General features: G+C 37.1%; 37 protein-coding genes, 3 pseudogenes and 1 riboswitch. Of the genes and pseudogenes, 26 read left to right on the top strand and 14 right to left on the bottom strand.

What is annotated here, in order from left to right; translation table 11 throughout:
* Together KGF86_RS19400 and KGF86_RS15355 are read left to right on the top strand one after the other, a co-directional pair.
* A pseudogene (locus KGF86_RS19400) lies at nt 1–307 on the top strand (hypothetical protein); the annotation flags it as partial.
* 198 nt (nt 308–505) lie between these two features.
* Entirely contained in the window at nt 506–940 is a 435-nt protein-coding gene (locus KGF86_RS15355) for an SMI1/KNR4 family protein (RefSeq protein WP_211742378.1), read from the top strand.
* Nucleotides 941–1,045: 105 nt separating this feature from the next.
* On the opposite strand, the gene KGF86_RS15360 is transcribed toward KGF86_RS15355, so the two are convergent.
* Together KGF86_RS15360 and KGF86_RS15365 are read right to left on the bottom strand one after the other, a co-directional pair.
* Nucleotides 1,046–1,852, bottom strand: a complete 807-nt coding sequence (locus KGF86_RS15360) for a cytochrome c oxidase assembly protein (protein WP_211742379.1) — start codon at nt 1,850–1,852, stop codon at nt 1,046–1,048.
* Nucleotides 1,849–2,331 (bottom strand): DUF2243 domain-containing protein, encoded by a 483-nt coding sequence (locus KGF86_RS15365; protein WP_246521622.1) that lies wholly within the window; start codon nt 2,329–2,331, stop codon nt 1,849–1,851. The genes KGF86_RS15360 and KGF86_RS15365 overlap by 4 nt, the downstream gene beginning before the upstream one ends.
* A 148-nt stretch (nt 2,332–2,479) precedes the next feature.
* On the opposite strand from KGF86_RS15365, the gene KGF86_RS15370 reads away from it, so the two are divergent.
* The 7 genes and pseudogenes from KGF86_RS15370 to KGF86_RS15400 all read left to right on the top strand — a co-directional run bounded on the left by KGF86_RS15370 (nt 2,480) and on the right by KGF86_RS15400 (nt 11,232).
* Nucleotides 2,480–3,547: an AbrB family transcriptional regulator gene (locus KGF86_RS15370; protein WP_211742380.1), complete on the top strand. Its 1,068-nt coding sequence runs from the start codon at nt 2,480–2,482 to the stop codon at nt 3,545–3,547.
* 366 nt (nt 3,548–3,913) lie between these two features.
* The gene (locus KGF86_RS15375; protein WP_211742381.1) at nt 3,914–4,888 is read left to right on the top strand and encodes a TAXI family TRAP transporter solute-binding subunit; all 975 of its coding nucleotides are present in this window, start codon (nt 3,914–3,916) and stop codon (nt 4,886–4,888) included.
* 24 nt (nt 4,889–4,912) lie between these two features.
* Nucleotides 4,913–5,404 carry a DUF1850 domain-containing protein gene (locus KGF86_RS15380; protein ID WP_211742382.1) on the top strand — a complete coding sequence of 164 codons (492 nt, stop codon included), beginning with the start codon at nt 4,913–4,915 and terminating at the stop codon, nt 5,402–5,404.
* Between the two features lie 15 nt (nt 5,405–5,419).
* Nucleotides 5,420–7,393, top strand: a complete 1,974-nt coding sequence (locus tag KGF86_RS15385; protein WP_246521623.1) for a TRAP transporter permease — start codon at nt 5,420–5,422, stop codon at nt 7,391–7,393.
* Between the two features lie 186 nt (nt 7,394–7,579).
* Nucleotides 7,580–8,776, top strand: a complete 1,197-nt coding sequence (lhgO, locus tag KGF86_RS15390; protein WP_211742384.1) for an L-2-hydroxyglutarate oxidase — start codon at nt 7,580–7,582, stop codon at nt 8,774–8,776.
* Between the two features lie 197 nt (nt 8,777–8,973).
* Nucleotides 8,974–9,125, top strand: a riboswitch (cyclic di-AMP (ydaO/yuaA leader).
* A gap of 78 nt (nt 9,126–9,203) precedes the next feature.
* Nucleotides 9,204–9,860: a potassium channel family protein gene (locus KGF86_RS15395; protein ID WP_186870462.1), complete on the top strand. Its 657-nt coding sequence runs from the start codon at nt 9,204–9,206 to the stop codon at nt 9,858–9,860.
* Between the two features lie 23 nt (nt 9,861–9,883).
* Nucleotides 9,884–11,232 (top strand): annotated as a pseudogene (locus KGF86_RS15400) (TrkH family potassium uptake protein).
* Between the two features lie 207 nt (nt 11,233–11,439).
* Here KGF86_RS15400 and KGF86_RS15405 read toward each other — a convergent pair.
* From KGF86_RS15405 to KGF86_RS15415, 3 genes are all read right to left on the bottom strand, one after another.
* The gene (locus KGF86_RS15405; RefSeq protein WP_211742385.1) at nt 11,440–12,231 is read right to left on the bottom strand and encodes an SDR family oxidoreductase; all 792 of its coding nucleotides are present in this window, start codon (nt 12,229–12,231) and stop codon (nt 11,440–11,442) included.
* Between the two features lie 135 nt (nt 12,232–12,366).
* Nucleotides 12,367–12,630 (bottom strand): DUF3006 domain-containing protein, encoded by a 264-nt coding sequence (locus tag KGF86_RS15410; RefSeq protein WP_211742386.1) that lies wholly within the window; start codon nt 12,628–12,630, stop codon nt 12,367–12,369.
* Nucleotides 12,631–12,646: 16 nt separating this feature from the next.
* Entirely contained in the window at nt 12,647–13,885 is a 1,239-nt protein-coding gene (locus KGF86_RS15415) for an MBL fold metallo-hydrolase (protein ID WP_211742387.1), read from the bottom strand.
* Between the two features lie 275 nt (nt 13,886–14,160).
* On the opposite strand from KGF86_RS15415, the gene KGF86_RS15420 reads away from it, so the two are divergent.
* The 3 genes and pseudogenes from KGF86_RS15420 (at nt 14,161) to KGF86_RS15430 (ending at nt 16,861) form a co-directional block, all read left to right on the top strand.
* Nucleotides 14,161–14,520, top strand: a complete 360-nt coding sequence (locus KGF86_RS15420) for a hypothetical protein (RefSeq protein ID WP_211742388.1) — start codon at nt 14,161–14,163, stop codon at nt 14,518–14,520.
* Nucleotides 14,521–14,658: 138 nt separating this feature from the next.
* Nucleotides 14,659–15,549, top strand: a complete 891-nt coding sequence (galU, locus tag KGF86_RS15425; RefSeq protein ID WP_211742389.1) for a UTP--glucose-1-phosphate uridylyltransferase GalU — start codon at nt 14,659–14,661, stop codon at nt 15,547–15,549.
* Nucleotides 15,546–16,861 (top strand): annotated as a pseudogene (locus tag KGF86_RS15430) (UDP-glucose dehydrogenase family protein). Before galU ends, KGF86_RS15430 begins: the two are co-directional and overlap by 4 nt.
* Nucleotides 16,862–17,136: 275 nt before the next feature.
* Here KGF86_RS15430 and KGF86_RS15435 read toward each other — a convergent pair.
* Nucleotides 17,137–18,003: a YitT family protein gene (locus KGF86_RS15435; protein WP_186870454.1), complete on the bottom strand. Its 867-nt coding sequence runs from the start codon at nt 18,001–18,003 to the stop codon at nt 17,137–17,139.
* 116 nt (nt 18,004–18,119) lie between these two features.
* Here KGF86_RS15435 and KGF86_RS15440 point away from each other — a divergent pair, with 116 nt between their 5' ends.
* Complete coding sequence (locus tag KGF86_RS15440) at nt 18,120–18,734, top strand: hypothetical protein (RefSeq protein WP_186870453.1); 615 nt, start codon at nt 18,120–18,122, stop codon at nt 18,732–18,734.
* Between the two features lie 28 nt (nt 18,735–18,762).
* Here the strand turns inward: KGF86_RS15440 and KGF86_RS15445 are convergent, their stop codons facing one another.
* From KGF86_RS15445 to corA, 3 genes are all read right to left on the bottom strand, one after another.
* Nucleotides 18,763–19,539: a hypothetical protein gene (locus tag KGF86_RS15445; RefSeq protein ID WP_211742390.1), complete on the bottom strand. Its 777-nt coding sequence runs from the start codon at nt 19,537–19,539 to the stop codon at nt 18,763–18,765.
* Nucleotides 19,540–19,743: 204 nt separating this feature from the next.
* The gene (locus KGF86_RS15450) at nt 19,744–21,342 is read right to left on the bottom strand and encodes an esterase/lipase family protein (protein WP_211742391.1); all 1,599 of its coding nucleotides are present in this window, start codon (nt 21,340–21,342) and stop codon (nt 19,744–19,746) included.
* Between the two features lie 130 nt (nt 21,343–21,472).
* The gene (gene corA, locus KGF86_RS15455) at nt 21,473–22,420 is read right to left on the bottom strand and encodes a magnesium/cobalt transporter CorA (protein WP_211742392.1); all 948 of its coding nucleotides are present in this window, start codon (nt 22,418–22,420) and stop codon (nt 21,473–21,475) included.
* A gap of 161 nt (nt 22,421–22,581) precedes the next feature.
* Between corA and glcT the strand changes: the two genes are divergently transcribed.
* Together glcT and ptsG are read left to right on the top strand one after the other, a co-directional pair.
* A complete protein-coding gene (glcT, locus tag KGF86_RS15460) occupies nt 22,582–23,427 on the top strand; it encodes a glucose PTS transporter transcription antiterminator GlcT (protein WP_186870449.1) in 846 nt (281 codons plus the stop codon).
* Nucleotides 23,428–23,603: 176 nt separating this feature from the next.
* Nucleotides 23,604–25,661, top strand: coding sequence for a glucose-specific PTS transporter subunit IIBC (gene ptsG, locus KGF86_RS15465; RefSeq protein ID WP_211742393.1), 2,058 nt, complete (start codon nt 23,604–23,606; stop codon nt 25,659–25,661).
* A gap of 73 nt (nt 25,662–25,734) precedes the next feature.
* Here ptsG and KGF86_RS15470 read toward each other — a convergent pair whose 3' ends face one another.
* The gene (locus tag KGF86_RS15470; RefSeq protein WP_186870447.1) at nt 25,735–27,477 is read right to left on the bottom strand and encodes a sensor histidine kinase; all 1,743 of its coding nucleotides are present in this window, start codon (nt 27,475–27,477) and stop codon (nt 25,735–25,737) included.
* Nucleotides 27,474–28,190 carry a response regulator transcription factor gene (locus tag KGF86_RS15475; protein WP_211742394.1) on the bottom strand — a complete coding sequence of 239 codons (717 nt, stop codon included), beginning with the start codon at nt 28,188–28,190 and terminating at the stop codon, nt 27,474–27,476. The genes KGF86_RS15470 and KGF86_RS15475 overlap by 4 nt, the downstream gene beginning before the upstream one ends.
* 226 nt (nt 28,191–28,416) lie before the next feature.
* Here KGF86_RS15475 and KGF86_RS15480 point away from each other — a divergent pair, with 226 nt between their 5' ends.
* From KGF86_RS15480 to KGF86_RS15490, 3 genes are all read left to right on the top strand, one after another.
* On the top strand, nt 28,417–29,340 hold the full coding sequence (locus tag KGF86_RS15480; RefSeq protein ID WP_186870445.1) for an ABC transporter ATP-binding protein: 924 nt from the start codon (nt 28,417–28,419) through the stop codon (nt 29,338–29,340).
* The gene (locus tag KGF86_RS15485; protein WP_211742395.1) at nt 29,333–30,283 is read left to right on the top strand and encodes an ABC transporter permease; all 951 of its coding nucleotides are present in this window, start codon (nt 29,333–29,335) and stop codon (nt 30,281–30,283) included. Before KGF86_RS15480 ends, KGF86_RS15485 begins: the two co-directional genes overlap by 8 nt.
* A 104-nt stretch (nt 30,284–30,387) precedes the next feature.
* Nucleotides 30,388–30,732 (top strand): hypothetical protein, encoded by a 345-nt coding sequence (locus KGF86_RS15490; RefSeq protein WP_186870443.1) that lies wholly within the window; start codon nt 30,388–30,390, stop codon nt 30,730–30,732.
* Nucleotides 30,733–30,819: 87 nt separating this feature from the next.
* Here the strand turns inward: KGF86_RS15490 and KGF86_RS15495 are convergent, their stop codons facing one another.
* Nucleotides 30,820–31,674: a Cof-type HAD-IIB family hydrolase gene (locus KGF86_RS15495; RefSeq protein WP_211742396.1), complete on the bottom strand. Its 855-nt coding sequence runs from the start codon at nt 31,672–31,674 to the stop codon at nt 30,820–30,822.
* A 196-nt stretch (nt 31,675–31,870) separates the two neighbouring features.
* Here KGF86_RS15495 and KGF86_RS15500 point away from each other — a divergent pair, with 196 nt between their 5' ends.
* The 4 genes from KGF86_RS15500 (at nt 31,871) to tkt (ending at nt 37,681) form a co-directional block, all read left to right on the top strand.
* Nucleotides 31,871–33,904, top strand: a complete 2,034-nt coding sequence (locus KGF86_RS15500; protein WP_186870441.1) for a BglG family transcription antiterminator — start codon at nt 31,871–31,873, stop codon at nt 33,902–33,904.
* Nucleotides 33,904–34,185, top strand: a complete 282-nt coding sequence (locus tag KGF86_RS15505) for a PTS sugar transporter subunit IIB (RefSeq protein WP_186870440.1) — start codon at nt 33,904–33,906, stop codon at nt 34,183–34,185. Before KGF86_RS15500 ends, KGF86_RS15505 begins: the two co-directional genes overlap by 1 nt.
* A 31-nt stretch (nt 34,186–34,216) precedes the next feature.
* Complete coding sequence (gene ulaA, locus KGF86_RS15510; RefSeq protein WP_186870439.1) at nt 34,217–35,569, top strand: PTS ascorbate transporter subunit IIC; 1,353 nt, start codon at nt 34,217–34,219, stop codon at nt 35,567–35,569.
* Nucleotides 35,570–35,686: 117 nt separating this feature from the next.
* Complete coding sequence (tkt, locus tag KGF86_RS15515; RefSeq protein ID WP_186870438.1) at nt 35,687–37,681, top strand: transketolase; 1,995 nt, start codon at nt 35,687–35,689, stop codon at nt 37,679–37,681.
* Between the two features lie 62 nt (nt 37,682–37,743).
* On the opposite strand, the gene KGF86_RS15520 is transcribed toward tkt, so the two are convergent.
* Nucleotides 37,744–38,199: a YndM family protein gene (locus KGF86_RS15520; protein WP_211742397.1), complete on the bottom strand. Its 456-nt coding sequence runs from the start codon at nt 38,197–38,199 to the stop codon at nt 37,744–37,746.
* 133 nt (nt 38,200–38,332) lie between these two features.
* On the opposite strand from KGF86_RS15520, the gene KGF86_RS15525 reads away from it, so the two are divergent.
* Nucleotides 38,333–38,596, top strand: a complete 264-nt coding sequence (locus KGF86_RS15525; RefSeq protein WP_186870436.1) for a YciI family protein — start codon at nt 38,333–38,335, stop codon at nt 38,594–38,596.
* A 62-nt stretch (nt 38,597–38,658) separates the two neighbouring features.
* Here KGF86_RS15525 and KGF86_RS15530 read toward each other — a convergent pair whose 3' ends face one another.
* Entirely contained in the window at nt 38,659–39,123 is a 465-nt protein-coding gene (locus KGF86_RS15530; RefSeq protein WP_186870435.1) for an SRPBCC family protein, read from the bottom strand.
* A 313-nt stretch (nt 39,124–39,436) separates the two neighbouring features.
* Between KGF86_RS15530 and KGF86_RS19520 the strand changes: the two genes are divergently transcribed.
* The 3 genes from KGF86_RS19520 to KGF86_RS15540 all read left to right on the top strand — a co-directional run bounded on the left by KGF86_RS19520 (nt 39,437) and on the right by KGF86_RS15540 (nt 42,794).
* The gene (locus tag KGF86_RS19520) at nt 39,437–39,568 is read left to right on the top strand and encodes a hypothetical protein (RefSeq protein ID WP_255488135.1); all 132 of its coding nucleotides are present in this window, start codon (nt 39,437–39,439) and stop codon (nt 39,566–39,568) included.
* A gap of 274 nt (nt 39,569–39,842) precedes the next feature.
* The gene (asnB, locus tag KGF86_RS15535) at nt 39,843–41,696 is read left to right on the top strand and encodes an asparagine synthase (glutamine-hydrolyzing) (RefSeq protein ID WP_186870434.1); all 1,854 of its coding nucleotides are present in this window, start codon (nt 39,843–39,845) and stop codon (nt 41,694–41,696) included.
* Nucleotides 41,697–41,750: 54 nt separating this feature from the next.
* On the top strand, nt 41,751–42,794 hold the full coding sequence (locus tag KGF86_RS15540) for a C39 family peptidase (RefSeq protein WP_186870433.1): 1,044 nt from the start codon (nt 41,751–41,753) through the stop codon (nt 42,792–42,794).
* Nucleotides 42,795–43,122: the final 328 nt, after the last annotated feature.

The raw sequence follows: 43,122 nt of genomic DNA on the forward strand, positions 1-43,122 counted from the left end.
TTTTATACCGGTTGGAAAGGTAGTAAAAGGTGCAAAACTAGGATTAAACCAACTTCCAAGTGCTGGCAGAAAAACAAGTCAAGCAACAGGTGCTGTGAAACGTGTAGATGGCCGGGATGTTACTAAGAGTATAGATAATGCTAAGCTAAGCCCATCAAATTATCCAAATCCAGACCCACCTATGTCTATACCACCTGTAAGATATGAGCCAAAAACAATTGAAGAAGTCATAAGAATGCGTCAAGGAAAAGGACCAACAACTAAAATGACGCATGGTGATAAAAATATTGAAGCACACCATAGATAACAAGTCCCTGTTAAAAATGGTGGGATATTAGATGAATTAGAACAAAGAACTCATAGAGGTGGAGGAAATCATACACGTCATGATAAACCTTCCCAGTTAACTCCTTCTCAAAGAGCCAAGGAAATTAGAGAACACTATAAAGAAAGAGGAAAAGAATATATACTACCAGGAGAAGGGATTTAAAAGGAGGAAAAGCAAGTGACAAGAGATGAGATTGCAAATTTATTAGATGGTATATTAGATAAAGAGTTAGGAATTTTAGATATTCCTTCGGCAAGTGATTGGGAAAATATCGAAAAAAAGTTTGGATGTCAATTTCCATCGGAATTTAAATTTTTTATAGAATTAATGTCTGAATATTCATTTCCAGGAGATATCTTAAATGTTTCCAATGGTAAAACAAATGGAAATGATACTATTGAATTTACCTATGATTATGAAATGAAACAGGGCAATTGGAAGGAAGAATTAATCCCGTTTTATAGTATAGGTAACGGGGACTACTTTTGCCTTCTTTCTAATGAGTGTCCAAACACAGGAGTTTACTATTATTCACATGAAGAAACTAATATAGATAAAGAAGCTAATAACTTTGAAGAATGGCTAAAACAGTTGCCGACTTTTTTGAATTAATAAAAAACCTTGATTGGCTAAATGCCTTTCAAGGTTTCTTTTTGTGGCACCTATCTAGTGCCGAATGAACCACTTATTATTTTAAGTTCCGATCAATTGATGTACCTATTGTGAGCTAAGTTGGATAGAATCAATTGGTCTTAATTTTGGCCTGGATGACGTGTACCAATGCCTACACAATATAATAACAATAATCAAGTCCACCACATCGCCACCATAATACATTAGCATTCCACCAATTTCTGCTTCTTCTTGTAGGACGCCGGATGGTGGATTAGCGTATATATATTTCGCCAAGATAGAATGGGCTGCTAATGCGAATAGTAAAACAATTGAACGGTAGATATAGCTTAATCGATGTGGGGTAGGATCAATATAGATCATAGATGCAGTAAATAAATATCCAGCAATAAAAATATGTGCATGGATAAAAAGGTATAATAGAATATGGTTATGCATTGCTGTGTATAGATTGGTTGTGTAAAGTAACCATAATCCTCCCATGTTTAAAATAGCTGCTATAATCGGGTGGTGTAGAAATTGGACAGATTTGAGCCGAAGGAAAGCGGTAAGTTTCTTAGCGTTCCTAGTAGATAGTGAACGAAGGATAACCGTCATAGGCGCACTTAGTACAATTAGTAAAGGTGCAAGCATTCCAAGAAGCAGGTGAGCGAGCATATGAATTTGGAAGTCTGTATGGGCCTGTCTTGCTACGGGGCCAGTTACTGCTAATATGGCACAAAGGATACCAAACGTAAAAAGAATGAAGCGATATATGGGCCATTTTTTAAATCGTTTATTAGACATAAAAATTGCAATAATGTAACCTGCATACCCAATAAGAAAAGGGGATATCAGGATTATTTCTGTATAGATAAGATTGCTTGTGTGTATCGGGTGTTCTAAATTCATATCGTTTCCTTCATTTTCTTTTTGGATTGGAGAATGAGTGATAGTCCAATAATCATTAGGGCCACAGCAAGTAAATTCCAGATTACATCATAGATGATGACATTATCCACATAACGAATTTGGTGAATCCGCATTATTTTGTGTTGAATAATTCCATCATATAAATTAAATGTACCAGCACCTAATAACACACTACCTTGCCATAATAGATAGGAGAATGCATCTCTTCTCCTCAAATCAGCTACTAAAAACAACCCACTAACTGTCGCCAACCAACTAAATGCATGAAAGAATCCATCCGAGATGAGGCCGATATTAGTGGTTGATCTGTCATAAAATTTATGCCAGTGGAGTATTTGGTGAAAGATTACTTCGTCTAAAAAAGCTACTAAACCAAGCCCGAACAGAACGCCGGATAGTATATTTCTTTTCACATAAGCTGTCTTATTAGTTGTTCTCATTGCTTCTGTCCTTTCCATTTACTTATTAACATTATCGACCTTTACTATATGCAGTATTCATCTAAACAGAGGAAAGTTGATAATTGCATACCTAGTTCTCTTTAAGATTAAATGGTAAATTAGTAGATAGAGTTTACTATTACATCCAAAGGGGTTTGTACATACCATGTCTTCGAAAGATTATTATTCACTTATTGAGGCTGCTATTGTTGCGGTTTTAGGTGGTTCATTGTTTTATCTGGTAAATACGCCACTTCCATGGGTATTAGGATCCTTGACCTTTGTGATGCTATGGCAAGGCCTTACAAAACGGACTTTATGTATTCCAAATTCTATACGCGATACAGGTTTTATTATTCTAGGAGTATACTTTGGCTTATATTTCACAAAGCAAACACTACTAACGGTAATTCCCTACCTTCTTCCATACATAGTTGCTACTTGTATATTAATCATAGCTTGTATAATTCTTGGTACACTAGTAACAAAATGGATTCATGTTGATAGAGTAACTAGTGTTTTCTCCTGTATTCCTGGTGGGCTTTCGGAAATGGCTATTGCCAGTGAATCATTAAAGGCAAATCCTTCTTTAGTCGTCATTTTTCAGACTATCCGATTGATTACGGTGTTATTTACTATTCCCCCATTTATGGTATATTTTCTTGGTAATATCGGTGGTGGGAGTTTCCAACGTGTAACAGGGGATATGATGTTAGGTAATGGATGGAGTTATTTATGGTTCCTGATTCCAATTGCTGCTGCCATTTTTTTAAGCAATAAAATACCAGCTGGAATTATCATTGGTGCCCTTGGTGTTACGGCCATTATGAATATTAGTCCGATTGATTTGAATTCGGTGCCATCAATTGTCATGAATGCTGGCCAGGTAGCAGTTGGCGCAAGCTTAGGTAAAAATATCTTATTTGATGATTTGAAAATTGGTGGTAAATATACCTTTGTATATTTTGGACTTTCTGTTACGATTATTACTATTTCATTTGGATTAGGGATATTACTTGCTGCCTTTACTTCGCTAGATTATGCAACAGCTATGCTCGCAATTGCACCTGGAGGGTTCTTTGAAATGGTGTTAACTGCTTATAATGTAGGTGGGGATCCAGCTATTGTAAGTGCCCTACAGCTAACTAGAATACTAATGATTGTACTTCTAGTACCTATATCGCTAAAGTGGTGGTTTAATAGAAAAGTAGGTGTAAAAGAGAGAGCGGAATAAAAGGTAATTGTACTTGTTATTGTTTAGTTTATCCAAGTATTTTAAAAAGCGGTTAAAATTCTATTCAGAACTTCCATAATTGGGAGTTCTTTTTTAGTTAACAACTTTAATAGAGCAAACAATATAAACTAAAAATTATTTACAATTGAAAATAAATGTATTATTATGAACAGTATGAAATAAATAAACACCATATTAAAACTTTTCTATTTGTTAGCGGTAAAACCATCTTAGGGAGACATCAAAAATGACTCTTTTTTATGATGGTTTTTTATAATTTTTGTAACCGTTTACTATATTTGAAATTATTTTAGTAAGTTCCTAATACATAGGAATTTATATATTAATAAATATGGAGGGAATATGATGAAGAAGACAATATTTTTTAGTATGTTTCTTTCACTTGTATTGGTATTAGGTGCTTGTGGAGACAGTACTGGTGGAACAGGAGATAATGCACTCGATGGTGAATTTGTAACCGTTCTCACAGGTGGGTCATCAGGGGTATACTATCCATTAGGTGGTGCAATGGCTAAAATCTATCAGGATATGGGGGCGAATGCAAATAGCCAATCCACTGCTGCAAGTTCGGCAAATATTACTACTCTAAATAAGGGGGACGCGGAAATAGGGTTCTCTATGGGGGATGCAGCAGCGGATGGATATGAAGGGATAGACAGCTTTGAAGAACAGGGTGCACAAGAAAATATTCGCTCTATCGCTTCACTTTATCCTAACTATTTACAAATAGTAGCTACTGTGGAATCAGGGATCAAAACGGTAGAAGACTTAGCGGGGAAAAGTGTTGCAGTAGGTGCACCTGCTTCCGGGACGGAAATTAGTGCGAAGCGTGTATTAGAAGCATACGGAATGAGTTATGACGATATAAATGAAGATTATTTATCATTCGCAGAAGGTGTAGAAGGAATTAAAAATGGAACTATTGACGCTGTTGTTATTTCTTCTGGCTTACCGAATGCAGGGGTAATGGAGCTACAAACAACTAATGATATCGTGGTTGTAGAAATTGCAGAAGATAAAGTGTTAGAAATGCAAGAGAAATATCCTGCCTTCTTCCCTGCGGTTGTTGCGGCTGATGTATATGATCTAGATGCTGATACACCAACTATTGGCGTAAACAATGTACTCCTAACACATAAGGATGTATCAGATGATGTTGCATATGCACTGACCAAAGGCATCTACGAGAATTTAGATACACTAAAGGATACACATAATGCGGCCAAGGATATTGATATCCAAAATGCATTACAGAACCTACCAGCTCCACTACACCCAGGAGCAAAAAAATATTTTGATGAGCAAGGGATTACAGAATAAATCAAAGCTTAAGTAGGAATAGGAATGAAGAAAAAATTAATCTATTTCATTATTATTCTACTGATTGTTACTGGAATCTTCCTGGTTCCAGTACAATCTGGAATTTTACTTACTAACCTAGAAGGAAAACCTTATCACTTTATCCCATGGGAAGGAAGAACACTCACCATAGGGTGGCGTCATTCGGTTGAATTAACCCCGTGGCAGGAAATCTATACCATCAATGATGATCATTCTTTATCGTTATCGGAGACTATCTATCAGTCTTATGGGGCTGGTACACCAGATACCGATGGGATGGTGGAATTTCTAGCTGATGGATATGTCCGTGTAACAGGAATAAAACGGGAAATACCTTTTTATTCTCTTTATTATGTCCCTATTTCGGATTATTCCTTAGCAGATGGGACAACCAGTTACCCTCTAAAAAAAATCGTTCCAGATTATCATCATATACAAATTCATTATAAATCAATCACACTTTTTGATTGGATTAGGATAAGTCTTATTTCTTAAGGAGGGATGGGCCAAATGAGTGAGGCGGTAAGGCCGGTAGAAGAATTATCAACGGAAGAACAAAAGAAGCTAATAGAAAAATATGATACCGAATCCAGATTCCGGAATTTTAATATTCCTTGGATGGTTCGTCTTGTTACATTTATTGCAGTTGGATTAGCACTTTTTCATCTCATTACATCGTTTACTGGACCATTAGTCACATTAAAGCACCGAGCTTTACATACCGGTGTGATTTTAGTGCTTGTATTTTTACTTTATCCTTCTCGTAAAAAAGCACCCCGGCAACGTGCAACAGTAATTGACTTTTTGCTAGCAATCATGGCGGTTGCTACCATTGTATATATCTTTACTGATTATATGGGGATTGTTAACCGAGCAGGGCTGCCGAACACGAGTGACTTCTTGTTTAGTCTATTAATTGTTATTCTCGTGCTGGAAGGTGGTCGGCGCGTAGTTGGTATTGGGTTAACGGTCTTAAGTGCATTGTTCTTATTGTACGCTTATTTTGGTCCATATCTTCCTAGACTGATTGCCCACCGTGGGTATTCAATTGAGGATATTACCACATACATGTATTTGACGACGGAAGGAATATTTGGTACAGCGATTGGTGTATCTGCTACCTATATTTTTCTGTTTGTATTGTTTGGGGCATTTCTAAATCGAACTGGCTTAGGTCAGCTATTCAATGATACTGCCATGGCGATTTCTGGTCATACGGCCGGAGGGCCAGCGAAAGTATCGGTTATCTCGAGTGGATTTTTAGGGTCAATAAATGGGTCAGCGATAGCAAACGTTGTCACGACCGGTTCTTTTACCATTCCATTAATGAAACGAACGGGTTATTCAAACAATTTTTCAGGCGCGGTAGAGGCGGCTGCATCTGTTGGCGGGCAAGTACTTCCACCGGTTATGGGGGCAACAGCCTTTATTATGGCAGAAACATTAGGTATGAAATATAGTGATATTGCACTTGCAGCGATTTTACCTGGGATACTTTACTATATGGGTGTCATCACCGTGGTCCATTTACGCGCAAAAAAACGTGGTTTACGCGGACTCACTCGTGAGGAGCTTCCTAGTTTAATAGAAGTCATGAAAGAGAGGGGCCATTTATTAATCCCATTAATTGTATTAATTTATATGCTATTTAACGGCTATACACCGATCTATGCAGCAGCATGGGCAATCATTACAACGATCGTCATTGCTATGATAAGAAAAAAGACTCGATTAAGTATTAAGGGGATTATTGGTGCACTAGAGGATGGAACTCGTAGCGCTGTTGGCGTGGCAATGGCTTGTGCGATGGTCGGTATTATTGTTGGAGTTGCCTCATTGACTGGGTTTGGCTTAAAAATGACATCCGCCATTCTTATTCTTGGACAAGATACGTTAATTCTAACCTTGTTCTTTACGATGATTGCTTCGATTATACTTGGAATGGGATTGCCATCTATTCCGACTTATATCATCACATCATCTATGGCTGCACCTGCCTTAGTACAATTTGGTATTGAGCCATTTGTATCCCACATGTTTGTATTCTATTTTGGAATACTAGCGAATTTAACACCACCTGTAGCGTTGGCGGCTTTTGCGGGAGCGGGTATTTCTGGTGGTAATCCGAATCGAACCGGATTTATCTCCCTCAAGCTTGCGGCAGCAGGGGTATTAGTACCATATATATTTGTCTACTCACCTGAATTGTTGATGCAGGGTACCAATGGATGGGAGATTGCATGGGTGGCAACAACGGCAGCTATTGGGGTCATAGCATTAGGAGCAGGTCTAGAAGGATATTTTATGACTACGATGGTATGGCCATTAAGAGTGATCACCATCATGGCCGCTGTAACCTTAGTGATACCAGGGGTATTAACCGATGCTATTGGACTCGGATTACTAGCATTAGTTGTTATCGTCCAATTCATAGTCAAGAAGCGAGTAACAAGTGCTCATGAAGAAGAAAAAATAGCTAAATAAGGCAACATGCTGGGATGTCATAGCGCGACATCCCTTCTATTTTAACTAGGGCAGTGATGTATTAAGCAGAGGTTGGTATTTACAAGTGTACATAAAATACTAGCGCTCATGCTGCGTATAGGACCAATAATAATTGCTTCTAAATTCATACTGATTCGATCAACTTAATGTATAGGAGGGCTTATGATGAATGACTTTTTAATTATAGGTGGAGGTATTGTAGGATTATCTGTAGGGCTAGCACTGTTAGAACGATATCCAGGATCCAATTTAGCTATCCTAGAGAAGGAATCGGATGTAGCGCAGCATCAGACTGGTCATAACAGTGGTGTCATTCATTCCGGAATTTATTATAAGCCTGGTAGTTACAAGGCTCGATTTGCCAAGGCAGGAAATGCAAGTATTCGAAAATTTTGCGAGGAGCATGATATCCCGCATGATATTTGTGGGAAAATCATTGTTGCAAAAAATGAAGAAGAGATGCCAGAACTAGGCAGGTTGTTTGAACGAGCAAAGCACAACGGTCTAGAGGTAACCTGGCTGACCAAAGATGAATTACTAGAGAAGGAGCCTTATGTTGCCGGAGTAGGCGGGATTTTCATACCTTCTACTGGAATAGTAGATTATGCAATGATATCACAGGTAATGGCGCGTCAAATCCGCTCACTTGGTGGGGAAATTATTACGAAAGCTGAGGTAGTCTTTGTAGACGAAAGAGAAGATGAGGTTATAGTAGAAACAAGAAATAATACGTATTCTACTAGATTCCTAGTGAATTGTGCTGGTTTACATAGTGACCGAATTGCGAGAATGGCAGGGTATCATGTTGATGTGAAAATATTTCCGTTTCGTGGTGAATATTTTGAGCTAAAGGAAGAGAAGCGTCATGTTGTAAGGAATCTCATTTACCCAGTTCCCAATCCGAATTTTCCATTTTTAGGTGTACATGTTACGAGAATGATCGACGGAACAGTAGAAGTAGGGCCGAATGCTGTACCTGGATTTAAGCGAGAGGCATATTTTAAGGCATCGTTTGATTGGAAAGATTTTGGTGAGATTATATCTTATCCAGTTTTTTGGAAGCTAGGATTAACCTATCTCAAAGAAGGGATGGAGGAGATGAGTAGGTCGGTGAGTAAGAAAAGGTTTGTAGATAACTTAAATCAGCTTCTTCCGAGTATTGAAGAAGATGATTTAGTTCCAGCCCCAGCAGGCGTTAGAGCACAAGCTCTAGGAAGTGACGGGAAGTTATTTGATGATTTCTTTATTATTGGTGGTAAGAATAGTGTTCATGTATGTAATGCGCCATCCCCTGCAGCGACTGCTAGTTTGGAAATTGGCAAGGAAATTGCTAGTCGGGTAGGGGTACGTTTAGGAGTATGAGAAGGACCTGAGTTGGTCCTTTTTTAATTAGGATTAAGAGTAGGGAGATGCTATGTTAATTCATCTTATGGATAATAGTAGGCTTGTATTTAGAAGGAAGATGAGAAGATAGTAAAAAATAAAATTTCGTGTAGGTGTTGACAATCATAGGAAACAGGAGTATTTTTTCTTTATTATGTTGAATTTAATCGAATGACACCTTATAATCGCTGAATCTGTTTCTTGAACGGGGGAACCAATACGGATGGTTTACTAGACCATCTGAAGGGGTGAATCTTACTAAGGTAAGAGGGGGTACTCTCAATCCCTAATCCGACAGCTAACCTCGTAAGCGTTACGTAATTTCTGAGAGAAGGGTCCGGGGTTTAACCGAAGACCATTCTATTTGAAATGGTCTTTTTTGGTGTTGATGGAAAGAGAGGCATTAATGAAAAAACAATTTGTAGTGATTGGCTTGGGCCAATTTGGAAGTAGTGTTTGTAAACAGTTGTATCAATTAGGTCACGATGTACTAGGTATCGATAATGATGCAGAAAATGTTAGAGCTAACTCGAATTATGCATCACATGTCGTTGTTGCGAATGCAACGGATGAAGATAAACTGAGAGCATTAGGTGTAAGAAATTTTGATTATGCTATCGTTGCCATCGGTGAAAAAATCCAACCGAGTATACTCTGTACGTTAATTCTTAAAGAGATAGGGGTTAAAAATATTTGGGTAAAAGCGCAAAACACCCAGCATCAGAAGGTTTTGGAGAAGGTTGGGGCAGATCGAATCATTAACCCAGAGGAGGAGATGGGGATTCGAATTGCAAATCAACTAGACTCGGATAAAATTATAGATTATATTGGCTTGTCGAAGGATTATAGTATTTTAGAGTTAAGAGCTACGAGTAAAATATCGAATAAAAGTCTAATTCAACTAGATATCCGTGCAAAATATGGTTGCAACGTTCTTGCAATTAAACGTGGTGAACAGGTTAATGTATCTCCAGCACCTAATGATAGGATTCATGAAGGAGATGTAATGGTAGTGATGGGGAATAATAAGAGTCTAAAGCGTTTAGAAGATAAGGGAATGTAGTATAGCAAATTGGGGGATGCAGTATGTTAACGATAGTAAAAAAGCATGAATTAAGTCCTTCACAGATAATCGTACTATTTTATGTGGTAGCTGTAGCAATCTCCGTTTGTTTGCTTAGTTTACCCTTTACAGTAAAGACAGGAGTTGATTGGTCATTTTTAGATATTCTGTTCACAGCAGTTAGCGCAGTGAGCGTTACTGGTTTGTCTGTAGTGAATACAGCAGATACCTTTAGCATACCAGGAATATTCATTTTACTTTTTATCCTTCAATTCGGTGGAATTGGTATTATGACACTTGGTACCTTTTTTGGTTATTAATAGGTAAAAAGATTGGTTTGAAAGAAAGAAGATTAATAGGAACCGATCAAAATCAATCCCAATTATCAGGTTTAGTTAAGCTGATGAAGCAAATATTGGCCATTATATTGTTAATCGAATTTATTGGAGCCATTATCTTAGGAACTTATTTTCTTAACTATTTCCCTACCTGGCAGGAAGCCTATTTACAAGGGTTATTTGCTTCTGTAAGTGCGACAACGAATGCAGGATTCGATATTACTGGAAGCTCCCTCATTCCTTTTGCTAAGGATTACTTTGTGCAATTGATTACTATTATATTGTTAACTTTAGGGGCAATTGGTTTTCCCGTTTTAATCGAGGTAAAGGATTTTATGAAGCATAGTAAGAGCAATTCTACAATTCGGTTTTCTTTATATACGAAATTAACGACAATTACATTTTTTGCTTTAATGGCTTTTGGAACGATTGTTATTCTGTTATTTGAAGCCAATCACTTTTTTGCAAATAAAAGCTGGCATGAATCCTTCTTTTATGCATTATTTCAATCTTCTACTACGAGAAATGGTGGCTTAGCAACGATGGATGTCAGTCTATTTTCTAATCCAACATTACTAATGCTATCTTTCTTAATGTTTATTGGAGCATCTCCGAGTTCTGTAGGAGGTGGAATAAGAACCACAACATTTGCAGTTATCCTGTTATTAATTTTTTCTTTCGCTAAAGGAAGGAAGAATATAAAGATATTTGGACGTGAAATACATGAAGATGATATTCGAAAATCGGTTGTGGTTAGTTTCCTTGCCATGATTATTTGCTTCATTGGAGTGGCGATTCTATCTGCTACGGAAAGCTTTACATTCATGCAAATTGTATTTGAGGCAAGCTCTGCATTTGGTATGACTGGATTATCGATGGGGATAACACCAGAACTAAGTTCGATTGGGAAAGTGGTAATTATTGCGTTGATGTTTATTGGAAGGATTGGGATCTTATCCTTTATCTTTATCTTCCATGGTAATAAAAAGGATGTTAACTACCATTATCCGACGGAACGCATTATTGTTGGATAATGAGGATAGGAAACATATCAAGTAATGTAAGCTAAGTATTTACGTATAGAGACAAGAACGGTTTGTGATAATTTTTGCTCTAGGCCTTAGGTGAGCGTTTTTGAGAAGAGGTCACCTAAGGCCTATCCTTTAATCTATGGGAATTACCCGATTTACACTAGAGAATCATTGGGATTTTTCAATCAACCATGTCATCAAGTCCAACTCTTATAACGCTTTAACTAATCCACCGTCAACTAGCAAGGTTTGTCCTGTTACATAGGTATTCGCAGCAGAACATAGAAAAACAGCTTGTTTAGCGAATTCTTCTGGATTCCCGTAGCGACCAATTGGGATACTCTTCTCAGTAGATGATTTTACTTCATCATAGGTTACACCAAGCTGCTCTGCACGGACCGTATCTAGGTGCTCCACACGTTCAGTAGCAATCCGTCCTGGTCCGATGGTGTTAATTAAAATATTGTCCTGGGCTAGCTCCTGGGAGAGGCTCTTTGCCAATCCAACTACCCCTGCACGGAATGTATTCGATAAGATAAGATTGTCTAATGTTTGTTTAATGGATGATGAAGTGAAGTTAATGATATGACCACTTCTTTGTTGTTTCATATAAGGTAGAACTTCACGGATTGCTCTAATATAGCTAAGCAAATTTAATTCAAATGCGTTCTGCCATGCCTCATCATCAAAATGTTCGAATCCGCCTGCTGGAGGTCCCCCTGCATTGTTTACTAATACATCAATCTTTCCGTTACTTTCGATTGCGAATTGTACTAATTCTTTAATATCAGCCGAGTTTGTTACATCACAGGTTTTGTAGGAAACATGGTTGTTTGACGTGAATTTTTGAATTTCCGAGACAGCAGCTTTTAAATCGCTTTCATGACGACTTGAAATAATGACATGTGCCCCCTCTTGTGTAAACTGAAGTGCAGTAGCTTTTCCAAGTCCTTTACTAGCAGCCATTACAATGACAGATTTTCCTTTTAAGCCAAGATCCATATGTATTACCTCCTCGTATTTCCGTTAACATAATTATAACATAGCGGATGGATAGAATAGTCGAATGACGATGCGTTTTGGAATAATACTATGCCCTTTTTAAACTAAAAAAATCGGCGCATAGCACCGATTCATCTAGTTTTTCTTAAACTTACTTCCAGTACTATTAGCTCGTAATTGAGCTAATAGATCTGTCGTCTTTTCTTTTACCCTTTTTTCTGCTTCCGTATTAATTGCAATGATATGATACGAACTGTTCCGTTTCTCCATTTCAAAAATAGTGTCGACATGGCTGCCTTCTGGAAGCTTTTCTTTCGGTATAATCAGTTCCGCTTTATCTTCCTCTATTAAAATGACAGCTAGATTTCCTTCGAATCGATCTAGGACTCCTTGCATCATGCTTCCCTCCAAATAGTTAGCTAACACAGGCCATTCCTTGTGCTTCGATATCCTTTATTCTACCATCTCCAATGCCGTTTATCCGTTTTAGATCCTTTATAGAATGGAATGGTCGTAAGTCAATTAAGTCTTGTGCTCGTTCTGAACTAATATGAATGATTTGCTGAAGCTCCTCGTAGGAGGCAGTGTTAATATCAATACAGCTAGAATTTGCCTCTTCATTCGATTTACTTGCTTCATTTGAATTAGAAGTGTTCTCAGAGCTAATATTCGATGAACTATTTTTACTTGTGACAGTTCCATCTCTTTCCGTCTTCACAGCGTATTCTTTTCCATCTGTTGTTACAATAATCGTGCCATTTACATCTGTTCCGTATAAATCAATACCAGCATTGGTGATGTATGAAATAACTTCACGATGTGGATGACCGTATTTGTTATCTACACCAGCACTATAAATAGCTATCTCAGGGCTTACAGCACTAATAAATGATGGGTCACTGGAAGTGCTAGAACCGTGGTGGCCTAGCTGTAAAATATCAGCATTTACGTCAAAACCAACTGTCATCATTTGTTTTTCCGCATCACGATCCGCATCACCAGTAAACAGGAATTTCACATCACCATAAGTGAAGAGTACAGAAATAGATTCTTCGTTTGGTTTACCAGTAATAGACTGTGGATGAAGAACTTTTAAATTTAAAGGTCCGATATTAAATTCTTCACCTGCTCGTGGTTCATGGTAGTTTGCTCCACTACTAACGATTGCTTCTAATACACGTTGGAATGTACTAGAAGTACTTTCGTTACCAGATAACCATACCTCAGTTACCTCATATGTATTGATTACATCTGCAAGCTGTCCAATATGATCAGCATCCGGATGACTTCCGATAACAAGGTCGAGCTTAGATACCCCTTGTGAATGTAAATAGTTTACTACTTCATTGCCACGCCAATCCCCAGCATCAAATAAAATATTGTGGTTACCATATTGAAATAATGTTGCGTCTGCTTGCCCTACATCTATATAGTGAACCTGTAATTCAGCTAGATTTTCCGTTGACTTGGAATCGCCTTGCTCTTTACGACGGCCTTCTGTTTGTTCATCTGGTATGACATGATCAGAGGTTGGTTCTGTTTGGGCTTTTTCTATATCTGTTGCTAAATCCTCATTTGTTTCTAGGTTCGCTCCTTGGCCGCAAGCAGCGAGAATAATTGTGAGAAACAAAGATGCTATTAATTTTTTGTACAAGTCTACTCCCCCAGTATTCTATACTACGTTTATCGTAACAAATTCACTACTGGAAATCTAGAACACTGCTAGTACGAGAATATTGAAAAGAAAACATGAAGGAAGAGTGGAAAATACTTATGTTTACATTTTTTTCATACTTTGCAGAGGAGAAAGTGACTAATTAAGCGTTAAAAAAATTATACTATCTATCAATACAGCTAACAAAATGAGATTTTACTAAGATGAAAATTACTATAGTTATTGGCATACTTAGCGGAAAAGGGGAGATGAAGATGGTTAAGTGCAAAGTAATTAGGGTACTTTTACTATTTCTCTTGATTGGTAAGGTATTGTTGATAATCATCTTTGTGGAAAGACTAGTAATGGAAGCCTTTAGTCAACCAGCAGAAGAAAAAGTTCATGTAGCAGGTGTAGTTGACAGAATAGAGGATGGGGAGATCGTCGTTATCCTAGTCGAGGAATCGAAACTGGAATTGATGGTCGAAATGAGTGCATTTGATATAGCACTAATCCCACATGTCTGGTTGGATATTGCATTTTCTAAGGGGAAAATCGTGGATATAGCTATTGATTGGAAGCGGACGAATAGGGAACGTAATAGAGTAAATGGGTTATTAGAAAAGCTTCGGTAAGAAATAAAGAGTGAGTCATCTCTCTTCTGTTTACACAACATTATAATATTTTTACATAGAAATTACATTATTTTCACAATTGACAGAAAGTAAAATGGGATACTTTAACTAAGGTTAATTCGGAGTGGAGGGAACAGGATGAAACGAGTGAAAAAAGCTATTATTCCAGCAGCAGGTCTAGGTACTCGATTTTTGCCAGCTACCAAAGCGATGCCGAAGGAGATGCTACCAATAATTGATCGTCCAACAATTGATTATATTGTAGAAGAGGCAAAGCATGCAGGTATTGAAGATATTATTATTGTAACCGGTAAAGGGAAGAGAGCAATCGAAGACCATTTTGATATAAATTTTGAGTTGGAAAATAATTTGATAGAAAAAGGAAAGCTTTCCTTGCTCGAGAAAATTCAATCTTCCTCAAACGTAGAAATACACTATATTAGACAAAAAGAACCAAAGGGACTAGGTCATGCGGTTTGGTGTGCACGGAAATTTATTGGAGAGGAACCGTTTGCTGTTCTTTTAGGTGATGATATTGTTCGTGCAGAAACTCCTGGAATAAAGCAGTTAATGCTCCAATATGACAAAGTAGGCTCGTCTGTTGTTGGGGTTCAGGAGGTTTCTATGGAGGAAACAGAACGGTATGGAATCGTTGAACCACGGAAAAATCAAGGTAGATTACATGTTGTTAACCGTTTTGTAGAAAAACCAAAACTAGGAACAGCACCTAGTAATCTAGCTATCATGGGGCGTTATGTCCTCACTCCGGCCATTTTTGATATTTTAGAGTATCAAGCACCTGGGGCAGGAGGGGAAATACAGTTAACTGATGCCATTAATCAACTAAATCAAATAGATCAAGTCTATGCATACGAGTTTGAAGGTAGGCGATATGATGTTGGGGAAAAATTAGGGTTTCTCCGGACAACGGTAGAGTTCGCCCTAGAGGATAAGGAGCATCGGGAGCAGGTGGAGCAAATGTTGAAAGAATTGATAGAGCGGTATAGCTCTCGTGAGGTGTCACAATGAAAATTGCTGTGATCGGAACTGGCTATGTGGGGCTTGTAACGGGGGTTAGTTTAGCAGAAATTGGACATCATGTACGGTGTGTAGATGTCGATGTAAGAAAAATAGAGCAATTAAGAACTGGGAAAGTAACGATCTGGGAGCCAGGATTAGAGGAGCTTATGGTTAAAAATATGGCAAAAGGACGATTATACTTTACGACAGATTACGAGGTTGCATTGGAGCAAGCGCAAGTAATCTATATAGCTGTCGGTACACCAGAGAGTGAAGATGGTTCTGCTAATACGCAATTTGTTGAACAAGCAGCAAAACAAATCGCCACTACGATACGAGATGATGTAGTAGTTGTTATGAAGAGTACGGTACCTGTAGGAACAAATGATAGAATTTATCAGGTTTTACAAGAACATCTTAAACATAATGTTAGAGTAGATGTTGTTTCGAATCCGGAATTTTTGCGCGAAGGTTCTGCTATAGAAGATGCTTTTCGAGGAGACCGAATGTAGTTGGGGCGAATAATCTTAAAGCGTTTGAAATGCTAGAAGAAGTGAATAAGCCCTTTGGTATCCCGATATTTAAAACAGACATTCGAAGTGCAGAAATGATTAAATATGCTTCCAATGCATTTCTAGCGACAAAGATAAGCTTTATAAATGAGATAGCCAATATTTGTGAACGAGTTGGAGCAAATGTTGATTTAGTTGCACAGGGAATGGGAATGGATAAGCGGATTGGTCACCCGTTTTTGAAAGCAGGAATTGGCTATGGTGGTTCATGTTTTCCGAAGGATACGAAGGCTTTAATTCAACTGGCAGGGAATGTAGCTTATGATTTTAAACTGTTGGAAGGCGTCGTAAAAGTTAATCAAGAACGGCAAACCATTCTAGTGGAGAGACTTTTAGAACGATTTCACTCTATTGAAGGGAAACAAATTACGGTCCTAGGGTTATCCTTTAAGCCTAATACAGATGATATGCGGGAAGCGACATCTATCATCATTACGGAATCCTTAATCCAATTATGTGCTCATGTTGTCTGTTATGATCCAGTTGCTATGGACAACGCAAAAGGAATATTAAATACAGAGATAACTTTTGCTAGCAATATGATAGAAGCGTTAGGAAATAGTGATGCTGCTCTAATTTTAACCGAGTGGGATGAATTTAAAGAGGTGGATGTTCAGGTCTTCAAGCAGATGAAGTCACCAATTGTTTTTGATGGGAGAAATTGCTACGCACCAGAGGTGATGGCTGAAATGCAAATCGAATACTATTCGATTGGTAGACCGAATATACCAATAACGATAGTTAAATAAATGGCCGATGTTATCTAATATGTGTAGTTTAAAAAAGCGCTCAGTACCCAATAAGAGCAAGTAGAGTTGAAAAGGGTAACAGAGGATGCACCTCAGTACCCAAAATGTGTATGTAACGATGAAAAAGGTAACAGAGAGAGCGCCTCAGTGCCCAAAAAGAGCGAGCAGAGCTAAAAAAAAGGTAACAGAGAAAGTTCCTCTGTTACCTAGATGTACATAAATCCCCAATAAAGGTAATGGAGATAGTTCCTCTTCTTATATGAGGCTGCCATTTTTTAATGAATTGCACTCTTGAATTTGCCACCATGTGCTTCTTGCGCATCAATAATGGTTATAAATGCTTTTGGATCGGTTTCATATACAATCGATTTTAATTTAGCTATTTCGAGACGTGTTAAGACCACAAATATGACCTCTTTATCCTCTTCTTTGTACCCGCCTTTACCATACAGGTTTGTAATCATACGACCAAGACGTTCCTGAATGGCTTCACCAACATCGACATATTCATTAGTAACAATTACAGCTGCTTTTGTATCACCAGTAAGTCCTTGACCAACGAAGTCAATCGCTTTAGAGGCAATAAAGTACGTAATGATGGAGAACATGGCTTGCTCCCATCCTAAGACAAATCCTGCCCAAGCGAAAATGAAAATATTAAAAAACATAACAAATTCGCCAACTGAAAATGGTAATCTGCGAGCAAGGAGAATTCCAAGAATTTCTGTACCGTCTAAGGCACCACCATTACGAATAACGATACCTACTCCAATACCAAGAATGAGACCACCAAAGACAGTCGCAAGTAATGGTTCCTCTGTTAGTGCTGGAACATGGTGTAAGGTTGGTTCAATCAAAGCTAGGGCAATGATACTAAAAAGTGATGCAATAACAAAGCTTTTTCCAATATATTTATAACCAGCGATTAAGAATGGAAGGTTAATGATAAGTATTAGAATACCGAAGTTAAATCCAGTTAAATTATTTGTAATTAAAGAGATACCTATTACTCCACCATCTATAATGGTATTTGGTACTAAAAATAATTCCAGAGCCACAGCTGCTAGTGTTGCGCCGATGAGCATCATAATATAGCGACGAATAATACTAGGTATAGATTCCTTTTTATGCTGTTTTCCCATTGGATACACCTTCTTAACTAAATTTCAAAAAAATGTTACGTTTATAGTATACATGAAATAGCATTATGATGCGTTGTTAAAGTAGACAATCATGTAAATCCAATGGGGGTTTTAAAATGGACATTTGGTATGCTAGTTATGGGTCTAATTTGATGAAAGATAGACTTTTAGCCTATATTTATGGGGGGAAGCCACCAGGATCGAATCAATCGGAACAAGGATGTCGAGATAAAACGACACCAAAGGATAGTAAGCGCATCGATATACCATTTCCACTTTACTTTTCCAAGGAGCGAAGTAAATGGGGCGAAGGTGGGGTAGCATTTATCGGGACAGATGCTTCGAATGAAGAAAAAACGATTGGGAGAATGTATTTAATAACGGAAGAACAATTTCAGGATGTTGTATCCCAAGAAAACAATGGATTGCAAGTAAAATTAGATTTAATAGAAATAGAGCGTAAAGGATATATTGATATTCATCATGGTTGGTATGATCGCATGGTGTACTTAGGGAAGAGAGACGGTGCTCCAATCTTCACCTTTACGAGTAGTCTGCCAATAAGCAATGTTACGTTTACTAAACCGTCCGTACCCTATTTAAACGTCATTGCATGTGGATTAATGGAACTTGGGCTTGGGGAAGACGAAATAGTAGATTATTTAATGGCTAAAGAAGGTATTAAAGAAGAAATTACTATAGATTCACTACGAAATTATATCCGTAAATGAAAAAGGAGTTTGGTCCCCAAACTCCTTCTTATAATCTTACCTTTATTCTAGAATGTTTATCGCCCTTGTAATAAAAAATTCCTTCCATTATCTGCGTATCAGGAAATTCCAAGCTATCCCAATAATATTTTAATGCTTGCGCTTGATCCACTATTTTGTTGAAGTTTTCTAAAGCAAGGATAGAGTTGACATGTAATTGATATCCTTCATCGATATAAGTAAGGAAAAGCTTTAATTTCTCATAGGTTAGTCGATTGTTATGCTGGAAAACAGCTGGGTAAAGTACAGATCGATAGTTTTGTAATTTTGGATTTGTGGCTATGGAATTGATGAGTTGAATACGATTATGTTTTATCGCAAGGTCTTTATATTTTTCGGGTATGGTTGAGTCAAATAATAGCTGGTAAATGTTTTCTTTGGTACATCTGGTATGTTTGCAAATACTGGCTATATCGTTACGGGTCTCCTTGAGCAAAAGGGTAATATATTCGTATTTCAATCTATGATTAACTCTTTCTTGCATGCAGGACTGAAATAATTGGTATGTCCATTCTAACAAGGTGATATGTGGATTAGTTATGACATAGACCGGGATGCTTCTATGGAAATCTATTGAGTATAGCTTATTATAAGCTTCAATCCCCTTTGCGAGTAGGAAGTCATTTTGTTGGTTTCGAATAATATGAATATATGGTATATGGGTTTCCATATGGTTCTGATATGCATATCTAGTTAGTGGAATAGTATTCGTGTGACGGGCATTAATTTTCTGAAATGGAACCCATTCGATTCGGATTATATCCAATTGACTCGGGCCCCCTTTCTATTGTTTGTAAAAGATATGAATAGGATAAATTGTCCTATGCCATTTTATGATGTTGTGATTGTATTCAGAGGTTAAATGTTGTTGAAATACATTAATGAATATAGAAAGGGATTAAATGATTTCCGTTCCAATGCCATACAAGCACTTGCTTGGCAAGGGCTCTTACAAGGGAATGAAGGATAGTTATTTTACGTATACAGAATCTATTATAGTCCGCTTGAATTTCTCCCCACTTTTTGTTCGTCCTTCTACGTCAATGGTAATGTTATACACTTCATCTCGGTTATGGAATGGAATTAACTGTGATAAGTTTGGAGTACCTTGAACGGTGAAGTTCTTCTTATTGGATGGGTTATTCGATTGGGTGATCTCGTAAGTAGCCTTTAGAGAATTTTCTTCTACAGAATGACTATTTGCTTGTAATTGATAAATCATTTCATTAGTTTCAACGATTCTAGTATTCGAACGATATGCCAATTTAGTTAGGGAATCAAAGGTTGCGACTAATAGGTAGGCGTCTTTTTCTTTAGCGGTTAATTGTAAGGACCATTCTCCACTTTCTGGCTTATCAAGTAAAATGACATGCTGGATTGCACCTAAGAAGATGCCATCGTTTAATTTGGTTGATTTCATGGTAGGGGTAGTTATTTTTCCAGAAGGTGAAACGAGTTTAATATCTGCGAGATAATTGGAGGTCATTAGGTTTAAAGATAGGTTGTTTACATCATTTTCTACTGTAATAGTTATATTGTTTGCTTTGTCGGTATTTAGAGGTCCTCCATCAACCCAGTGGTTGAAGCTTGGGGTGTTTTTATCTACTATATCCATGATTTGCTTAGTTGGCGAACCATAGGACGTGCTATTGAATAAGTAAGGTAGAAAAATAGGGAATGTTATCCCACTCCTGATGGATGTATGATTCCAGTCACCAATCGAAATCTGCTGTCCTCCTGGTAAAGCACTGCTCGCCGCAGTGACAACGCCATCATTTGCTCCATATTGGGATAGATACACCCCTCCGAACCATGTAGAAGAAAATACAGAACCCCAGCTTGTTCCACCTAATGTGTAGTAATGATTATGGTATGCCCTAGGTTCATTATCGATTTGACTTCGAAAATTTGCCATATTACCCATTTGCAAGGCATATGTACCATCCCCCTGTGCTCCAAGCAGATTAGCTAGCCAACCTGCTCCTGAGCTATAAGCCAAATCTGCTAATTGGGAGCCATGATGTGGACTAGATAGGGTGATGACATTATCTACATATCGCCAAGCATCATAATAAGTTAATGCGGTCTGGGTATCTACACCGCCTTTGCTATAAGCGACGACTGTGATTTTCTTTCCCCCAAAGTGATTCGAGATTTCTGCTATTTTTCCCGCAAGTAGTGCACCATTATCCCACATATCTGCAGAAGCACCACCAGCATCATATAGTTGGATGAAGGCTGTTTGATAGCCAGCATCATAGGCGGTTTGGTACATATCATTGTCAGTCCAAAAGATTTGGGCAACATTATTTAGTCCTGGGACAAAGAGTAATACAGGATTATTGGGGTCAAGATTTGGTGGTGTTTCACCGCTATACCATTCACCTGGTGTTTCCGTGTTACCATTGTTAGCTTTACCTGTAATAGAGAAGTTTAGCTCAGATTGGTTGTGTGGAGTAGGATCAGATATTTCCGTTGGTTGACTCGTTTTGGCAGTAGTGGATAACGGAAGTGCTAAACCAAATGCAAGCATACAAATGATAAAGACCATCGAAAGCTTTTTACACATTCTATCCCTCCTCATAAATAGTCCTTTTTCATCTTATTCCGATGAAAAAGGATTCATGAGGGAAGGAGGTTGGGAAAGTTGATAGACAGATAATAGAGGGATAGGGTCATATATAAAATGCTAAAATAAACTACTTAAACCAACCTTTTTTTCTAAACCAAAGAATCATCATGAAACTAATGACCAGCATAAATAAAAGCACGATAAAGTAGCCATGATGCCAATTCAACTCTGGCATGTTAACAAAGTTCATCCCGTAAATACCAACAATAAAGGTTAGTGGTGCAAAGATAGAGGTAATAACGGTTAGAATCTGAATTACTTTATTTTGTTGATAAGAATTTAAGGAAATGAAATTATCTCGAATATCATTGGTAATATCTCGATTAGAATCAACCATTTCTGACAGTTTTAATAGGTGGTCATAAATGTCAACAAAAAATTCTCGATGGGTTTGAATCTCCAGATGGTGGGAATTTAGAATTCGATAAAGTAAATCACGCATAGGATGGATAGCATGTCGTAACTTTAACAATTTATGTCTAAATTGAAATAACTTATCTAATTCAATATGCATCGAAACACCATGTGGGTTCTTTTCAACTTGATTAATATCATCCTCTAATTCGTAAATAATCGGGAAAAAATTATCAACAACTTTATCAAATATTTCATAGAGAACACGATATTCGTCCCACTTATTCATGCTGTCAAGGTTTATAAAGGTGTTCCAGACTTGGTTAACCTCCATCAAATCATGGCGGTGGACTGTCACGATATAATTTTCTCCAATGAAAAAATTGACTTCAAATTGGTCATAATCATCAGGACCAATAGTATGGGTTACGATTAAAGAAAAATCATCATAGTAATCAAGCTTTGGGCGTTGTTGACCATGGATACAATCCTCTATAGCTAATGGATGAAAATGTAGTACAGTATCAAGCTTTTTGATTTCCTCTTCTGTAGGATGATTAAAATCAACCCACCACCATTTATACATACTAAAGTCAACCTCGTCGATTGATAAGGAAGTAATTCTTTCGTTTTTCTCTGTTATTGCAATGACTTGAATCAACGTTAGTACTCCTTCTTCAGAAAGTAGCTTTTATTTAAAAAGTTTGCTCTCAACCACTACATTTATGTATGATATAAATTTGTGTGGTGAATCATTTATTACGAATTAGATAAAGATATGGTTGACGGACAAGTGTTTGAGGGGAAAAGGAGTCGGAGGTTTTGAGAATTTATACTGTCTTAAAGGCGTTAAATAATAATGTCATTATTGCGTTAAATAATGACAACCAAGAGGTTGTCTTAATTGGAAAAGGGATTGGTTTTAACAAGAAAAGAAATGATATTATTCAGGAAGATACAGTTGAGAAGCTTTTTGAACTCCGTAATAAAGCGGAACAAGAAAATTATAAAAAATTACTGCCTAGTATGGAGGATTCGACACTAGAAGCTATTATCACCGCTATAGAAATGATTAAACGAAGGTCAAATACATTAATAAATGAAAAAGTGCATGTCGCCTTAACCGATCATATTTTATTTGCTATTACGCGCTTAAAGCGAGGAATGGAAATTACGAATCCATTTTTATCAGAAACAAAAGCACTGTATCCTTTTGAATATGAACTTGCTTCAGAAATAGTAGATAATATGAACCAGTCTCTGGATATCCAATTGCCAGAGGGAGAAGTAGGATTTATTGCCCTGCATGTTCATAGTGCCATTACTGAAAAATCCTTATCTGATATAAGTGTATACTCTAATTTACTTTCTCGGTTAACCCATACGATAGAGGAACAATTAAAGATAGACATTGATCGAGAAGGAATTGATTATCTCCGCCTAGTACGTCATATTCGTTACACAATTGAACGTGTTATAAAAGGGGAAAAAATGGAAGAGCCTATGAAGTTAGCAAATCTATTGAAAAACGAATATCCTGTATGTTATAATCTGGCGTGGAAGCTTATCAAAATGATGCAGCAAACGTTAAAGAAACCTGTATATGATGCAGAGGCTGTTTATTTAACCATGCATTTACAGCGTTTAGTAATTAAATATGATTCATAATCTTACGTGTTACTGATTCGATCAGGCATGAGTAGAGAATTGATGAAATGAGAAGAAGTGGGAAAACTATCCCTAACTTCTTGTTTCCTATCTCTATTCATGCCTTTTTTGTTTGTCTAACTTATTCTTTATCGTTTGCTGGGACAAGATATGTTTGATCATAGAGGAGGATATTTATGTTTAAAAAGGCTTTTGGTGTTTTACAAAAGATTGGTAAAGCACTTATGCTGCCTGTGGCACTGTTACCTGCTGCTGGTTTATTACTAGGGCTAGGTAATGCCGCTCAGCAAGAAACAACACTTAATTATCTGCCATTTCTAAATGCTGATTGGATTCAGCTAACAGCATCTGTTATGGAGGACGCCGGTAATATTATCTTTGCTAACCTGGCATTAATCTTTGCGGTTGGTGTTGCAATCGGTTTGGCAGCGGATGGTGCCGCGGGACTTGCTGCTTTAGTTGGTTATTTAGTAATGAATCAGGTTATGGGATCTTGGATTGGTGTAACCGAAGAAATGATTGCAACCGATCCGAGTTATGCAAGTGTATTAGGTATACCAACCTTGCAAACAGGGGTATTCGGGGGAATAATAGTCGGATTAATTGCCGCCTTTGCCTATAATCGATTCCATGATATTGAAATGCCTTCATTCCTTGGATTCTTTGCTGGTAAGCGTTTTGTTCCTATTGCGACAGCAGTATTTTCATTCATTGCTGGATTAATCTTAATGCTTATTTGGCCACCAATTCAAACAGCGATGAACAATGCTTCGTATTGGTTGATTGAAGAAGGAACCTATTTAGCTGTATTTATGTTTGGATTTATTAAACGTTTATTAATTCCGTTTGGCTTACATCATATTTTCCATGCGCCATTCTGGTATGAATTTGGTTCTTATACCACTGCTGCTGGAGAGATTGTTCGTGGAGATATGACGATTTTCTTCGCGCAGTTACGTGATAATGTTGAAATCACAGCCGGTAATTTTATGGCTGGGGAATATCCTATTATGATGTTCGGACTACCTGCCGCGGCATTAGCTATGTATCATGCTGCTAGACAAGAACGGAAAAAGCTTGTTGCTGGTTTATTAGCTTCAGGGGCTTTAACTTCATTCTTAACGGGTATTACCGAACCATTAGAATTCTCATTTATGTTTGTATCACCATTTTTATTCTTAATCCATGCAATCTTAGATGGATTATCATTTATGATTATGACCTTCTTAGGTGTTAATATTGGTTATACATTCTCTGGTGGGTTTATTGACTTTGCCCTATTTGGAATCTTACCTGGTAAAGAGCCTTGGTGGCTAGCCATTATAGTTGGGGTTGGATTTGGTGTCCTTTACTACTTCTTATTCCGCTTCTTTATTAAGAAGTTTAACTTGATGACACCAGGACGCGAGGAAGTAGAGGAAACTACTGAATCAAAAGGTGAAGCAGGAGACCTAGCGTACAATGTATTAGAAGCTATGGGTGGACAAGGAAATATCGCGCATTTAGATGCTTGTATTACAAGACTACGTGTATCGGTTAATGATATTGGCAATGTAAATAAAGATGAGTTGAAAAATCTGGGTGCTGCGGGTGTGCTAGAAGTTGGGGATAATATCCAAGCTATCTTCGGTCCACGCTCTGAAATTATTAAAGGGCAAATGCAAGACATTATGTCTGGTAAGAAGCCTCGCCCAGCGCAGAAGGTTGACCTAGATAAAGAAGTACAGCAACAAATAGAAGAAGTGAATCCGGAAGCGTTACAAAATACCAATGTAGAGGAAGAATTTATTGCGCCAATTAAAGGTGAAATTGTTCCAATCACGGAGGTTCCTGATCAAGTATTCTCTGGGAAAATGATGGGGGATGGATTTGCTATTAAACCAGTTGACGGGCTAGTTGTTTCACCGGTTAATGGTAAAGTCATCAATGCATTCCCAACAAAGCATGCTTTAGGAATTCTATCTGAAGGTGGAAGAGAAGTTCTGATTCACTTTGGCTTAGATACAGTAAATCTAAAAGGTGAAGGATTTGAACTATTAGTAGAAGAAGGCGATACCGTGCAATCTGGTCAGCCACTATTAAAAGTCGATCTAGCTTATATTGAAGAACATGCGACATCATCTATTACGCCAATTGTTTTTACAAACTTGAAAGAAGGAGAACAGGTTGTAATAGTAAAACAAGGTAGTGTCTCCATCGAAGAAAAAGGTATTGTTAAAATAGAAGCAAATTAATGTAAATAAGAGAGGGAAAACGGGATGGTCATGCTATCCTGTTCTCCCTCTATATTTAAATATAGTCTAATCACTATTCAGTTGATAATGGTAATGTGACAGATACAGAAGTCCCTTCGTTAACTTTAGAATCAACTTGAACTTCTCCTCGATGAGCAACCGCAATTTGTAACGCTATACTCATTCCTAAGCCAGTTCCTTCAGTTTTTTCGTCTGTATTTGTTCCACGATAATAACGATCAAATAAATGTTGTTTTGTTCTTTCGTCCATCCCAACTCCATCATCTTTAATCGTAAGCTTTAGTTGATTAGAGGTAGTTTTATCCAACAGAATCTCAATTTTTGTTCCGATTGGATTATGTTTAATCGCGTTATAAATAAGATTATCAATTAGTCTTTCAAACAGGCGTTTATTAATCTCGACCTCAACATCCTTTTCTAATGGTGCAAAGGATAAGGAGTATTCCTCAATCGTTCGATCCTGTTTATACTTCTGAATTAATTCATTCATAAATTGGTTTATCTTTCTTTTCTGTAAAAGTATGGTGGCAGATTCGTTTTTCAATTGGAAGTTCAACGTAAAGTCTTCAATGAGTCTAAGCATATACTCACTCTTATTCTTAATGGTTTCACCAATTTCAGCCAATTCTTCCTTCGACCAATTATACTGACTACTTTCTAGTAAATTTCCATATCCTTGCATGGTTGATAGTGGTGTACGTAGGTCATGAGAAATCCCTGCCATCCACTCCTCTCTTGTCCTCTCCAATAGTTCTCTTTCTTTTTTGGAACGGTCTAGTTTTTCAGCCATTTCATAGAATGCCTGGAATACTTCCTTAAATAATCGATACCTGATCTTAAGCTTCCCATTTCTTTTGTAAACCTGTTTCTTTTCTTGAGCAGTTAGTACTTCTCCGTACTCTTGATTTCCCATCCTACTCAACCAATTCGAAAAGATAAAGAGCGGGTGACCATAGCGAAAACCATTCCATATGGATATCATGATGGTAATAAAAAGTACGATGATTCCTGTAATAGCAAACGCAATACCGAGGTCGTGATATTGCTTTAACTCGAGCTCTTTAGCATTATCATTTGGAGTATAAAGTACCCATAATGTATCGGATTCGGGATCTTTATAGAAATTTTGGTTAGTAGGGAATGTATTCGGGGAAGACTCCCTTAAGAATACATTTAAAGGTTTCTCTTTAACCTTTAAATCGTTACCGATTGTCAGAAGAAGCGTTTCATTGGAATCAAAAATCTCCAACTTCCCATTACTCTCGCTAAGTATCCTTTCCACTTCTGGAATATGAGAATCTGGAATTTGACCATTCTCTCCGTAATCTTCGAGGATAGTTTGCAATAAATGGTTCCCGAAATCTTCATAACCTAAGAGGAATAAATAATTATTTTCATAAAAAGTTTCCAAATAAAAAGCTAAGGAATATCCATTTATCTCCTTTGTTTGCTTCATCGTAATTAAATTATATTGACTATAATGATTCGGAATATCTTCGGGCACGTTTCCTGACTCTGTTACATTCCCGTTCTCATCTATAATTTGTACCCATACCTCCTGTTCTTTTAAATTATCGTCCCATCCCTCTGCCATCTGTAAATCACGTAAGGAATTTCCCGTATCCATGGAAATAGATTCGAGCATGGCTTGATAATAATTTTGTTCCGAATAATCCTTCGTAAAGAAAATAACTGCAAACATCAACGTAATCAAGATAAGAAATAGCATCGTTGCAGCTATTAAAATAAATTGAAATAAAAAATTTAGAAATAACCGCCATCTTAACTTTTTCATGATGAAATTTCCTTTACAAGCTTATATCCAAGACCTCGAACAGTAACTAAGTATTCCGGATTACTTGGATCTAGTTCAATTCTCTCTCTAATTCTTCTAATATGTACGGAAACCGTATTATCATCTACATATCGATCGAATCCCCATACCGCTTCTAATAAAGCGGATTTCGAAAATACGGTATTGGGATATTTGCAGAAATAAAGTAATAGTAAGTAGACTTGTGTCGGACAACCAATTACTTGTCCATCTACGATTAATTCACCAGCATTTTCATCCAAGACAAATCGTCCATAATCATACCGTTTAGGATGACTGGAATCACTACTAGTATCTGACTTTGTTTCAATTCTTCTCATATGTGCTTTAATTCGAGCTGCAATTTCTAGAGGATTAAATGGCTTGGTGACATAGTCATCACCACCTGTTGCAAAGCCTGTAAGTACATCTAAGTCCGATACTCTAGCGGTCAGGAATAGTATATAAGCATTGGACCGCTGTCTAATGGTCGGACAAAAATCAAAGCCACTTCCATCTGGAAGCATGACATCAAGAATAATAATATCAATCGTATGATTTTCTATAATTTTTAACGCATCGTTACCTGTGTGGGCTTTATAAATATTATGGAATCCTTCTTTTTTTAACATTGTTTCTAACATGGTTACAATTGATTGCTCGTCATCGACAATTAAAATCGTTGTATTATCCATCCTTGTCCCCCTATGTATGAAGCTTTAATCCACTTTATGATACCATTTGAAGTTTACCATTAGTTGAACAAAATACGTAAAAATTTATCCAATGGTAAATAAACGTTCAATTGAAAGAAACCTGTTGTTGTTAAGATATTGATAGAGCTTCGTAGGAACTTTAACAAGCGTTTGGTGAAATTTTACCAGCGCAAAATTCTGATGAACAAGGCAAGGAGGAGAAAATTTGACAAAAACAGCAATGAAGTTAATTAATCTGCAGAAATCTATTGGAAAGAAACAAATTATTAAAGGGTTGGATTTTGAAATTCAATCTGGTGAGGTGTTTGGATTTCTCGGACCGAATGGAGCTGGTAAAACTACAACCATTCGGATGATGGTAGGTCTAATGAAAATCTCGAACGGGGATGTGCAAATATTAGGGAAAAGTATAAAAGACAATTATAAAGAGGCGATCCGTGAAGTTGGAGCCATTGTAGAGAACCCAGAATTATATCCATTTATGACAGGATTACAAAATTTAAATCACTTTGCACGTATGATGCCAGGAATAACGAAGGAAAGAATTCAAGAGGTTATTTCATTAGTAGGACTGGAGAAAGCAATCAATCAAAAGGTTGGGAAGTATTCACTTGGGATGCGTCAACGCCTAGGAATTGCGCAAGCATTATTACATAATCCATCCGTATTGATCTTAGATGAGCCTACAAATGGACTTGACCCAGCTGGTATAAGGGAGATTCGCCAATACATTCGGAAATTAGCTACAGAACACAATGTTACGATTATCATCTCAAGCCATTTATTGTCCGAGATAGAACTTATGTGTGACCGGATTGGTGTTATCAAGAATGGGGAACTTGTAGCGATTCAGTCTGTCAAGCCGTCTACAAATGTAAAAGATTCTACCATCCAGGTGCAACTTGAAGGAAAGCCTGCCAAAAAGGCTGTTGAACTCATTCAGAATGTTCATCATATAGATACTCAGTTTGAGAATGGCTTGGTAAAATTCCAATGTCCTAAAGAACAAATCCCAATCCTCATTCAAACATTGGTAAAAGAAGATATCTCTATATACCAAGTAGAAGTATCGAAAACGTCATTAGAGGATAAATTTTTTGATTTGATAGGGGAGAATACAATTGGTTAAATTTTACAGGCTAGTTCATAATGAAGTACAAAAAATATATATACAAAAATCGACCTGGGTTATGTACATCCTACTCGCTTTAATTGTTTTGGTAGGGGCAATTATCAATCTTACTACAGATTTAGTTGTAAAAGATTATGATGAGAACAATTGGAGAGAGGAATTACAAGCGGAGAATACGGAACTCATGGAGGAAATAGAAGAGATTGGGCTCCTTGGTGATATTAATACGAGTCTAATTGAACAAAATAATTATTACTTAGAACATGATATTCAACCGCCTGGATATGGAGCATGGCAATATGTACTAGAAAATGTATTTCTAGTTTCGCTTATTAGTTTATTTACGATCATTGTTGCAGCTGGAATTCTTGCAAATGAGTTTAAGTGGGGGACCATTAAACTGATTCTAATTCGCCCTATTTCTAGAGCAAAAATACTATTATCTAAGTATGTCGCAGTATTGTTATTTGCTATTTACACGCTTATTTTTCTCGTTATCTTTTCAGTAATTGTCGGAGCATTATTCTTTGGTATTGATGGTCTTAACCCATATATGGTAGTGGAAAAAGCAAGTGGCCTAGAATACGCACCAATTATAAAAGAAGTAGCGGTAGGATATGGGCTAAAAGTTGTGAATCTTGTTATGATGGCTACATTTGCCTTTATGATATCTAGCATCTTCAGGAGTAGTGGAATTGCAATTGGAACAGCAGTGTTTTTAATGTTGGCAGGTAATTCGATTGTCTTGTTCTTTGCGGAGCATAGTTGGTCTAAATATATTTTATTTGCCAATACAGATTTGAGCCAATATTTAAATGGTAGTGAACCTTTTATTGAAGGAATGAGTTTAACGTTTTCTTCTATCGTACTGGGTATCTATTTTGCTATATTTATTATTGCTTCTTGGCTTGTATTTACCAAGCGTGATGTAGCTAGTTAATGGATTGATTATAACCGTGTTATCCTATAGAGTAAACACCCCACCTAATTAATAGTAAAAACCGCCGACTACGTACATAAAAGTAGTCTAAATTGGAAAAGCTAATGAAAAGTATAGAAATTGGTGGGGTGAGTAGGATTAAAATAATTCGATGCTTAGTTATTCTTACTGTATTATTTTTTGGTGCTCAACAAATTGTTATGGCTGAAAGAATTCCGACAACAACGGAAGAACATAATTGGCAGCAATCGAGTGTGCATTATGATACCATTTTAGTGGGTGAGCATGAGTACACGTACTGGAAAAATTTTATGAAGCGTAAACGAACATGTACCATCTCACACCGAATAAAAACGGTTGTATATTATTGTGATATCCATAATCATACGAAAGTAGAAACATTTTTAGACGAGGTTATACATAGTGAAAAACATCGAGATGGGCATTAAAAATGAGAGCCATATGAATGGTTCTCATTTTTTTCTGGTTGAAAGCATACATATATCGCAGAAGGAGTTAAAAATTATTGGCCTTCCTCAATTTAATATCTCGTATAATTTATTAAGATAATGAAGTAATCCATTCTCTTCGTACGTGTAATCAGTTACTTCATCTGCTTGTGCTTGTACACGGCTATTGGCATTTTTCATCGCAACAGCATGCCCAGCTAATTCAAACATAGCCAAATCATTCTCCCCATCACCTACTGCTAATAGATTATGTTTGGACATATTATACGCATCCAGCAATAATTGCATACCGGTTCCTTTTGATATACCAGCTACCATCATTTCCACATTATGTCTTGATGAAGATGACATGGAGAAATTTTGGTCTTTTTTTAGCTCGATTAACGCATTTTTCCATCGATCAATTTTATTGATATCCATACTGAAGAAATATACTTTAACTATATTCGCGTAGCTTAACTGATTAACCCAGTAAATATTTTTATTCAACGCTTCCTTTCTAGAATTCCATTCGTTGACAAGCAGTGTCTTTGGGAATTCTTTTTTTAGCTCAGAAGCAAAGTATGCTTTATCTTCTTCTAAGGCAAAGCGATTTTCCTCTTCTGGATGTACCTCATAGTAAATTCTATCTTTCCGCGCATTGGCAATAACTTTTTGAAGTAAGTTTTCTTCTAAAGAAAATCGTGCTAGTTGTTTATCTTTTGTATATACCCCCATCCCATTTGCGGTCACATAGCCATCTAAATCCAAATGGGCAGGTAAAACATCTGCAATTTCCTTTTTTGTACGACCAGTGGCAACAAAGAGTTTCACTCCTTGTTCTCTGAGCGAATTTAGTTTAATGATTACATTTTCTTCTACCATCCCGCTTTTATTCAGTAATGTTCCATCCATATCTAAAGCTATGGCTTTTATATTCACATTATCTCCTCACATTTCGATTTTACGTTATAGTAGTATTTTGATATACATTCATTATAGAAGATTATTACCGTTGGATGGGGCAGCACTGAGCACAATTCGTGTACAGGGTGTATTACATAGATTGGGGCCAATCGGGATTGAAAGATGAAATGAAAGCGATATACAATTTAAGTAAGAAGTGGAGGGTAATGTCTTGATAGATCAACGCTCCTATTTACTATTTAAAGAAATTACTTCTAATTACCAGATTACGAAATCAGAGGTGATGAGAAAGCTTGGCATAACAGATAGACAACTTCATTATGATTTAGACAAATTAAATAACACGCTGAATAATTTAGAACTACCAGAAGTTAGTTTAGAAAATAGTCTATTTCATGTTCCTGGAGTATTGAAAGAAAGGATTTTATCAGGATTTTTGGCCAATGTGGACTCCAGTATGTTTATCATTTCTGAACAGGATCGAGTATTTGCCATTTATCTTTATACGTTCATTCGCAAGGAAGTAGTATCGAATTACCATTACCAGCTACTACTTGGTGTTAGTAAAAATACGGCATTAGCGGATGTAAAGCGTGTTAAGAAATTATGCGAGGAATGGAATTTGGAATGGGTTTATTCAAGAGCAGAGGGGTATCATGCCATCGGAAGTGAGATGGATAAGCGAAGACTTGCTGCATACTGTAGTGATATGTTGACTTCACAGCCATTAGGAAAAGAAATCGTAATAATCATATTAAAAAGCTGGGGATTTGAGAATGAAATTGTCCATACCAAATGTATTGTAGATGAATTTATCCAGAAAGAAAATATCTCGCTAGTAAAGAGTAGAAAAAAAGAAATGATAACACGACTAACCTTTTTTCGGGCTAGAACTCCTAAAGAAAATCTAACCTTTAAAGATTATGAGAAAAGTATTCTAGGTAGACAAGATGTGTATGAAGCGGGTAAAAAACTAGCAGCCAGATTATTTCCAACTGGAACCATAGAAGAAAGTTTTTTTGTTACGTTACAACTTCTAGTGTCCTTACAAGAAATGGATACAGTTGAAAATCCTACTCTTCTAGAGCTTGCTGATAGGATTATTATGGAGTTTGAGAAGGTTACATTGTTACCAATAGAGAATAAAACCTTTCTAAGAAAGAGTTTGTACAATCATTTAGTACCAGCATACTTCCGTATCTCCTTTGGCATCCCTTTGGTGAATCCATTGAAAGAGCGGATTCAGGAGGATTACAAAGATCTATTTGAATTTGTGCGTAAGGCGCTATCTCCACTTGCTATGTGGACAGGAAAGACGATAAGTGACGAAGAGATTGGTTATTTCACACTTCACTTTGGTGGTCATATAACCAAGGATAGAAGGCAATACAGAGAAAGATTACGGGCACTAATCATTTGTGCTAATGGGATTAGCTCTTCCATGATGCTAAAGGCGCAGTTAAGTCAGATGTTTCCAGATATAGAATTCTCGAGTACCCATTTCTTGAAGGATATGTCACCAAGAAATTACGATATGATCTTTTCAACAGTAGAAGTTCCATCGACTGGAAAGCCAACCTATGTTGTTCCTTCACTGCTATCTCAAGTAGAAAAAAATTATCTTATTCAACAGGTTACCAGTGATTTCCCAAGAATGAACGTTAAGAATATCTCAGTGGATAGGATTATGGAAGTGATTACAAAATATGCCAAAATCCATGATGAGGATCGTTTATTCTCTGAATTAGTTAACCTACTCTATTTAAAAAACACAGATAAAGGGAGATTTTCACCAATGCTTTCAGAATTACTAACAGAAAATATGATTCAATTTACCGATCAAGACCTCAACTGGAAAGATGCCATTTCTTATGCATCAAAGCCACTGTTAGAGTCAGGTAATATCGAACAAGGTTATGTAGATGCCATGATTCATAATGTCGAAGAGGTAGGAACGTACATTCACATCGGCAAAGGTATTGCCATCCCACACGCAAGACCGGAGGCTGGAGTGAATCATATTGGTATGTCATTCCTGCGAACAACTAAACCAGTTCTTTTACTGGATAAACAAGAGCACGCAATTGATATTTTCATTTGTATTGCTGCAATCGATAATGAAGCTCATCTAAAAGCATTATCTCATTTAACTAAAATTCTAGCAGATGATAAAAAGCTTACTTTATTAAAAGGAGCTAAGACTGCTGAAGAGGTAATCCATATTATAAAAGAGGGGGAAGAATAATGAAAATAATGACAGTATGTGGGCATGGTTTAGGAACAAGTTTTATGGTGGAGATGAATATTAAAAATGTACTACAAGAACTAGGGGTAACAGGTGTCGAAGTCGAGCATTCGGATTTAAGTTCTGTATCGCCTGGTGATGCAGATGTATTCTTTCTAGCAAAGGATATCGCAGAAGGTGGTTCACAACTTGGTGAAGTAGTCATTCTTAACAATATTATTGATATGGATGAATTAAGAGAGAAAGTTACAGCGCTTATGAAAGAGAAAAACTTAATATAATATAATTTAAACCAATAGGGGGAAGAGCAGCATGAATTCGTTTTTAAGTACGTTAGTTGATATTTTAAGCGAACCAGCAATTCTAGTTGCATTAATTGCAATTGTTGGATTATTACTACAACGTAAGAAATTATCGGATACGATAAAAGGTACAACGAAAACCTTTGTTGGGTTCCTTGTTATCTCTGCTGGTGCTGGTATCTTAGGTACTGCACTTGAACCATTTGGAGCAATGTTCCAGGAAGCATTTAATGTATCTGGGGTAGTTCCCAATAATGAGGCAATAGTTGGATTAGCTCTAACGGAATATGGTACTACTACGGCTCTTATTATGTTTTTTGGTATGATTGTAAACGTTTTAATTGCTCGAATCACACCTTTTAAGTATATTTTCTTAACAGGTCACCATACCCTTTACATGGCATGTATGTTAGCTGTTATTATGGCGGTAGCTGGTTTTAGTACACCGCTATTAATTGCGGTTGGTTCTGTTGCATTAGGTATCATCATGACGTTATCACCTGCCATTCTACAACCATTCATGCGCCAATTAACTGGCAATGATAATGTGGCATTAGGTCACTTTAGTGCTGTTGGTTATGCAGTTAGTGGTTTAGTAGGTAAGGCAGTAAAAGGGAAAAAAGAGGTTGTTTCGACTGAAAAAATCAATTTTCCGCAAGGATTAGGATTTTTACGTGATAGTACGGTTAGTATTGCATTAACTATGGCAATTATTTATATTATCGTAGCATTATTTGCAGGTCCTACATTTATTGAAGCGCAATTAAGTGACGGCACAAATTATATCGTATTCTCGTTAATCCAGGCTGGGAATTTTGCAGCAGGGGTATTCATTATTTTAGCCGGGGTACGATTAGTATTAGCTGAAATTGTTCCAGCATTCCAAGGTATCTCCACAAAACTAGTACCTAATGCAAAGCCGGCACTTGATGTACCAATTGTATTTACGTATGCCCCAAACGCGGTATTAATTGGTTTTTTCTCTAGCTTTATTGGGGGTATTGTATCCATGGTTGTAATGGCCTTTACAGGTAGTGTCATTATTTTACCAGGTGTTGTGCCTCACTTCTTTACAGGTGCCGCAGCCGGGGTATTTGGTAATGCTACTGGTGGAGTTCGAGGCGCTATACTTGGCGCATTCGTTAATGGAATTATCATCTCGTTCTTACCAGTATTCTTAATGCCAGTACTTGGAGATCTAGGATTTGCAAACTCTACCTTCTCCGATGCTGACTTCGGTGTAGCCGGTATTTTCTTCGGATCACTTGCGAACTATTTTGGAACAATTGCCATAGTAATTAGCTTAGTAGTTATTCTATTGCTTATGGCAATACCTTATAAAAAGAAAATAGCTAAAAATTAATAATAATGGTCCGTGACCCGAATCCAATTTAGTATTGATAGGAATAATCTGGATTCGGGTCTAACCATTATTTTGGATACATAATTACAGAACACATAAGAAATGGAGGAATAATGGATGACAATTACAGAAAAAGCACGATCTGAGCTATCGATTAATACGATACGTACGTTGACGCTTGATAGTGTAGAAAAAGCGCAGCATGGACATGCCGGTATGCCTTTGGGGGCGGCACCAATGGCATATACACTATGGAAAAACTATTTATCTGTTAACCCGCTAAACCCAACTTGGGCAAACCGTGATCGGTTTGTTCTTTCAGCAGGTCATGGTTCGAATCTGTTGTATAATTTACTTCATTTAACAGGATTTGATATTACAATAGACGATTTAAAGAATACAAGACAATGGAATAGTAAAACTCCAGGACACCCGGAGTATGGTCATACCCCAGGAGTAGAAGCCACTACTGGCCCACTTGGTCAAGGCATACCAGTAGCAGTAGGGATGGCTCTTGCGGAAAGATACTTAGCTGAAGTCTTTAATCGTGAAGATTATCCGATAGTCGATCACTTCACCTATACTATTTGTGGTGACGGTGATTTAATGGAGGGTGTTTCCTATGAAGCAGCATCACTGGCAGGACATCTTGGCTTGGGGCGTCTCATTGTCCTTTATGACTCCAACGATATTAGCTTAGACGGTGATCTCCAACATTCGTTCTCAGAAGATATTCAAAAACGTTTTGAATCGATGCATTGGCAGTACATTCGTGTTGAAGATGGTAATGATATAACGGAAATAAAAGAAGCACTAAACCTAGCACGAATTGAAGAGCTGCGTCCAACCTTAATCGAAGTGAAAACGGTAATCGGTTATGGTTCCCCTTCATTACAAGGTACACATAAGGCACATAGTAATCCATTTGGAAAAGAAGAGATTAAACGCACGAAAAAACACCTCGGATGGAACTTTGAAGAGGAATTTTATGTTCCAGACGAGGTATATGAGGATTTTCGGTCTATACGTGAAAATGGAATACAAAAGGAAAAAGAGTGGAATCAGCTATTGGCTAAATATGAAGCGGATTATCCTATTGAAGCTCATGAATTTAAACGGATAGTAAATAGAGAATTACCAGATAAATGGGATGGGAATCTCCCTAACTTTGCTGTAGGACAATCAATTGCGACAAGGGCCTCAGCTAGTAAGGTGTTAAATTCTTTAGCGGATAGGTTTCCGGAACTTGTTGGTGGTGCAGCTGATTTACACTCTTCTACTCTAGCTAATTTAATTCATTATGGTGATGTTAAACCTGGTAGTTATGGTGGAAGAAATGTGTGGTTCGGTGTCCGAGAATTTGCTATGGGAGCAATTGCTAATGGGATGGCACTGCATTATTTAAAACCATTTGTAAGTACATTCTTTGTATTCTCCGACTATTTACGTCCGGCAATTCGTTTAGCTGCTTTAATGAAATTACCGGTAACTTATGTATTTACGCATGATAGTGTGGCAGTTGGAGCAGATGGACCAACTCACCAGCCGGTTGAACATCTTGCGTCGCTCCGTGCCATGCCTGGAGTATCTATTATTCGACCTGCTGATGCCAATGAAGCAAAAGTCGCTTGGAAGATAGCCATATCATCCACCGACAAGCCTACCATTCTAGTATTAGGGCGCCAAGGACTCCCTACACTGAAGGAAACTAGTAAACTGGCAATGAATGGAGTGACAAAAGGAGCATATGTTGTATCTCCAGTAGCAGATCCTTGTGGAATCATCATTGCAACAGGTTCTGAAGTGAATTTAGCATTATCTGCACAACAAGAACTTGCAATGGAAGGTATTTATGTCAATGTAGTAAGCATGCCATCTTGGGATCTTTTTGATCAACAACCAGATGAATATAAAGAAACTGTTCTTCCAAGACAACTAACGAAACGGCTTTCTGTTGAAATGGGTTCCAAAATTGGGTGGAAAGACTATGTTGGTTTAAATGGGAAAGTGATGAGTATTGATAAATTTGGTCAATCAGCACCAGGCGAGGAAGTGATGGAGAAATATGGTTTCACGGTGGATCATGTTGTAGAGCAATTTAAACGTTTATAATGATTAGTGCCAGATACTATATATGCTCCAAGATAGTACTGGCACTTTTGTTAGCATCATTATTATTTGGTTGGATCTCTTCTCTTATCAGTCTTTCTTGTTATACGGTTTGGTGTGGATTCCTCTGCAATTTCGGTTTGATATCTTCCTCTAGTTAGTGGACGGGTACTCTTTTCATCCGGTCCTTTTTCTTGCATGTACGCATGTAGGAAGGGTTCGGTGATTGTAATGAAAAAAGCTGCGAATAAGGAAGCTAATACGATAGGCATGTCCGTTTGAATAAATATAATCCCAAGCATTGCCAACGTTACAAAAGCTAAAAAGAAATCAGAAATACTTGCTACGACATTTCCAAAACGTCTTAAGATAAACAAATCACTAACAACATATGCAACTGCAGTGGTTAATACACTGATAATAAATAAATTAACTAAGGAAGCATCATAAAATATGCCAAAAATCGAAAAAACGATAATCATATTTATGATAAACTTAATCCCAAGTGCTTTTAAATTCATTTAACGAAACATCCTTTCAGGAGAGTTAATATAGAATTGGGAAATTACACAAGTGCTGGTAGTAGTATTTGGCAAACTGCCTGAAAATATGATATCAATAACAAATAAATATCCTTAGATGGAGGACTACCTTATGAAATTTTTTGCCGTTTTTTTACCGATGAAGGATGAAGAGAAAAGTAAACAGTATCGCGAAGAACACTTACAGTTTTTACAGGAGAAACAAGAGGAAGGCTTTATTTTTGCAAAGGGACGATTTGTGGATGGAGCAGGTGGATTAGTAATATATAAAGCTGATTTATTAGAACAAGTAGAAGACATGGTGAAAAAGGATCCTTATGTTCTAAAAGGTGCAAGAGGCTATGAAATTCATGAATGGGAAATGACACAAGCATAAGAAAAGGCCAAAACGAACTGACTCGTTTTGGCCTCTCATTAATCTCTGAAGGTTCGCTCTGTTTAATAACCTCTTGCCACTTGCCGTTGATTATCCATTATTTTTACTACAATTGATTCTGTTAGTCGCCTTACTGCTTTTGGAACTAATGTTTTTAAAATAGGATTAATGACAGGTCCCATCAAACCTTTTGCTGTTATGTTCAAATTTCCAGTCATCTCGGTTTGGAAGTCTGTTATCGTTCTTGCTTCAAAATACCCTCTACCCGTTACATTTTCACTTAATCCCGTTAACGTAAAACTTACTGTAGTTGGCCTTTTCCACTCGACAATATCAATTCTCATACTAACTGTCTTCTGTAGCTTTCCAACATCTCCTTTAAATTTCCAAGTGGACTGCTTTTCATTGAGAACCTTGTGCTCGATATAACCAGGGACCAGTGGAGCCCATTTGTTCATATCGCTGACAAATCCCCATACAACTTCAATAGGTACATCTACTTCTTTTGAAAATGAACCTCCAGGCATGCCAATAACCTCCTTTAATCCATGTTACCAAGTATATTAGCAATATCATTTTTTATTCGAGAAAACTGCAATTTAATCGGTTATAGGACAAGTTACCTAATGAAAATGTCGAATGATGTTGAAAAAAAGAAATTAATTTGTTTTCTTATAAATTAAGCGGTCTAAAATAAAATTATCCTATAAAAATTTCCCTTAAAATGTATGATTATTAGCTTTTTCTTGTCGAATTAGGTCAAAAATACTAAAAATCGCAATTGGAAAAATTCTATTGTCTTTGTTTATGATATAACCAAGGAAGAAAGGAGGGGGTAAAGTGAACTATAATGAATTTTTAGAGTTAAAAAGGAAGGTGGAGCAACACGAAAAAACAATTGTACAACTTCTTGAAATTATTGCCGCTACAAACCGTCGCCTATCCGAAATAAAACTATTGAATACACTCTAATCTTCTCATTCTTACTACATAATCCAATAAAATCCCTCAATCCTCCTCGCAAGGCATCCTCATCATGTCAAAATAAATAAGAATCAGTCGTCCCCCGATTGATTCTTATTCCACATTATTTTAAGTTTAGTCGAATAATGCCGAATACTGTTGTGTTCCCTCTTGAGATTGTCTCCTTAACTTGGTAAAATTAATAGGTATAAATTTAAGGAAGAATTAAATAAACTACTAGTTAGATAACATAGTAGAATTGGAAATATGAGGAGATACTGCCATGTGTGGTTTTGTTGGATTCGCAACCAAGACAATTGATATAGATAAAGCAACCGTTATACAAGAAATGATGAATACTATTGGGCACCGAGGTCCAGACAGTGACGGCTATCATGTAGATGGAAATGTTACATTAGGCTTTAGAAGATTGCAAATTATTGATTTAACACCCGATGCTAGTCAGCCAATGTTTAATGAGGATAACTCGATTGCCTTAATTTTTAATGGGGAAATTTATAATTACCAAGTTTTAATGGATGATTTGAAGGAAAAAGGTCATGTATTTAAAAGCCAAAGTGACACAGAGGTAATCATCCACGGTTACGAAGAATATGGAGTAGAAATCCTTCAAAAGCTTCGAGGAATGTTTGCTTTTGCATTATGGGATAAAAGAGATGAGTCGTTATTTATCGCTCGTGATTTCTTTGGTATTAAACCTATGTATTATACACAAAATACTACTGATAATTCTTTACTTTTTGGATCAGAAATTAAATCGTTTATGAAATTCCCTGGTTTCCAAAAGGAATTAAATAAAAAAGCATTAAAGCCATATTTAACGTTCCAATATTCTGCGCTTGATGAAACGTTCTTTAAAGGAGTTTACAAGCTTAGACCTGGTCACTATATGATTTATAAGAATGGTGAAATGGAAATTAACCAATATTGGGATGTGCCATTTGAAACAGAGGAAAATTCACTAGAATACTATGTTCAACAAATCAAAGAAACAATGGAGGAATCTGTTAAGTACCATCGTATCAGTGATGTGAAAGTGGGATCCTTCTTATCTGGTGGTGTGGATTCTAGTTATATTACAGCACTTCTAAAGCCAGACAAAACCTTCTCAGTCGGTTTTGAGGATTACGAAGGTATTTTCAATGAAACTAATATCGCTGCAGATCTGTCCAAGCAATTAGGAATTGAAAATCATAAGAAAATAATCAGTGCAGATGAGTTCTTTGATATCATTCCTACGGTTCAATATCATATGGATGAGCCACAATCTAATCTTTCTTCTGTGCCGCTATATTTCTTAGCAGAGCTTGCAAGTCAGCATGCAACAGTGCTTCTTTCCGGAGAGGGTGCAGATGAAATTTTTGGTGGGTATGCATGGTATGAAACATCAAAAGAAATGCGTGCCTATGAGAAAATACCATTTATTTTCCGACGCATTTTATCTAATATTGCCAAGAAACTTCCAGAAAATCGAATTACTACATTCTTCGTAAAAGGTGGTCAAAAGGTTGAGGAGAAGTTTATTGGCCAGGCGAAGGTATTTGATGAGAAGGATGCCATGAGAGTCCTAAAGGATGATTATAAGGATGCACCAACTGCAGTTGAAATTGTACGTGAATCCTATGAAAGAGTTCCAGGTAAAGACAATGTGACGAAGATGCAATATGTCGATATGAAGCACTGGTTACCTGGAGATATACTATTAAAGGCAGACAAAATGAGTTCTGCACATTCTATTGAACTTCGCGTTCCATTCTTGGATAAAGAAGTGATGGAAATGGCAGGAAAAATTCCAGCACATTTAAAGGTAAATGATATTGATACAAAATATGTTTTACGTAAAGCAGCAAATGAAGTATTACCAGATGAATGGGCAAATCGTCCAAAGGTTGGATTTCCTGTACCATTCCGAGAATGGCTTAAACAATCGAAGTACTATAATAAAGTGAGAGAAGTTTTTGAATCTGATATTGCGAAACAATTCTTCCATACGGATATGTTATTAAAGTTTCTGGATGAGCACTATCACGGGCAAGCTAACCGTGCTCGCTATATTTGGACGGTTTATGTATTTTTAGTGTGGTATAAACGTTTCTTTATTGATATGGAGGACTAAGCTAGCAGTTTTATATGATGATGAAATCAGAGCATGGTAGGGAGTTGCTCATAGGTGAAACTTATCATTAGAAATTCGATACTCTTCTTTTTTCTGTTTTTAAGTATTATTCTTGTCGTGTTAAAAGGCGAAAAGATAAATGCTTTTGTCTCTGAGGTATTTGATAAGAATGAAGGAGTAATAACCATTGTGAGTATCGATGCTCAACAAGGCTTTCCAATTAAAGATGTTACATTTCAACTGCTTGATTCAGAAACAGAAGAAGTTCTAGCAGAGCTCACTACCGGAAGTGACGGTGTTGTACGGACTAATGACCTTCCACAAAATAAAACTTATCAAATTATCCAAACGGATATTTACTGGCCATATCAATTAAATACAGATCCTCAAACCATAGCATTGTTATCGGAGGAGGAAGAAATTGCTATAGAGAATAATGTTCATCCCTCCGTTACCACTTATGAACGAACAGATCAAGATGAAGTCGTTGTGACTGAAATGAATTTATCGGTAGATACTGTGTTACAAGAACCAGAGCTACCGAATGGTTGTGAGGTTACCTCATTAGCTTCCGTTTTACATTATTATGGGTATGAAGTAGACAAAACGGTACTTTCTGATAAGTATTTACCAAAGATTCCCTTCGAGGTTAAGAATGGTAAGCTATATGGTGCAGACCCATATAATGCTTATGCAGGTGAACCAAGAAGTAGAAACCAAGGGTTCTTTAGTTATGCCCCACCTATTATAGAGACAGTCAACCGCTATTTTAAAGAGGTGGGGGGACATCATAAAACAGAAGACATAACAGGAAGTAGTCCGGAAGAATTGTTAAACAATTATGTTCAGGAAGGGATTCCAGTAGTTGTTTGGACTACGATTGATCTTAAGGAGCCATTATTTAATTATTCTTGGTATGTGCATGGGACTGAAAAATCAATCGATGTTATCCGAAATTCGCATACGGTAGTGTTGACTGGATTTAGTGAAGAGGAAGTATTTGTAATGGATCCGTTAAAAGGAAATGTATCCTATCCGATGGATCAATTTTTTGAAATTTATAAGAAAGCTGGAAGCCATGCAATGGTTGTACGGTAAAGAAAACCACGGACTATGTGTTGTCTGTGGTTTTTTTACGTTTACATGTATTTACTAGAATATGGAAAGGAATAAATCAGAAAAGAGGATGGGACAAAACTATTTCTAACATAGGATAAACCAAACATTAAAGTTAGCGCATCAGAACCGCCCCGGAAATATACTTGCGGTTGCTTCCAGTACAGGGGGCGACATCTGCTCGAAAAGACCTCGCAGTGTCTTCTTTACACTTTATCACAGTATAAGTGCGACATCTGCTTGAAAAGACCTCGCAGTGTCTTCTTTACACTTTATCACAGTATAAGTGCGACATCTGCTTGAAAAGACC

Origin of the sequence: Ornithinibacillus massiliensis, from assembly GCF_018310345.1 — a bacterium.
Classification (GTDB): domain Bacteria; phylum Bacillota; class Bacilli; order Bacillales; family Amphibacillaceae; genus Ornithinibacillus; species Ornithinibacillus massiliensis.

Bases quoted from the DNA above. Each gene is read 5' to 3' on its own strand.
- KGF86_RS15360 (WP_211742379.1), bottom strand. From the start codon at position 1,852: ATGAATTTAGAACACCCGATACACACAAGCAATCTTATCTATACAGAA.
- KGF86_RS15365 (WP_246521622.1), bottom strand. From the start codon at position 2,331: ATGGAAAGGACAGAAGCAATGAGAACAACTAATAAGACAGCTTATGTG.
- KGF86_RS15370 (WP_211742380.1), top strand. From the start codon at position 2,480: ATGTCTTCGAAAGATTATTATTCACTTATTGAGGCTGCTATTGTTGCG.
- KGF86_RS15375 (WP_211742381.1), top strand. From the start codon at position 3,914: ATGAAGAAGACAATATTTTTTAGTATGTTTCTTTCACTTGTATTGGTA.
- KGF86_RS15380 (WP_211742382.1), top strand. From the start codon at position 4,913: ATGAAGAAAAAATTAATCTATTTCATTATTATTCTACTGATTGTTACT.
- KGF86_RS15385 (WP_246521623.1), top strand. From the start codon at position 5,420: ATGAGTGAGGCGGTAAGGCCGGTAGAAGAATTATCAACGGAAGAACAA.
- lhgO (WP_211742384.1), top strand. From the start codon at position 7,580: ATGAATGACTTTTTAATTATAGGTGGAGGTATTGTAGGATTATCTGTA.
- KGF86_RS15395 (WP_186870462.1), top strand. From the start codon at position 9,204: ATGAAAAAACAATTTGTAGTGATTGGCTTGGGCCAATTTGGAAGTAGT.
- KGF86_RS15405 (WP_211742385.1), bottom strand. From the start codon at position 12,231: ATGGATCTTGGCTTAAAAGGAAAATCTGTCATTGTAATGGCTGCTAGT.
- KGF86_RS15410 (WP_211742386.1), bottom strand. From the start codon at position 12,630: ATGATGCAAGGAGTCCTAGATCGATTCGAAGGAAATCTAGCTGTCATT.
- KGF86_RS15420 (WP_211742388.1), top strand. From the start codon at position 14,161: ATGGTTAAGTGCAAAGTAATTAGGGTACTTTTACTATTTCTCTTGATT.
- galU (WP_211742389.1), top strand. From the start codon at position 14,659: ATGAAACGAGTGAAAAAAGCTATTATTCCAGCAGCAGGTCTAGGTACT.
- KGF86_RS15435 (WP_186870454.1), bottom strand. From the start codon at position 18,003: ATGGGAAAACAGCATAAAAAGGAATCTATACCTAGTATTATTCGTCGC.
- KGF86_RS15440 (WP_186870453.1), top strand. From the start codon at position 18,120: ATGGACATTTGGTATGCTAGTTATGGGTCTAATTTGATGAAAGATAGA.
- KGF86_RS15450 (WP_211742391.1), bottom strand. From the start codon at position 21,342: ATGTGTAAAAAGCTTTCGATGGTCTTTATCATTTGTATGCTTGCATTT.
- ptsG (WP_211742393.1), top strand. From the start codon at position 23,604: ATGTTTAAAAAGGCTTTTGGTGTTTTACAAAAGATTGGTAAAGCACTT.
- KGF86_RS15470 (WP_186870447.1), bottom strand. From the start codon at position 27,477: ATGAAAAAGTTAAGATGGCGGTTATTTCTAAATTTTTTATTTCAATTT.
- KGF86_RS15475 (WP_211742394.1), bottom strand. From the start codon at position 28,190: ATGGATAATACAACGATTTTAATTGTCGATGACGAGCAATCAATTGTA.
- KGF86_RS15490 (WP_186870443.1), top strand. From the start codon at position 30,388: ATGAAAAGTATAGAAATTGGTGGGGTGAGTAGGATTAAAATAATTCGA.
- KGF86_RS15505 (WP_186870440.1), top strand. From the start codon at position 33,904: ATGAAAATAATGACAGTATGTGGGCATGGTTTAGGAACAAGTTTTATG.
- ulaA (WP_186870439.1), top strand. From the start codon at position 34,217: ATGAATTCGTTTTTAAGTACGTTAGTTGATATTTTAAGCGAACCAGCA.
- tkt (WP_186870438.1), top strand. From the start codon at position 35,687: ATGACAATTACAGAAAAAGCACGATCTGAGCTATCGATTAATACGATA.
- KGF86_RS15520 (WP_211742397.1), bottom strand. From the start codon at position 38,199: ATGAATTTAAAAGCACTTGGGATTAAGTTTATCATAAATATGATTATC.
- KGF86_RS15525 (WP_186870436.1), top strand. From the start codon at position 38,333: ATGAAATTTTTTGCCGTTTTTTTACCGATGAAGGATGAAGAGAAAAGT.
- KGF86_RS15530 (WP_186870435.1), bottom strand. From the start codon at position 39,123: ATGCCTGGAGGTTCATTTTCAAAAGAAGTAGATGTACCTATTGAAGTT.
- asnB (WP_186870434.1), top strand. From the start codon at position 39,843: ATGTGTGGTTTTGTTGGATTCGCAACCAAGACAATTGATATAGATAAA.